The 55774-nt window shown below is 67.7% G+C and carries 56 protein-coding genes (1 of these 56 cut by a window edge); 27 read left to right on the top strand and 29 right to left on the bottom strand.

Annotated features, from left to right (window positions below):
• Positions 1-1415 precede the first annotated feature (1415 nt).
• The 3 genes from ML01_RS05110 to ML01_RS29515 all read right to left on the bottom strand — a co-directional run bounded on the left by ML01_RS05110 (position 1416) and on the right by ML01_RS29515 (position 2605).
• The gene (locus tag ML01_RS05110) at positions 1416-1781 is read right to left on the bottom strand and encodes a DUF5615 family PIN-like protein (RefSeq protein ID WP_058554331.1); all 366 of its coding nucleotides are present in this window, start codon (positions 1779-1781) and stop codon (positions 1416-1418) included.
• Positions 1778-2017 carry a DUF433 domain-containing protein gene (locus ML01_RS05115; protein WP_058554332.1) on the bottom strand — a complete coding sequence of 80 codons (240 nt, stop codon included), beginning with the start codon at positions 2015-2017 and terminating at the stop codon, positions 1778-1780. The genes ML01_RS05110 and ML01_RS05115 overlap by 4 nt, the downstream gene beginning before the upstream one ends.
• 432 nt (positions 2018-2449) lie before the next feature.
• On the bottom strand, positions 2450-2605 hold the full coding sequence (locus ML01_RS29515) for a hypothetical protein (protein ID WP_162267967.1): 156 nt from the start codon (positions 2603-2605) through the stop codon (positions 2450-2452).
• Between the two features lie 50 nt (positions 2606-2655).
• On the opposite strand from ML01_RS29515, the gene ML01_RS05120 reads away from it, so the two are divergent.
• From ML01_RS05120 to ML01_RS05130, 4 genes are all read left to right on the top strand, one after another.
• On the top strand, positions 2656-2913 hold the full coding sequence (locus ML01_RS05120; RefSeq protein ID WP_058554333.1) for an AbrB/MazE/SpoVT family DNA-binding domain-containing protein: 258 nt from the start codon (positions 2656-2658) through the stop codon (positions 2911-2913).
• A gap of 30 nt (positions 2914-2943) precedes the next feature.
• Positions 2944-3354 (top strand): putative toxin-antitoxin system toxin component, PIN family, encoded by a 411-nt coding sequence (locus ML01_RS05125; RefSeq protein ID WP_058554334.1) that lies wholly within the window; start codon positions 2944-2946, stop codon positions 3352-3354.
• Positions 3355-4003: 649 nt separating this feature from the next.
• Positions 4004-4141 carry a hypothetical protein gene (locus tag ML01_RS28400; protein WP_156427566.1) on the top strand — a complete coding sequence of 46 codons (138 nt, stop codon included), beginning with the start codon at positions 4004-4006 and terminating at the stop codon, positions 4139-4141.
• 134 nt (positions 4142-4275) lie between these two features.
• Positions 4276-4521 carry a hypothetical protein gene (locus ML01_RS05130; protein WP_058554335.1) on the top strand — a complete coding sequence of 82 codons (246 nt, stop codon included), beginning with the start codon at positions 4276-4278 and terminating at the stop codon, positions 4519-4521.
• A gap of 71 nt (positions 4522-4592) precedes the next feature.
• On the opposite strand, the gene ML01_RS05135 is transcribed toward ML01_RS05130, so the two are convergent.
• A complete protein-coding gene (locus ML01_RS05135; protein ID WP_058554336.1) occupies positions 4593-6425 on the bottom strand; it encodes a cyclic nucleotide-binding domain-containing protein in 1833 nt (610 codons plus the stop codon).
• 204 nt (positions 6426-6629) lie between these two features.
• Here ML01_RS05135 and ML01_RS05140 point away from each other — a divergent pair, with 204 nt between their 5' ends.
• Positions 6630-7178 carry a Slp family lipoprotein gene (locus tag ML01_RS05140; RefSeq protein WP_058554337.1) on the top strand — a complete coding sequence of 183 codons (549 nt, stop codon included), beginning with the start codon at positions 6630-6632 and terminating at the stop codon, positions 7176-7178.
• 100 nt (positions 7179-7278) lie between these two features.
• On the top strand, positions 7279-7782 hold the full coding sequence (locus ML01_RS05145; RefSeq protein ID WP_058554338.1) for a TIGR00645 family protein: 504 nt from the start codon (positions 7279-7281) through the stop codon (positions 7780-7782).
• 7 nt (positions 7783-7789) lie between these two features.
• On the opposite strand, the gene ML01_RS05150 is transcribed toward ML01_RS05145, so the two are convergent.
• Complete coding sequence (locus tag ML01_RS05150) at positions 7790-8329, bottom strand: hypothetical protein (protein ID WP_058554339.1); 540 nt, start codon at positions 8327-8329, stop codon at positions 7790-7792.
• Positions 8330-9012: 683 nt separating this feature from the next.
• Here ML01_RS05150 and ML01_RS05155 point away from each other — a divergent pair.
• A complete protein-coding gene (locus ML01_RS05155; RefSeq protein WP_162267968.1) occupies positions 9013-9798 on the top strand; it encodes a GNAT family N-acetyltransferase in 786 nt (261 codons plus the stop codon).
• A gap of 70 nt (positions 9799-9868) precedes the next feature.
• The gene (locus ML01_RS05160; protein ID WP_156427567.1) at positions 9869-10327 is read left to right on the top strand and encodes a hypothetical protein; all 459 of its coding nucleotides are present in this window, start codon (positions 9869-9871) and stop codon (positions 10325-10327) included.
• Positions 10328-10569: 242 nt separating this feature from the next.
• On the opposite strand, the gene ML01_RS05165 is transcribed toward ML01_RS05160, so the two are convergent.
• The 3 genes from ML01_RS05165 to ML01_RS05175 all read right to left on the bottom strand — a co-directional run bounded on the left by ML01_RS05165 (position 10570) and on the right by ML01_RS05175 (position 13705).
• Positions 10570-11397: a Uma2 family endonuclease gene (locus ML01_RS05165; protein WP_058554342.1), complete on the bottom strand. Its 828-nt coding sequence runs from the start codon at positions 11395-11397 to the stop codon at positions 10570-10572.
• A gap of 101 nt (positions 11398-11498) precedes the next feature.
• Entirely contained in the window at positions 11499-12419 is a 921-nt protein-coding gene (gene argF, locus ML01_RS05170) for an ornithine carbamoyltransferase (RefSeq protein WP_058554343.1), read from the bottom strand.
• A 104-nt stretch (positions 12420-12523) separates the two neighbouring features.
• Complete coding sequence (locus tag ML01_RS05175) at positions 12524-13705, bottom strand: aspartate aminotransferase family protein (RefSeq protein ID WP_082673993.1); 1182 nt, start codon at positions 13703-13705, stop codon at positions 12524-12526.
• Positions 13706-14047: 342 nt separating this feature from the next.
• On the opposite strand from ML01_RS05175, the gene ML01_RS05180 reads away from it, so the two are divergent.
• On the top strand, positions 14048-16510 hold the full coding sequence (locus tag ML01_RS05180; protein WP_058554345.1) for an SUMF1/EgtB/PvdO family nonheme iron enzyme: 2463 nt from the start codon (positions 14048-14050) through the stop codon (positions 16508-16510).
• A gap of 262 nt (positions 16511-16772) precedes the next feature.
• Here the strand turns inward: ML01_RS05180 and ML01_RS05185 are convergent, their stop codons facing one another.
• On the bottom strand, positions 16773-18737 hold the full coding sequence (locus ML01_RS05185; RefSeq protein ID WP_058554346.1) for a bifunctional diguanylate cyclase/phosphodiesterase: 1965 nt from the start codon (positions 18735-18737) through the stop codon (positions 16773-16775).
• Positions 18738-19149: 412 nt separating this feature from the next.
• On the opposite strand from ML01_RS05185, the gene ML01_RS05190 reads away from it, so the two are divergent.
• Positions 19150-19845, top strand: coding sequence for a TIGR02281 family clan AA aspartic protease (locus ML01_RS05190; protein WP_216819111.1), 696 nt, complete (start codon positions 19150-19152; stop codon positions 19843-19845).
• On the opposite strand, the gene ML01_RS05195 is transcribed toward ML01_RS05190, so the two are convergent.
• On the bottom strand, positions 19832-20623 hold the full coding sequence (locus ML01_RS05195) for a zinc-dependent peptidase (RefSeq protein ID WP_058554476.1): 792 nt from the start codon (positions 20621-20623) through the stop codon (positions 19832-19834). The two genes, ML01_RS05190 and ML01_RS05195, sit on opposite strands and share 14 nt — an antisense overlap.
• Positions 20624-20774: 151 nt before the next feature.
• Between ML01_RS05195 and ilvB the strand changes: the two genes are divergently transcribed.
• The 4 genes from ilvB (at position 20775) to ML01_RS05215 (ending at position 24299) form a co-directional block, all read left to right on the top strand.
• Positions 20775-22523, top strand: a complete 1749-nt coding sequence (gene ilvB / locus ML01_RS05200) for a biosynthetic-type acetolactate synthase large subunit (RefSeq protein ID WP_058554348.1) — start codon at positions 20775-20777, stop codon at positions 22521-22523.
• A 269-nt stretch (positions 22524-22792) separates the two neighbouring features.
• Positions 22793-23233: a hypothetical protein gene (locus ML01_RS05205; protein WP_058554349.1), complete on the top strand. Its 441-nt coding sequence runs from the start codon at positions 22793-22795 to the stop codon at positions 23231-23233.
• 315 nt (positions 23234-23548) lie between these two features.
• Entirely contained in the window at positions 23549-23878 is a 330-nt protein-coding gene (locus ML01_RS05210) for a hypothetical protein (RefSeq protein ID WP_058554350.1), read from the top strand.
• A gap of 118 nt (positions 23879-23996) precedes the next feature.
• Positions 23997-24299, top strand: coding sequence for a 4a-hydroxytetrahydrobiopterin dehydratase (locus tag ML01_RS05215; RefSeq protein WP_058554351.1), 303 nt, complete (start codon positions 23997-23999; stop codon positions 24297-24299).
• 93 nt (positions 24300-24392) lie between these two features.
• Here the strand turns inward: ML01_RS05215 and speE are convergent, their stop codons facing one another.
• The 4 genes from speE to ML01_RS05235 form a co-directional block, all read right to left on the bottom strand.
• Positions 24393-25256: a polyamine aminopropyltransferase gene (gene speE, locus ML01_RS05220; protein WP_058554352.1), complete on the bottom strand. Its 864-nt coding sequence runs from the start codon at positions 25254-25256 to the stop codon at positions 24393-24395.
• A gap of 28 nt (positions 25257-25284) precedes the next feature.
• Positions 25285-25629, bottom strand: a complete 345-nt coding sequence (locus ML01_RS05225; protein ID WP_058554353.1) for a metalloregulator ArsR/SmtB family transcription factor — start codon at positions 25627-25629, stop codon at positions 25285-25287.
• 241 nt (positions 25630-25870) lie between these two features.
• Positions 25871-26764, bottom strand: coding sequence for a response regulator (locus ML01_RS05230; RefSeq protein ID WP_371258182.1), 894 nt, complete (start codon positions 26762-26764; stop codon positions 25871-25873).
• Positions 26761-29166, bottom strand: coding sequence for an ATP-binding protein (locus tag ML01_RS05235; protein WP_058554355.1), 2406 nt, complete (start codon positions 29164-29166; stop codon positions 26761-26763). The genes ML01_RS05230 and ML01_RS05235 overlap by 4 nt, the downstream gene beginning before the upstream one ends.
• A gap of 113 nt (positions 29167-29279) precedes the next feature.
• Here ML01_RS05235 and ML01_RS05240 point away from each other — a divergent pair, with 113 nt between their 5' ends.
• Complete coding sequence (locus ML01_RS05240) at positions 29280-30107, top strand: pseudouridine synthase (protein ID WP_156427568.1); 828 nt, start codon at positions 29280-29282, stop codon at positions 30105-30107.
• On the opposite strand, the gene ML01_RS05245 is transcribed toward ML01_RS05240, so the two are convergent.
• The 3 genes from ML01_RS05245 to ML01_RS05255 all read right to left on the bottom strand — a co-directional run bounded on the left by ML01_RS05245 (position 30047) and on the right by ML01_RS05255 (position 32859).
• Positions 30047-30511 carry a peroxiredoxin gene (locus tag ML01_RS05245; RefSeq protein WP_058554356.1) on the bottom strand — a complete coding sequence of 155 codons (465 nt, stop codon included), beginning with the start codon at positions 30509-30511 and terminating at the stop codon, positions 30047-30049. The two genes, ML01_RS05240 and ML01_RS05245, sit on opposite strands and share 61 nt — an antisense overlap.
• 238 nt (positions 30512-30749) lie before the next feature.
• Positions 30750-32138 carry an ATP-binding protein gene (locus tag ML01_RS05250; protein ID WP_082673974.1) on the bottom strand — a complete coding sequence of 463 codons (1389 nt, stop codon included), beginning with the start codon at positions 32136-32138 and terminating at the stop codon, positions 30750-30752.
• A gap of 4 nt (positions 32139-32142) precedes the next feature.
• Positions 32143-32859: a response regulator gene (locus ML01_RS05255; RefSeq protein ID WP_058554357.1), complete on the bottom strand. Its 717-nt coding sequence runs from the start codon at positions 32857-32859 to the stop codon at positions 32143-32145.
• Positions 32860-33179: 320 nt separating this feature from the next.
• Between ML01_RS05255 and ML01_RS28405 the strand changes: the two genes are divergently transcribed.
• A complete protein-coding gene (locus ML01_RS28405) occupies positions 33180-33323 on the top strand; it encodes a hypothetical protein (RefSeq protein ID WP_156427569.1) in 144 nt (47 codons plus the stop codon).
• A 458-nt stretch (positions 33324-33781) separates the two neighbouring features.
• On the opposite strand, the gene ML01_RS05260 is transcribed toward ML01_RS28405, so the two are convergent.
• Positions 33782-33991, bottom strand: a complete 210-nt coding sequence (locus ML01_RS05260; RefSeq protein WP_058554358.1) for a hypothetical protein — start codon at positions 33989-33991, stop codon at positions 33782-33784.
• 509 nt (positions 33992-34500) lie between these two features.
• On the opposite strand from ML01_RS05260, the gene ML01_RS05265 reads away from it, so the two are divergent.
• Positions 34501-34896 carry an HPP family protein gene (locus ML01_RS05265; RefSeq protein WP_058554359.1) on the top strand — a complete coding sequence of 132 codons (396 nt, stop codon included), beginning with the start codon at positions 34501-34503 and terminating at the stop codon, positions 34894-34896.
• 307 nt (positions 34897-35203) lie between these two features.
• Here the strand turns inward: ML01_RS05265 and ML01_RS05275 are convergent, their stop codons facing one another.
• From ML01_RS05275 to nifH, 9 genes are all read right to left on the bottom strand, one after another.
• Complete coding sequence (locus tag ML01_RS05275) at positions 35204-36424, bottom strand: argininosuccinate synthase (RefSeq protein WP_058554361.1); 1221 nt, start codon at positions 36422-36424, stop codon at positions 35204-35206.
• Positions 36425-36808: 384 nt separating this feature from the next.
• Positions 36809-38950 carry a SulP family inorganic anion transporter gene (locus ML01_RS05280; protein ID WP_058554362.1) on the bottom strand — a complete coding sequence of 714 codons (2142 nt, stop codon included), beginning with the start codon at positions 38948-38950 and terminating at the stop codon, positions 36809-36811.
• A gap of 319 nt (positions 38951-39269) precedes the next feature.
• On the bottom strand, positions 39270-39542 hold the full coding sequence (locus ML01_RS05285) for a DUF6129 family protein (RefSeq protein WP_058554363.1): 273 nt from the start codon (positions 39540-39542) through the stop codon (positions 39270-39272).
• Between the two features lie 46 nt (positions 39543-39588).
• Positions 39589-40296, bottom strand: a complete 708-nt coding sequence (locus ML01_RS05290) for a dinitrogenase iron-molybdenum cofactor biosynthesis protein (protein ID WP_058554364.1) — start codon at positions 40294-40296, stop codon at positions 39589-39591.
• A 135-nt stretch (positions 40297-40431) separates the two neighbouring features.
• Complete coding sequence (locus ML01_RS05295) at positions 40432-40626, bottom strand: 4Fe-4S binding protein (RefSeq protein WP_058554365.1); 195 nt, start codon at positions 40624-40626, stop codon at positions 40432-40434.
• Between the two features lie 18 nt (positions 40627-40644).
• Positions 40645-40863: a putative nitrogen fixation protein NifT gene (gene nifT, locus ML01_RS05300; protein ID WP_058554366.1), complete on the bottom strand. Its 219-nt coding sequence runs from the start codon at positions 40861-40863 to the stop codon at positions 40645-40647.
• Between the two features lie 101 nt (positions 40864-40964).
• Positions 40965-42536, bottom strand: a complete 1572-nt coding sequence (gene nifK / locus ML01_RS05305; protein ID WP_058554367.1) for a nitrogenase molybdenum-iron protein subunit beta — start codon at positions 42534-42536, stop codon at positions 40965-40967.
• A 136-nt stretch (positions 42537-42672) separates the two neighbouring features.
• Positions 42673-44160, bottom strand: coding sequence for a nitrogenase molybdenum-iron protein alpha chain (nifD, locus tag ML01_RS05310; protein ID WP_058554368.1), 1488 nt, complete (start codon positions 44158-44160; stop codon positions 42673-42675).
• Between the two features lie 120 nt (positions 44161-44280).
• Positions 44281-45162, bottom strand: coding sequence for a nitrogenase iron protein (gene nifH / locus ML01_RS05315; protein ID WP_058554369.1), 882 nt, complete (start codon positions 45160-45162; stop codon positions 44281-44283).
• Between the two features lie 231 nt (positions 45163-45393).
• Here nifH and ML01_RS05320 point away from each other — a divergent pair, with 231 nt between their 5' ends.
• From ML01_RS05320 to dcd, 10 genes are all read left to right on the top strand, one after another.
• On the top strand, positions 45394-46200 hold the full coding sequence (locus tag ML01_RS05320; protein WP_058554477.1) for an NAD(+)--dinitrogen-reductase ADP-D-ribosyltransferase: 807 nt from the start codon (positions 45394-45396) through the stop codon (positions 46198-46200).
• A 34-nt stretch (positions 46201-46234) separates the two neighbouring features.
• A complete protein-coding gene (locus ML01_RS05325; protein ID WP_058554370.1) occupies positions 46235-46552 on the top strand; it encodes a phosphoribosyl-ATP diphosphatase in 318 nt (105 codons plus the stop codon).
• A 349-nt stretch (positions 46553-46901) separates the two neighbouring features.
• The gene (gene tatA / locus ML01_RS05330; RefSeq protein WP_058554371.1) at positions 46902-47162 is read left to right on the top strand and encodes a Sec-independent protein translocase subunit TatA; all 261 of its coding nucleotides are present in this window, start codon (positions 46902-46904) and stop codon (positions 47160-47162) included.
• 29 nt (positions 47163-47191) lie between these two features.
• Positions 47192-47509, top strand: a complete 318-nt coding sequence (gene tatB / locus ML01_RS05335; protein WP_058554372.1) for a Sec-independent protein translocase protein TatB — start codon at positions 47192-47194, stop codon at positions 47507-47509.
• A gap of 209 nt (positions 47510-47718) precedes the next feature.
• The gene (gene tatC, locus ML01_RS05340; RefSeq protein ID WP_058554373.1) at positions 47719-48879 is read left to right on the top strand and encodes a twin-arginine translocase subunit TatC; all 1161 of its coding nucleotides are present in this window, start codon (positions 47719-47721) and stop codon (positions 48877-48879) included.
• Positions 48880-49169: 290 nt separating this feature from the next.
• Positions 49170-50150: a LysR family transcriptional regulator gene (locus tag ML01_RS05345; RefSeq protein ID WP_058554374.1), complete on the top strand. Its 981-nt coding sequence runs from the start codon at positions 49170-49172 to the stop codon at positions 50148-50150.
• 289 nt (positions 50151-50439) lie between these two features.
• Positions 50440-50808 (top strand): helix-turn-helix domain-containing protein, encoded by a 369-nt coding sequence (locus tag ML01_RS05350; protein WP_058554375.1) that lies wholly within the window; start codon positions 50440-50442, stop codon positions 50806-50808.
• 658 nt (positions 50809-51466) lie between these two features.
• Positions 51467-52693, top strand: a complete 1227-nt coding sequence (locus ML01_RS05355; RefSeq protein WP_082673976.1) for a lytic transglycosylase domain-containing protein — start codon at positions 51467-51469, stop codon at positions 52691-52693.
• Complete coding sequence (locus ML01_RS05360) at positions 52693-53172, top strand: septal ring lytic transglycosylase RlpA family protein (protein WP_082673977.1); 480 nt, start codon at positions 52693-52695, stop codon at positions 53170-53172. The genes ML01_RS05355 and ML01_RS05360 overlap by 1 nt, the downstream gene beginning before the upstream one ends.
• A 62-nt stretch (positions 53173-53234) precedes the next feature.
• A complete protein-coding gene (dcd, locus tag ML01_RS05365) occupies positions 53235-53804 on the top strand; it encodes a dCTP deaminase (protein WP_058554377.1) in 570 nt (189 codons plus the stop codon).
• A gap of 155 nt (positions 53805-53959) precedes the next feature.
• On the opposite strand, the gene ML01_RS05370 is transcribed toward dcd, so the two are convergent.
• Together ML01_RS05370 and ML01_RS05375 are read right to left on the bottom strand one after the other, a co-directional pair.
• Positions 53960-55606, bottom strand: a complete 1647-nt coding sequence (locus ML01_RS05370) for a glycosyltransferase family 39 protein (protein WP_082673978.1) — start codon at positions 55604-55606, stop codon at positions 53960-53962.
• A gap of 50 nt (positions 55607-55656) precedes the next feature.
• On the bottom strand, positions 55657-55774 hold the final stretch of the coding sequence (locus ML01_RS05375) for a hypothetical protein (protein WP_156427570.1). It continues 584 nt past the right edge of the window; 118 of the gene's 702 nt are visible here — the last part of the coding sequence; its start codon lies beyond the right edge, outside the window; its stop codon occupies positions 55657-55659.

The following is a 55774-nucleotide window of genomic DNA, read 5'->3' on the forward strand; positions in this document are numbered from 1 at the left end:
TGTCACGAGCTCTTCGGCGCTCTGCGCCCCGCGGGGTGTAACGGGGCGACGAGGTCGGCAGCGACCTTGGGACAGCGAGCGCGGCGGGTGGGCGCGGAGCGCCGGGAGGCGGTGACACCGCGGGAGCGGTGTCACCAGAGAGAGTGTCGTCGCGCCAGTGGCTGCGTTGATGGCGCGGGACAACAGGCGCATTCCTTCGGCCCCCTGCCATGCCCGTCGCTTGGCCGGAATGATGATCAAGGCCGTTTTGCCAGAACCAGCCTGCCGCCGCCGGCGCGGCATCGAGCCGCGCCGACGGCGAGCCGGCTGGAAAGCCGGCGCTCGTACGCCCGTGAGGGCGCATTGTCAGCACGGTGTAAGTCCGTGTCCGGGTATGCCAAGGCCCGGTAGCCGAAGGTAACTGCGTCGTCGCGAGGCGGGGTGGGGAGTAACCGGAGGCGAACGATCGGTCCGTAGGTTGACGAACCCGATTCGGCGGGGTGTTGCGGCGAGCCTGCGAGCGTGTGGCGAAGCCCGAAAGTCGACGGCGGCGTTGAGATTGGCGAGAGCAAACGACCGACGTGCGCATCACGTGGTTGGGGGCGGAACGATCGGACGGCAGTGCGAAGTAAACGGGGAGACCTGTCGGCGCCGGTGAGCGTTGGCAGGAGTCAGAGCCCGCATAGTAGTGCAGGTTCGCAACTGGACGGCCAAGGGCAGACCTGGCGGAGACGCCGGTCCTGAGGATGCCTGGGGGGCAGCCCCCGCCGAGGGTTGATCTGGAGCGGACGAGACGCGCGGAGAGCAAAGCCGCGCCGAGCGAAGGTGGGCAGGAAGGTTGATCCGTGAATGCCATGAAGATGGAGGCGAGATGCCGAGTGCGTCAGTGCCGGAGACGGCTAAACAAGCATACGATCCTCATGATCCACAGACGTGGACGTGGGTGGAGCCATCGGTGTGGAGCCATCGGTGTGGAGCGAGCGGATGTTGGCGGCCTTGGGTCTTCGGGGTCAAAGGAGGCAAGTATCGGCGCTGGCCGAATGCCTTCTTCGCTCACCACGGGCTGTTCACCATGACCGCAGCCCATGCCCGGGCGCGCCAATCCCGATGAGGCAACAACCGACCGGAGAGCCGTGTGCGGGAGAACCGCACGCACGGTTCGGAGGGAGGGGAGGCGCAAGCCTCCCCTGCCCCTATCCAGTGGGCCGAGACGGGGCGCGCAGCAGGTAGGCTGGGGTGAGCGAGCGAACCCCGGCGACAGCGCTGCCGGGCCTTGTACGGGATGCCCGAGCGGTTATTCGGGCGCTATCTGACGCGATTGCTCGGGCTCGGCCGGGCGGTCATGGTGCGGCGCCAGGAGGAGCCGCACTGGAGCGCATCCGCGAGCGGATGGTGCCGGGAGCGTGATTGGTTTTGGCGCCAAGCGTTGAGCTGAATCAAATCGGCAATTGGCGCACCCGAATGCGCGTTTCGTCGAAGACCACCATCGCGCCCTCCGCCAGATCAGCCTTGATGCCGGGCAGGCTCAGCAGCAGTAGGGCCGCTTGTTGCTCTGGCCAATGACCTGTCCTGCGACGAAAAAGAATATAGGAGGGGCGGTTTGTTTCAGACGCCGCAAGCAAGGTTCCGAAGTCCGTGTCGGCGGATACCAGAATCCGCTGTTCTGCCGCCGCGCGGGCAAAGATGCGCTCGTCCGTCGCTGTCGCCATGTCGATCTCTCGTACATGGATCGCATCGTGCCCGGCCTCTGCTAGGCGCGCGGCAATCGCCGGCGACAGGGCGTTGTCGATCAGGAGCTTCACGTTCCTGACAGCAAAGGAAGCTCGCGCTCACGAACCGCCTCGGCTGCGAACATGAGTGCTTGGCGGATATCTTCCGCCTCTAAATCGGGGTAGGCGGCGAGGATCTGGGACTCGGGCATTCCGTCGGCCACCATGCCGACGACGGTCGCGACCGGGATGCGCAGTGACCGCAAGCAGGGCTCGCCTGCCATCTGCTCTGGAGTGATCGTGATGCGGTCAAGACGTTGGGCGGTCATCTCATCGAGCTCCGACTGTCGCGGCGGTTGTCCAGGAAGACATGCGGCAAGCGCCAATGGTGTGGCATGACTACTGCTGCCTTGCACAACGGCTGCGGGGCCGGACAGGGCGAGCGCATAAAAACCATCAGCCGAAGATCACCGTAGCGCGGTAATCGTCGTTCCAAGCGGCCTCGCGAGGCGGAAAAGGGCGGAAAACGGAAATGGGGAAAAGGCAGGGAAAAGCAAGGGAAAAGGGGCCAGGCTCGAATGGCGCTAACTTAAGCCGCTTGTCCATACCAATCAGATATTTGCGGGGCAGGAAACTCGATCGGGAAACCGCCCTCGGCGCCGTTTCCGCCCGACTCCTCTCCCTGAGCGTCCTACAATCTCGCGGTTTCGCGACGCGGGATGGGCAGAAGTTACTGATTCTTAAAAAGTCGGCTCTTTAAGTTAGCGCCATTCGGGTCTGACCCCTGTTTCTCGCTTTTTCTCGACCTGCAGGTCCAACAGCTCGCCGATGCCGTCGGCTTCAAACGCCCCGGCGACTTGGCCACCGCCTTCCGGCTGCGCTTCGGCATGACGCCGATGCAGTACCGCAAACAGCAAAGGCAGGGGCGCAGTGCTTGAAATGCGGTTCTTCTGCTATTCTGCCGAGCATGAAAGCCACCCTAACCATCACTAGTCGCGGTGTGGTCACCCTGCCGGTTAAGCTCCGGCGTGCGCTTGGCCTCAAGGCGGATGACCAGTTGATCGCGGAGACCACTCCCGAGGGACTCCTACTGCGGCCGGCAGTGACCTTGCCTCTGGAGGTCTACACGCTAGAGCGTGAGCGGGAGTTCGACGAGGCTGAAGCCGATCTCGCCGCCCTGTTGGAGGACCGCACGTCGCCCGCGCGCGGACGCTCGCCCAACTAGCCGCGCGCGGCCATCAGCGAGTGCGGTGCTTTGCAGGTCTTCCTCGACGCCAACATCCTGTTCTCCGCCGCCAAGTCCGATGGCGCAGTGCGGCGCATGGTCCGGTTACTGCTCCAAGGCGGGCACAAGTGCGTGGCTGACACCTACGTGTTGGCCGAAGCGCGCCGCAATCTCGCCGCGAAAGGACCGGAGGCCCTGGATGCGCTCGAAGCGTTGACGCAGGAGCTCAGTGTCGCGACACGCATGTACGGCAATGCACCCGCGAAGGTGCTCGACTGGCTGCCAGACAAAGATCGGCCCGTGCTCGCGGCGGCGATCGCGTTGGGTTGCGACGCGCTCGTGACGGGTGATCGCACGCACTTTGGCGCCGGCTATGGTAAGACCTTTGCGGGCGTCACCATTCATTCCCCCAGCTCGTTGATTGAACGCGTCCTCGGCTAACGGCCATGGCGCGGTGCCACCCCGGCCGATGAGCCTCATGCCTCACGGAGAGAAATAGAGAGAAATAGAGAGAAATAGGGGTCTGACCCGAATGGCGCTAACTTAAGCCGTTTGCCTATACCAATCAGATACTTGCGGGGTAGGAAACTCTAGCGGCAGGCCGGCCCCGGCAGGGTTTCCGCCCGACTCCTCTCCCTGAGCGTCCTACAATCTCGCGGTTTCGCGACGCGGGATGGGCATAAGTTACTGATTCTTAGAAAGTCGGCTCTTTAAGTTAGCGCCATTCGGGTCTGACCCTTTTTCTTGCTTTTTCTCGTGACCCCTTTTGGCCTTGATCATCACTCCGACCAGCGCGCGGGGGCTGCTACGGAGCGCGGCGGCTGTAGGGCCGAGGGCCGAGGATGGCTCCCTCGGCCCTCGGCCCTCGGCCCTCGGCCCTTCCCCCAGGTGTCGTCGTACACTTGACTCATCTGCAAACTCTCAAACTGAGGTATGCCCGACAAGCGGGATCGAGACCGCGCCGGCGCCGACTGGGAGCGCCGGCTTTCAGCCGGCTTCGCGTGCCGGGGGCTCGATGCCCCCGGCGCGCGATCTGCGGCGCGGGAGCCGGGCGGTTGCCCATGCCGCGCGGCCGGCCGGACGAGCGCGCATGTGCTCTCTGATCGGCCCGGACGCCGCCGACGCGGCATCGAGCCGCGCTGGCGGCGAGCGGGCTGGAAAGCCGGCGATCCCGGTCCGCCGCGTCGGCGGCGAGCCGGCTGGAAAGCCGGCGATCCCAGCGCAGTAGTGTCCGCTGTGCGAACCGCTTGCGTGCGGCAGGCGATGTGGCCGGCACGATGATCGAGGCCCCCTTTCTTTCTCCTTTTTCTCTCCATCGAAAGCCATTGCTTCCGCTTCCTGAAGCACTACTACGACGAGGACGTGACCGCGGGCCCGCTGCTGCTCGACATCGGCGAGTTGGCCTTCGGCTATTTCGCCGGTGCCCATACGGCAGAGCGGAATCTGTACTCGACCCAGTGGATTCTGATCCTGCGCCATCCGATGGTGCGCGATTGCCTGGTCGCCAACTGCATCGTTGCGCGCATCATCGGCTCCGCCGGGGACGAGTCCGCGGCCGAGCCGGGGCAGCGCCAGGGCGCTGCATTGGAAGCAACCAGTGCAGCTTAAACTCGGGAGAAAACTGTTCTGGACATGGAGTCCACTTCACGGAGCCCCAAGCAGGCGACCTAGCCCCAACGTCACAAGGTGTTGAAGTAGATCGCCAGCAGAAACCCGGCCAGCGTCGACAGGCCCACCACGCCGCCGCCCTTGTGGAAGGCCTCGGGCAGCATGGTCTCGGCCACCATGGTGAGCATGGCGCCGGCGGCGAGGCCTTCGATGAACGCGAAGAGCGCCGGGGAGGCGTCGGCGAGCAGCACGGCGCCCACCGCGGCGCCGATGCCGGTGAGCAGCATCAGGCTGGTCCACATGGCGAGTATCCGCGGCACCTTGAGACCCTGGGCCTTCATGCCGGCGGCGCTGGAGAGCGCCTCGGGGAGGTTGGCGAGGAAGAGCCCGCCGAGCAGCGATAGGCTGATGCCGCCGGTGATCAGCACGTTGGCGCCGATGACGAAGGACTCCGGGATGCCGTCGAGCGTCATGCCGAGGAACATGGCCACGGCCGCGCCGCGGTGGTCCGCCACGTGGCGGGTCATTTCCGTCACGGACGGCATGAGCTGGCCGCCGGCGACGCGCTTCGCGGCACGCTCCATCCAGGCGGCGGCGCGGCGCGCCTCTAGGTGCTGGCGCTCCGTCAGGTAGGCGCGCACGGGGTTGCGCTGGAGGTAGTCCGCGAGCCGCGCCCGCAGCTCCGGCAGCTCTTGTAGCAGTTGCTCGAAATCCCGCCGGCGCAGCACCGAGACGTCCACGTCGTCGTGGGCGACGGCGGTGACCGCATGCGGCCCCTCGGTAAAGAAGGCAAAGCCGCCGAAGCCTTCGCCGGCCGTCACCACCTGCGGGCGGCGGCTGCGCTCGTCCGCGTCGAACAAATACACGGTGCCGCGGCGAAGCAGGTAGAGCCGATCCGCCTCTTGGCCGCGGGAATAGAAGTTGTAGCCGTCCGGCGCATTCTTGTGTACGAGCCGTGCGGCGATGCGCTGCAGCGTCGGCTCCGAGAGCCCCGGAAAGAAGCCGAGCCTGGGCTCGTCGCGCATTAGCTCGACCGGCTCCTCGGGGATGGTCGGGGGCGCGATGGGCGGGTCGTAGCGGCCTTCGGTGTCGAGCTCCTCCAGCGCGTCGGCGCGCCAGGCGTCGATGGCGGCGCGCTCCAGGCCGTGGCGCTCCGCGAGGTAGGTGGACAGTTCGTCGTCGCAAAGCAGGTCGCGCAGCACGCCGCGCAGCTCTGGGCTCTCTGCCGCCAGCGCCAGCAGCGGTGCACGCGGGATCAACAACAGCTTGGTGTCGGCTCCCGTGTGCGCCTCGGTGGCCCGCGGCAGGCCGGCCAGAAAGCTCATGCGCCCGAAGGTGTCGTGCGGCCCGAGCCGCTCGAACACGCGCCCGCCGGCGGCGGGTTCGGAGAGCTCCACCGCGCCTTCCAGAATCACATAGATGTTGCCCGGCGGGTCCCCGGCGCGGTACAGGCAGCAGTGCGCCGGCACGTCCTGGACCTGCACGATGCCGAGCAGGCGGTCGAGCGTCGCTGGCGGCAGATCGCCGAGCGGGCGCGTGCGGCGCATGCCGCGGAGCACACGCTTTAGACGCCGCCGCACGAGATTGCGCCAGAAGGTGATGGCCGTAGAGGGCTTGCGCAGATAGCCGCCCTGGCGATTCACGGCCCAGTCGAGGAGCTTGAAGGCGACGCCGCCGAGGGCGGCGCCGGCGGCGAGGTCCGCGAAGTGGCCGCGGTCCACGCCGGGCGCAATCAGGTCGATGGTCAGCGCCGCGAGCAGCGCGCCGGCGCCGAAGGCGAGCAGGAAGGCCATGACCCGGTCCGGCGGCTGCCAGAGTACGCCCACCGCCGCGCCGACGGGCAGGGTCGCGGCGCTGATGAGGCCGAACAGCAGAGCGGACAGGATCGGGGAGTCGAGGGGCATGTGGTGGGATCACCGATGCGGCGGGCGAGGGGGCATGATCTCCCGGCCCGCGTGTGCGCGGGTTGCGATCTTGTGACGGCGCCAGCGCGCGGCAGCGGCAGGCCCCCGGCCCCGGGGCGCGCTAGAATGCCGTGTTTCGCAGCCCGCGAGTCATCGGCCCCGGCGCTCCGGGTCCGCGCCTTTCAACCCAAGGAGTCGAGCGACATGCAATCACATCGGCTGGGCTTGTTCGCCGTCGCCGCACTGGCGTCGGTGCTGGCCGCGGGCTGCGCGAGCACCGGCAGCGGGGCGTGTCGGCAGCCGGTGGGCGATCGGAGCCTGACGCCTGAGCGCGCCGTCATCGGCGAGGGCCGGATCGGCACCGCCATCACCTGGGGCGGCACGCTCGTGTCCACGCGCAACCTGGCCGACGCGACGGACCTGGAGGTGCTCGCCTATCCGCTCGACGACTGCGGGCGCCCGCTGCTCGGCGAGCCCGCCCGCGGGCGCTTTATCATCCGCCGGCCGGGCTATCTGGAAACCGCGGGTATTAGCCCCGGACAGCGCATTACCGGGAGCGGGCGCATCATCGACATCGCAGAGGGCCGCATCGGCGAGGCGGAGTATCGCTTCCCGGTGCTGGAGGACGCGGCACCTACCCTCTGGCCGGAGCGCGACACGCGCTACGGCGGCGCGAACGTGCGCCCCTGGATCAGCGTCGGGGTCGGCGGCGGCAGTGGCTGGAGCGGCGGCGGCGTCGGTATCTGGTTCTGATGCGTCGCGGCTGCGCGCCGCCCGCCATGTGCAACCTTCCCCCAACGCACAGCACGCCGCGCGCGGGTCGCTGCGTGCAACCCCAACGGAGATCAAACCATTGGAACGCCTGTTCGAGCGCCTGCTGTTCGCCACGCGCTGGATTCTCGCGCCCATTTATCTGGGCATGGCGCTGATCCTGCTTGCCCTCGGCATCAAGTTCTTCCAGGAGACCTGGCACGTGGTGACGCACATCACGGCCATCTCCGAGAAGGACCTGATCCTGAGCGCGCTGGCGCTCGTCGATCTCGCGCTGGTGGCGAGCCTTGTGGTCATGGTGATGTTCGCCGGCTACGAGAACTTCGTCTCCAAGCTCGATATCGACGCAGACACCGCCAAGCTCGGCTGGCTCGGCAAGCTCGACGCCGGCACGCTGAAGCTGAAGGTGGCGATCTCCATCGTCGCCATCTCGTCCATCCACCTGCTCGGCGCCTTCATGAACCTGCCGCAGATGGACCCGCAGATGCTGCTTTGGTACGTGATCATGCACCTGACCTTCGTCGTGTCGGCGCTGCTGATGGGGGTGCTGGACCGCATCTCGTTTGCGTCACACCGCGAGCATTGATCCGCCGTCAGTGATGGCCCGCCGGGGCGGGCGCGTCGTGTTCGATGACGACGGCATCCGGATTCGGAAAGCGCTCGACGACCCAGCGCGGCAGCTTGGCCTGATTGGCGTGATAGAGGGAGTCGGACTCGACGATGACCAGCACCAGCACCGTCACCATCACCGGCAGGACGCCGACGCCGACGACGAGCGCAATGGTCGCCTCCTTCATCAACCCACCGTAGACGTGCGCCGCCCAGGCCAGGGCAATGGCGACCAACAACAGCGTCAGCATCAGGATGAAGAGCCGGCTGCGGCGCGCGCATACCTGCCAGTGACACATCACGTACCAGGGGTCGCGGCCGACGCTGCGCCGGGCCCGCCACAGCGTATAGCCCAGCATCGCGAAGGACACGGCTGGGATCACCGCCATGACCCACGGAAAACTGCCGGCGACGCCGCCGGCGGCCACCGCCATCAGGATGTGATTGCCGATCAGGTTGGTGAGGAAGACCTCGTGCGGCACTTTCGCGCGCTTGATCTCCTCCGGGCTGACTTCAAAGCGCATGGGCAAATATCCACCTGGGGCGGTGCGGCAAACGGGCAAGTGTAGCGAATCGCCTCAGACCTTGCGACGGTGGGCTGCCCGTTGCCGCGCATCGGCGGCGGCACCGCCCGAGGCAGTGGGCAGTCTCCCGCCCGGCAGCAGGCCCGGCATGGTCCGTGCCGCTGCCGTTCAGGGAAGCAAGCGGCAACAAGCGTGCGCACTGGACAGACTCGGTCTCGCGCCGTGCTTGGTCAGGAAACCCAAACCGAGCGAGGCAGAGCCTCAAGAAGCGAACCAAGGGCCGAGGGCCGAGGAGGTCGTCCTTGGCCCTTGGCCCTCGGCGCTTTTGCCTGCAAGCGCTTTGTCGCCGTGAAACTTGACTCATCTGCAAGCATTTGGTGGCGCGTGCCGTGCACACTGCCCTGTTGTGCCCCCGCAACATCATCGATGTCTCTGTGTCACAACTTGTTGCAAAGTGGAGCCTTATCGAAACACTCGGTTAACGGCTTTTCCGGAACATGGCAATCGTCACGAGTCGGCGAGGCGTCGTGCTGCGATGCAGCATTGCGAGGTTGAACCGCTCGCTATGCGAACCCAAATCTCGGAGGCTGACATGAGTTTCGATCTACTGTCCATCGCGGGCATTGCGTCCGCGGTTCTGAGCGGCGGCTTCGTTGCGCTGCTGGTAGCTGTTGAGGACCGGCTTGAGTACCTCGTTAAATAGTCCTGTCGTACCCCAGCACCGCAGCGGTGGCGTCATCGACCTGGGCGGCCTCGCCCAAGGCGAGCCCCAACGGCTCGGCGATGGTCGGCGCTGCCGCATCCGCCGCCTGCGTTCGGGTGACGGCGAGCGCTTAGACGGCTGCTTCGCGCGCATGTCGGACGCTGCCCGCCATGCTCGCTTCTTCGCGGCAAAGCGGCATTTGAGCGCCGCCGAGATCGCCTATTTCTCGGCACCGGACGGCTGGGATCACCTGGCCCTCGGCGCCCTAGCGCTGACTGCCAGCGGCCGTGAGGCGGAGCTCCTCGGGGCTGTCCGCTGCCTGCGGTTTCCCGGCGCGCACGGCACGGCGGATCTGGCCATCGCACTGGCCGACGACGCCCGCGGGCTCGGTCTGGGCGACGCGCTGCTCAAGGCGCTGCTCCGTCAGGCGCGACCGCGCGGCATCAGCGCCTGCCATTGCGAGGTGCTGCGTCACAACCAGCCCATGCGGCGGCTCGCGGAGCGCTTCGGCGGCGTCGTGGTGGAGGCAAACGCGGACACGCTGATGTATCGGCTGCCGCTGGCGGCCAAGGCGGCGCCGCGCGACGCCTGGCCCAAGGCGGGCTGGACGGTGCTCGACCTCATGGACCCGGTGGCCGTCCACCACGACTGGCGCGAGCTTGTGGACGGCGCCGCCGCCTGTGGCGTTGCCGCGCTGCAGGACGCGGGCGCATACTGCCTGCCCGGCGCGCTACTCGCCGCTAGGCCTGCGCCCGGTGCCGAGTAGCGCTGGCCGAGGCCTCTGTCGAATGCCGCTCGCCGCGCGTGCGACCCGCACCGCTGACCCGCACCGGTTGATGACCGATCCTTCCCCAAACACAGTACGTCGCCGAACACGCCTGGCCACGGGCGCGACGCTCGCTGCCGCGCTGTTCCTTGTCGCCTGTGCCCGCAGCGACGACCCCACTGCGCCGCAGCCGAAGAAGGTCTACAAGGACGCCTTCGAGACGCCGCTGGATCTCGTGCAGATTGAGGCCGACGGCGGCAGCATCATCGGCGCCTACGACGCCTGGCTCCGGCTGCTGCCCAGTCGCGAGCTGACGCCCCGCTTCGCCGCCGACTACCGGCCGGCGGATTGCGGCCCGCTCCTGGCCTACTTCAACCCGAAGCTTGCGCTGGAGGGGCTTTCCCTCGACGACGCGACGCTCAGGTGTCGCGAGTACCGCAACGCGCGCCTGCCCTTCGAGAACGGCCGCTGGCTCGCCGAAGACGCGGCCACCGGCCGGGTGCACTACCGCATCTGGAAGTTTCGCTGAGAGCCCGCTGCCTGTGGGCCGACCGTGCGCTCCTGCAGTCCTTCCCAAGCTTCGCTGGGCGAGTGAAAACCAGCGACCGGGGTCGCCGGCAGTTCCGTGATTTACGTTCCGCGTAAGGCCCCGGCACCGGGTGGCCGCAACCGGGGCGCGGAGCGCCCGGAGATGCGCAACACTGCGGGGAGCGGTGTCGCGAGTGGACGGCAGATATCGCCTGTAAGCGTCCCACCAAGTCTCGCGGCCGATCAGGTGGTGTCGGGATCGATGCCGAGCTCTCGCAGGCGCCGAGCATAGCGGTCGGCTCGCGCATCGGCCGCCTGCCGAAGCACCGCTTCCTGCTGGCGCGCCTGCTCTGCCTGCCACCGCAGCGCCGCCTCCTGCCGCCAAAGGTCCTCCAGGGCCGCGGCGTCCAACAGCGTCTCGCCGCTCGCGGCATCGACGATGACCACACCGCGGTGGTCGGGCTCGGTGCCGAAGTCGAGCCCGGTCGTGCGGCTGCGCAGCAGGCCCCGGGCATCGGGCCGCAGGGGGCGGTAGCCGCCGCCGATCAGGCGGTAGCCCTGGATCGAGTAGCCGACGACGCCCACCGGCTCGAAGGTCTTCAGGATCAGATACTCGCTGATCCCGGCGCGGCGGTAGATCTCGACCTTCTCGGTCTCGTCGCCGTCCTGGTAGGGCGAGACCACCTCGATGATCAGGCTCGGTCGGGTGCCCTCGCTCGGCACGCGGAAGGAATTGCGGGGGCGGTCGCGGTCGCGGATGTCCGGGATCACGGCGATGTCCGGGGCCGGCTCCTTGAGCCCGGCGATGCCCCATTTCATCTTGACGTCGCTGTAGACCGCCCGGGTCGGATCGTTGCGGAAGTGATGGCGAAGCCTGACCGCAAGGTCGTGGACACAGAACTCGTGCTCCGTCCCTTGGATCAAGTGGTCGCCCTCCTGCGGGTCGAGAAAGGCGTCGGGCGCCAGCGGCTGCTCGCGATAGCCGAGCGTGCCGTCCGGGTACCGAACCGGAACCTCGCGCCAGCCGTGGGGCGAGGCGTCGCTGCCGACGGGGGCCGTATTGGGCTGCATGGCACTGGCTCCAAGCTCCGACGGGATCGAAATCAAGCCCGGAGTATAGCGCGGGCGCGTTTCGCGGCGCCGCGCCGCCTGAAGTCGGCGTATACCGGGGGCTAAGCCGCCGCGCCGCCGAGTAGGAGCAGCTCCAACAGCGCCTTCTGCGCGTGCAGGCGGTTTTCGGCCTCGTCCCAGACGACGGACTGCGGGCCGTCGATGACACCGGCGCTGACCTCTTCGCCGCGGTGCGCGGGCAGGCAGTGCATGAAGAGCGCATCGGGTTTGGCGCGGGCCATCAGCGCCTCGTCGACGCAGTAGTGTGCGAAGGCGGTGGCGCGGTCGTCCTGCTCGCTCTCCTGGCCCATGCTTGCCCAGACGTCGGTGACGATGAGGTCGGCGCCGACGGCCGCTGCGAGCGGGTCGCGCAGCACGGTGCAGCGCTCGCCGGCGGCGGCGAGCAGGTCCGCGTCGGGGTCGAAGCCCTCGGGGCAGGCGACCATGAGCTCGAAGTCGAACAGCCGTGCCGCGTTCATGTACGAATGGCACATGTTGTTGCCGTCGCCGATGAAGGTGACGCGCCGCCCGGCGATGTCGCCGCGGTGCTCCAGATAGGTCTGCATGTCCGCGAGGAGCTGGCAGGGATGGAAGCGGTCGGTGAGGCCGTTGATGACCGGCACGCGCGAATGCGCCGCGAAGCGCTCGACCTTGTCGTGGTCGAAGGTGCGGATCATCACCGCGTCCACCATGCGCGAGAGCACGCGGGCGCTATCCTCGATGGGCTCGCCGCGGCCGAGCTGGGTGTCGCGCGGCGACAGGAACAGCGCATGCCCGCCGAACTGCACCATGCCCGCCTCGAACGACACCCGCGTGCGCGTCGAGGACTTCTCGAACACCATCGCCAGCGTGCGATGCTTGAGCGGGCGGTAGTCGACGCCGTCCGCGCGCATCTGTTTCAGCACGATGGCGCGCTTGAGCAAAGCGCGCGCCTCGGCGGCGGTGAGATCGAGCAGGGTCAGAAAATGGCGGGGCTCAGGCATGGCGGCCTCCCTGTAGTGCGCGCGCCCCGGGGCTCGTTTCGAGCCGTCAACGCCGAGGCTGCACTGGACATCATGGGGCTGACAGGCCGCGTGCGCGGAGCCGCTCAGGCGGCATGCGAGTGTTCGGCCTGCCCGAGAAAGGCGCGCACGATGCGCACCACGGTACTGATGATCTGCTCGGCTTGGGCGTCGTCGATGATGAGCGGCGGCAGCAGCCGAACCACGCGCTCGGCGGTGACGTTGAGGAGCACCCCTTCGGCTAGGGCGGCGGCCACCAGTTGCGCGCAGGGTCGGTCCAGCTCCAGGCCGATCATGAGGCCGCGCCCGCGCACGGCGACGACGCCGGCGGCGTCCGCGAGCCCGTCGCGCAGACCGATCTGGATGCGCTCACCCAGCTCGGCGGCACGTGCGGGCAGGGCGTCTTCGGCCAGCGCATCGAGCACGGCCAGGGCCGCCCGGCAGGCGAGCGGGTTGCCGCCGAAGGTAGAGCCGTGGCTGCCCGGGACCAGCACCTCGGCGGCGGCGCCGCGCGCCAGGCAGGCGCCGATGGGCACGCCGTTGCCGAGCCCCTTGGCCAGCGTCAGCACGTCCGGCGCGACGCCCTCGTGCTGGTGCGCGAAGAGCTTGCCGGTGCGGCCCATGCCGGACTGCACCTCATCGCACATCAAGAGCCAGCCGTGACGGTCGCAGAGCTCGCGCAGGCCCGCGAGATAGCCCGCATCCGGCACGATGACGCCGCCTTCGCCCTGAATCGGCTCCACCAGCACCGCGACGATGGCGGCGCGGTTGGCTGCGGCGGTCTCGACCGCGGCGAGGTCGTTGTAAGGCACGCGCACGAAGCCGGACACGAGCGGCTCGAAGCCGGCCTGCGCCTTGCGGTTGCCCGTGGCGCTCAGCGTGGCGAGCGTGCGACCGTGGAAGCTCTGCTCCATGACCACGATGTCCGGGCGTTGCACGCCGCGACCGCTGCCGTACAGGCGCGCGAGCTTGATGGCCGCCTCGTTCGCCTCGGCGCCGGAATTGCAAAAGAAGGCGCTGTCCATGCCGGCGGCGGCACAGAGGCGCTCGCCCAAGGTCTCCTGGGCCGGGATGTGATAGAGGTTCGAGACATGCAGCAGGCGCCCGGCCTGCTCGCAGAGGGCGTCGCGCACGCCGGGGTGCGCGTGGCCCAGGCCGCAGACGGCGATGCCGGACAGCGCGTCGAGATAGCGTGTGCCGTCCGTGGACCACAGCCAAGCCCCCTCGCCGCGCTCGAAGCTCACCGGGAGCCGGCGGTAGGTGGCCATCAGGTGGTCCGCGTGGTCTGTCATACGCCCGAAACCCGTTGTCTGGAGCCGAAAAACGAAAAAGGCGGCCCCGGTCCTGCGTGGGCCGCCCTCGGCGAGCTTGACGATTTCTCCGCCACGCCCCGGGACTGGGGCAGGCTCCCGATGACCGCCCCGAAAACGGGGCTGCGCGAGAAAGCTGCGAAGCTTAGCAATGGCCTTGTGTTGAACGCAAGGCCTTGCTGTCGAGCGCGCCCGGCTGCCCCTGCTGTCCCCCACGGGGGTGCAGGGCGTGCCGGCTGGGGGCGGCGGGTGCGTCCATGGGGCTTGACGCCCGCTCGGGCGGCGGTGCGCAATACGGTCATGGCTGCCTCCGATACCACCGGCTCGGACTGGCTCACGCGGCTCCCATTCTGGGCCGTGCCGCAGGCGCGCGCCGCCTTCGCGGCCGATGTGGCTTGCCAGCTCGGGTGCCTTCCCGATGCCGATGCCCGCGCGTCGACGATGGCGGCGGAGCGCGCCGCGGCGTTCATTCATGACCTCCTCGCTGATCCGACCCTGCCCGAGGCCGCCCGGGTGGTGGCGGCGAGCGTGCAGGATCTCGGCGCCGGGCACCTGTTGCCGCGGGCGCTGCAGGCCATGCCCCGGCCATCGGCTGGCGCATTGCCGGCGCTCGGCTGTCCGTATCCGGGTCTCCGGCCCTTTCGTGCCGAGGAGGCGGGGCGCTTTTTCGGCCACGGCCAGGCCTGCCGGCGCCTGCGCCGTCTGCTCGCGGAGCCGTTGCCGTTGCCGGTGCTGTTGACCGGGCCGCCGGCGAGCGGCAAGACCTCGCTGCTGCACGCCGGCATTCTGGCGGCGCGCGCGGGGCCGGCGGCCCTGTTTGCGCCGGGCTGCGGCGCGGGCGCGGATGTTGCGGCGCTCGCGGCGGCGTTGCAGCCGGCGCTCGCGGCGAGCGGGCTTGCGGCGCCGGACCTCGCGCTGGCTTTGGCAGCGGGCGAGCCGGCCCTCTCGAACCTGCTCGCGGCCGTCCCCGCCCCGCCGGAGCCTGTGCTGATCGTCGCGGATGGGCTGGAGCAACTGCTCGGCGGCGCCGACGCGGGTGCGAGCGCGGTGCTGCGGGCGCTGGGCGCGCTGGCCGCGTTGCCAGGCTTCGATGTTGTCGTCTGCCTGTCTGCCGAGGCGCTCGGGGCCTGCCTGGCGGAGCCCGCGCTCTGCGCCGCCATCGAAGCCGGACGCATCGTGACCCTGGCCGCGCCGTCCGCTGACCTGCTGGCCTGGATGCTCGCCGCGCCGCTGCCGACGCGCTCGGGTGCGCCGGCGGTGCGGCGGCCCGCAGCCGCGGTGCGGGCACTGGCCGCGGAGGCGGCGGCCGCGCCCTTGCCGCTGCTCCATCTCGCGGCGCGCGCGCCGGCGCTGTACCAAGCCGTGCTCGCCGGCGGCGAGGTCGCGCTTCCGTCCCTACCCGACCCCTTTAGCGCGAGCTCCGACGCCGCGCTGGTGGCGCTGGATGCCGAGGCGGTCGCCGCGCTGCCGCGGGTGCTGGCACCGCTCGTGGTCCTGTGCCCGACGGGGGCGCCGGCCTGCTGCCGGCCGGTGGCATTGGCGCACTGGCAGGCGGACCCGGCAGCGCGGCGGCTCATCGCCGCGCTGCTCGGCGCCGCGCCGCCGCTGTTGCGGCGCCTCGATGCGGGCGCGGGCGCGGGCGACGGCGACATCGCGCTGGCGCACCAGGGCTTGCTCAGGGTCTGGCCGGCGCTGGCGCAGTGGCTGGAGCGCCGCCGCGACGCGGAGCATCTGCGCGTGCGGATCGAGGCCGCCTGCGACGCATGGCGCCATGCCGGCCGCGGCGGCGAGCAGCGTTGGCCGCACGAGCAACTGGAGCCCGCACGGGCGTTGCTTGCGGAGGCAGGGTTGCTCGCGGCGCTGGAGCAGGACGCCCACCTGGCGGATTTTCTGGCGCCGGAGCCGAGCCGCCTCATCGCCGAGCTGGCGCAGCCCGCCGTCGGCTCCGCGCGTCGCGAGGACATCGGGCTGCGGCTTGCGCACATCGGCGATCCGCGGCCCGGCGTGCTGCCGCCGGCCGGCGTGCCGGCGCCGCGCTGGTGTGCGCTCCCGGCCGGGACCGTGATGCTCGCAGGCCGGCGCGCGGTGAGCTTGGCGTCCTTCGCCATCGCCGCCTTTCCGGTGACGCAGGCGCAGTTCCAGGCCTTTCTCACCGCACCGGACGGCTACCGCGACCCGCGCTGCTGGTCGAACGGGCGGGTGCCGCCGCCGAGCCACGCCTGGGACGTGCAGCAGCGCGCCAACTATCCGGTGACGCAGGTGTCGCGCCGGGATGCGACGGCCTTCTGCCGCTGGCTCACGCGCCGGCTCGGGGACGAGGTCCGGCTGCCCGACGAGTGGGAATGGCAGTGGGCCGCGCAGAGCGCGCGGGAGGACTTTCTGTATCCCTGGGGGCCGGACTGGCTGCCCGGGCACGCGAATACCGACGAGGCCGGCATCGGCCGCACGCTCGCGGTCGGCCTGTATCCGCAGGGCGCAAGCCGGCAGGGCGTCTGCGACCTCGCCGGCAATATCTGGGAGTGGTGCCGCAGTGGCTTCGACTACGCGGGCCCGGCGCCGGCCAACACCGGCGTGATTCGCGGCGGCTCCTGGCGGGTCAACCGCGGCTTCGCGCGGGCGGATTTTCGCCTCGACTCCCTGCCGGAGGAGCGCCTCGGTAGCACCGGCTTTCGCCTCGCGAGCTCGGCGGAGCAGGCCATCGCAGCGGCTAGCAGGGCAGAAGGGCCGAGGGCCGAGGGCCGAGGAGGGGTCCCCAGGCCCTAGGCCCTTCGGGTGCGTCCGGATCGGTTCGATGTCGATAGCGATACTAGCCCCTAGATTGCTTGACGGCGCCAAACGTTTGCAGATGAGTCACGTTTCACGACAACAAGGCGCTTGCAGGCAAAAGGGCCGAGGGCCGAGGACCAAGGGAGCCCGCCTCGGCCCTCGGCCCCTGGCCCTTGGTCAGAGGCGCCGTGCCCTGGTCGGTCTGAGGCTCTGCCTCGCTAGCCCCTGGCCCCTAGCCCCTAGCCCCCAGCCCCTTCTTCTAACCAGCAGCGCGCCCCTGATCGCGAAGCGTGGCGATGAGCGCTGCCAGCGGCATGGGCCGGTAGAGCAGAAAGCCCTGGTAGCGATCGCAGCCGCGCTGCTCGAGGAAGGCCTTGACCTCGGGCTTGTCCACGCCCTCGGCGATGACCCGCAGCCCAAGCCGGTGCGCCATGTCGATGATGGTCTCGACGATGGTGGCATCCGATCTGTCTTTGGTGACATCGCGCACGAAGGAGCGGTCGATCTTGAGCGCATCGAGCGGCAGGCGCTTCAAATAGCTGAGCGACGAGTAGCCGGTGCCGAAGTCGTCCACCGAGAAGTGCACGCCGAGCTCGCGCAGCCGCGTCATCTTGCGCGCAATGTCCTGGAAGTCCGCCACCAGCACGTGCTCGGTGATCTCGAGCTCCAAGCGCTGTGGGTCCAGGTGATCGGCGAGCAGGCGGCTCGCGAGGGTGCCGGCGAAGTCCGCCTGGCGGAACTGGATCGGGCTCACGTTCAGTGCGATCCGCTGCGGGCGCAACGGTCCCGCCTCCCGGTCCAGGGTCTTGATGTCGCGCATCGCCTCGCTGATGACCCATTCGCCGAGCTCATGGATCAGGCCGCTGTCCTCGGCCATGGGCACGAACACGCTCGGGCTCGCGACCATCCCGGCGTCGTCGTCGCTAGGCCAGCGCAGCAGGGCCTCGGCGCTGAGGATGCGGCCGTGGCGGTCGCACTGCGGTTGGTAGTACAGCTCCAGCGCACCGGCTCTGAGCGTGCGCCGGAGTGCACCCTCCAACTCCATGCGCGCCATCGCCGCCGCCTGCATCTGCGGCAGATAGAAGCGGGTGCAGTCGCGGCCGGCCGCTTTGGCCTGGGTCAGCGCGGATTCGGCCGCGCGCAGCAGCTCGTCCGGTGTGTCGCCGTCGCCGGGGAAGAGCGCGATGCCGATGCTGACGCTAAGCTGGATCTCGCGGGCATCCAGCTCCAGCGGCATCGCCAGCACGCGGCGCAGGTTCTCCGCCCACTGCCGGGCGCGGTTGGCCGCGGCAGGGTTGGCGTCGCCGAGCTCCGTCAGCACGATGGCGAAGCGGTCGCCGTCGATGCGGGCAATGGTGTAGCGGCCGCCGAGCAGGTCATTGATGCGGGCGGCGACGCCCTGAATCAGGTGATTGCCGGCCGCGTGGCCAAAGGAGCTGTTAATGCGCTGGAAGCGGTCGATGTCCAGCAGCAGCAGCGCGCCGGCCTGGCTGTTCTGGGCATGGCGGACGAGGTCCAGTTGCAGCCGGTCGCACAGCAGGCGGCGGTTCGGCAGCGTGGTCAGCATGTCGTAGTAGGCGTGCTGGACCGCCGTCGCCTCGGCACGCTCGCGGGCGTGGGCCACGCGCAGGCTGTCGATGAGGGTGCGCTGGAAGCGGCGTGCGGTGCTCAGCATCAGCACGAAGTACAGCAGCGTCAGCAGCGCGATGGCGTACCCGACCTCGGTCTGCTGCAACAGCATGCGTGAGAACAGCGGCACCAGCGTCAGCGCGAGCAGCGCCCAAGTCGTGCGCAGGAACACGGAAAAGGTCGTGACGGAGCCGGCGGCGATGCCCGCCAGGACCACCGTCAACATCGCCTGGCGCGCGACGTCGTCCGCGGGGAATAGAACCAGGCTGGTCATGCCCCAGAGCGCGCCGGAGGCGAGCAGCCCCGCCTGGGCGCGGCGCAGATGACGGCGCAGCCGCGCCGGGTGCGGCGCCGCATCGCGGGCGGCGCGGGCGTCGAGCCAGCGCGCCAGACTCAGCAGGCCCATGGCGGTGAGCCAGGTGGCGAGTGTCGCCGGCGGTGCGGTGCCGTGCAGAAACCACGCGAGCACGCTCGCGTTGATGACGACCGCGAGCAGCGCCATCGGCACGGCACCGATGAACATCTCTGCGCGTTGTCTGAAAATGGCCGCGTCGTCGGTGTCGTCCGGGTTGAGCTTGGTTGCGTTCCTGAGCATGCGCAGGGCGTATCTCCGGAGGGACGGTTCCCGACAGTCTAGCAACGCTGCGCGGCGGTCGGGTGCCTGGTTGCCGACGGCCGGCATTGATAAGCTCCGCAGCTCGTCGCGGCGGAACCTAGCGTTGGGCTACGAAATCGCAATCGAAATCGGTATCGAAATCGGCGACGAGCGACCGACATGGCACGACAGAGGCGTTTCGAGCTCCGGTTTCGCTTGAGCGTGATGGGGTCCGGGGCGGAATCTCGATTTCGATTTCGATCCCGATCTCGATCCGGGATTGGCGGAGATAAGTGTTTGTCGCGCTGTTGTTTCTGAACGGTTCCTGATCGGATTGCTCTGCACGGGTGGGTGTTCAATGCGCTTTGGTCGCTGCTGTCCCCGGGGCCGCGTCGCTGCGGGTCTGCTCTCGGTGTTGCTCGCGCACGGGCCTGCCCTGGCCGGCGCGACGCGCGTGGAGCTGGCCGCGGAGCTTTCTCGCCTCGCGGCGCTGCACGGCTTCACGGTTACCGGCGACGAGCACCTTGCCGACAGCACGGCCCGCGCGGAGGGCGAGGATCTATTCCCACGCCTGCGGCTGCTGCTGGAGGGCTTCGATCACATCATCGTGCAGAACGGTCGCGGCGGCATCGATAGGGTCATCGTCCTCGGCGCCGCTGCCCCGGGGGCGCAGCCCATGCCTCAAGTGACCGTGGACGGCGGGCCGCCGCCGGATGCCCCCATCGAGCTCCCCACCATCCGCAACGGCAGTCAGCATTCGGTGCGGGTGGCGCTGGAGGGCGTCGCCGGCCGGCGCCTTGCACGGGTGCTCCTGATCGATACCGGTGCCGATACGCTGGTGCTGCCTGCGTCGATGATCGCGGCGCTCGGCATGGACCCCGCTGCCCTCGACGAGCGCCAGGTGCAAACCGCCAACGGGCTGACGGAGGCGCAAACCGGCGTGCTGCCGGCTGTCTGGCTCGGCGCGCAGCAGGTCACGGACGTGGCGGTGGCCTTTCTTGACGACGAGAAGCTCGGCAATGCCGGGCTGCTCGGCATGAGCGTGCTCGGGCGCTACCAGATGACCATCGACGATCAGCAGAATCGCCTGACGCTCACCGGCCGCTGACGGGACGCAGGCGCAGCGCCGGGTCCTGGCGGTAGAAGGCCGCGAGCTGCGCATAGACCGGCGGATAGGCCCCACGCAGCCGATGCGGCAGCTCGAAGAAGCTCTCGCTGACGACGGCGAAGAACTCCGCTGGCGACGTGGCGCCATAGGGGTCGATCACGCAGAGGTCCGCCGTCGCGTCCGCCTGGCGGCAGAGCCCGGCGTAGGCGCGTGCAAACGCCGCCGCCCAGGCGCTGCCGTCCATGTCCGCGTGCAGCGGCGGACGGCCGTTGGCGGCGCCGTCCAGGAGGTCGAGCTTGTGCGCGAGCTCGTGGATGACGACGTTGTAGCCGTCGCGCCGGCGTCCGGCGAGCGCATCGGTGAGCGACAGGATCACCGGCCCCTGTTCCCAGGCCTCGCCGCTCTTCGGCTCGTCGTCGATCCACACCAGGCCGGCCTCGTCCATGACCTCGCGGGCGGGTACGAACTCGTCCGGATACAGGATCAGCGCGTGCCAGCCGCGGTACCAGTCGAGCCCGAGCTCTAGCACCGGCAGGCAGGCCTGCAGCGCAAGCTCCATGCGGGTCGGCTCGTCGAGCACCGCACCGCGCGCCGTCTCGAAGGCCTTGCGCCGCAGAAACAGCGCGGCGAGGTCCCGCAGTCGCTCGCTCTGCGCGGCATCGAGCCCGTCGAGCAGCGGCAGCCGCGCCTGCACCGTGGGCCACAGCGCTGGGTCGATGTCGGCGCGGGCCTGCTCCAGGCGGCGGCGCTGCCACCAGCGGTTGATGGGGTTGGCCATGGCGTGGTCCGGGTACGGCATGCGGTGCTGGAGCGCCGGACGGGGGGATGCCCGTCGGCACGCTGTCTGCCAAGGTGTTGGCGCGCATCATGGCGCGACGGGCTTGGCCGCTTATCATGCCCCAATCGACCCGCAAAGCCACGCACCCCGCATGAGCACGAGCCAGCCCGAGCCACCGCCCCGCACCGGCGCCGCCATCCTGTTCGATGTGCTGCGCGAGGTCGGCGTCGAGGTCGTCTTCGCGCACACGGGCGGCGCGGTCATTCCGGTGCACGTCGAGCTGAACAAGCGCCTGCGCCGGGGCGAGCCGGCGCCGAAGGTCATCATGTGCCGGCAGGAGCCGGGCGCCGGCCATGCGGCCGAGGGCTACGCGCGCGCCTGCGGGCGGGTGGGCGTGGCGCTGGCCACCTCCGGGCCCGGGGCGACCAACCTGACCACGCCCATCGCCGACGCCCACAAGGACTCGATCCCGACCGTGTTCATCACCGGGCAGGTGCCGAGCCTGGCCATCGGCAGCGACGCCTTCCAGGAGGTGGACACGGTGGGCGTGACGCGCCCCATCTCCAAGCACAACTACCTGGTCAAGGACGTCGCCGACCTGGAATGGATGCTGCGCGAGGCCTTCGTGCTCGCCGGCAGCGGCCGGCCGGGACCGGTGGTGGTGGACATCTGCAAGGACGTGCAGCTCGCCACCCGCACGCAGGCGAACCCGCCGCGCAAGCGCCATCGGGTCGCGGTGCCCTTCGATACGGCGCAGGCCGACGCGATCCTCGGCGCCCTCGCCGAGGCCGAGCGCCCGGTCATCAAGGCCGGCGGCGGCATCATTCACGCCGAGGCCGCAACGGCACTGTGTGCCCTGGCCGAGCGCTTCGACGTGCCCGTCACGACCACCTTCAACGCGCTCGGTGCCGTGCCGCTGGCGCTGCCGTACAGCCTCGGCATGCCCGGCATGCACGGCAGCGTGCCGGCCAACTATGCGCTGCGCGAGGCCGATCTGATCCTGACCCTGGGCGGGCGCTTCGACGATCGGGTCGCGGTGCGCGGCTTCGCCGACGGCAAGCGCATCGCGCATGTGGACATCGATCCGAGCGAGATCGACAAGATCGTCAAGTGCGATCTGCCGCTGGTGGCGCCGCTGGGGCGGTTTCTCGACTACGCGCTCGCCACCGGGGGCAGCGCGCGCCACGCGGCTTGGATGACGCGGGTGCGGGCTTGGCGCGAGCAACTGCCGCTGCCCTACGGCGAGGGCCAATACATCAAGCCGCAGGCGGTGATCGAGGCCATCTCGGCGCTCACCGGTGGCCAGGCCACCGTTGTCACGGGCGTCGGCCAGCACCAGATGTGGGCGGCGCAGTACTACCGCTTCAGCCGGCCGCGGCAGTGGATCAGCTCGGGTGGGCTCGGCACCATGGGCTACGGGCTGCCCGCCGCCATCGGTGCCTGGTACGGCAACCCGGACCAACCCGTGGTGCTCGTGGACGGCGACGGTAGCTTCCAGATGAACATGCAGGAGCTGGCGACGGTGGTCGCGAACCGCATCCCGCTCAAGATGTTCGTGCTGAACAACAGCTACCTCGGCATGGTGCGGCAGTGGGAGGACATGATGGACGATGGCCATCACCACGAGACCTGCCTCGCCCGGCAATGGGACTGCGATGCGGACTGCACGACGCTGGACCAGAACTGCCGCCGCCAACTGCCGAACCTGACCGCGCTCGCGGCCGTCTATCCACGCCTGTCGACGTACCGGGTGCGCCTGCCGTCGAAATTGCGGGAAATCATTGAGCAAGCTTTGGCAGAATCCGGACCCACCTTGGTGGATGTCTGGGTGGACAAAGCGGAAAATGTGCTGCCCATGGTGCCGCCGGGGCAGCGGCTGGCCGCGATGATAGAAAGTTGACGCGTCTTTTCAGCGCCTTAGTAGTGGTTTTTGGGGCGGCGGCGGCGCCTGAATTCAGCTAAACTTTCTCCGGTTATGGCTGTTGCCGTGTGGGTTGCTGCTGCCCGATGCGCAGTTCCGGACCCTGCCGACCACCGTTAAGGCCGTTCGCCTGGAGCCACCACCCGGCGGACAATTGCCACCACGGGCGCGCGCTGCGACGCCCGCGGGGCCAGAGCATCGAAACAACGCCACATAATAGATTGCGCTCCGATGGAGGAAGACTCGCAATGACCGCCTTCTCTAAACTGCATGCCCAGAATCACAAGATCACCGAGCTGTCCAATGTCTTTTTGTATCTCGTGCAGAGCCGCGAGATGTGCGACACCGAGACCGCCTGCGATGTGTTCTTCGAGTACACCGCCAAGGTCAAGGAGCACATCGAGCTGGTGGACCGCGAGCTCTGCGGCAGGCTGATCTCCTATCCGGACCAGACGGTCAAGAACACCGCTGACCGCTTCCTGTCCGGCTCCACAGAGATCAAGCGGATCTTCCACAAGTACCTGAAGGACTGGTGCAACGAGTCGAACCGCCGCCTCACCATCCGCAACCATGCGGAGTTCCTCGGTGAGACGGAGCAGATGTTCGCGCTCGTGCTCGATCGCATTCAGCGCGAGACCGAGCACCTCTACCCGCTGCTTCGCAAGCTCGAAGAGAAAGTCGCCGCCTGATCCAACGCTGCGCCGGCCCCGCCCGGCGTAGCTGGGCTGCAAGCCCCGCCATCGCCTGGCCTCGTGAGGCCAGGCGATGGCGGGGCTTTGCGCCTGTCATTGTGCTGTCATCTGCTACGCTTAAAGTCCAGACAGGCATGGCACGCCGCGTGCCGCTACGCCTGACTCCGAAGGGCCGAGGGCCGTGGGCCGAGGAGGGCTAGCTTGGCCCTCGGCCCTTGTTCCCTCAAGCGCCTTGTCGCCGTGAAAGTTGACTCATCTGCAAGCTCACCTGCAAGCACTTGACCCCGTCAAGCAATCGAGGAGGTTTTCCCCATGCCATTCCCGCTCATTCCCTTTGCTGCCGGCGCCGTACTCGGCTCGCTGGTCACCTACGGCGCCACCGACAAGGCGCTGCAGCGCCGCATCGCTGCGCTGGCCGACACGTCGGCGGCGCAGGTGCGCAGCGGCGCGGATAAGCTTGCGAGCGCGATGATGAAGCTCGGCGCTCGCCTCAAGACCAAGGCCGCCGCTGCGGTCGACGTGGTCCAGGAGGGTGCCGACGAGCTCTCGGACAAGGCCAAGGCGGTCGTGGACGAGGCGGTCGACAAGGCCAAGCGCGCCGCTAAGGTCAGCGGCGACAGCGAGGAGCAGACGAGCCCCTGAGGACTCGCCGGGGCGCGATAGCGATGGGCGAGCGGCCCGCCGGGCCGCTTAAGCGCCCTTGAAGCGCCTGGCGGGCGGGGCTACCTAGCGGGCTTATCGCCACCCGCAGGAGACTTCGATGAGCCGCACGAAGCTGACCGAGCAGGAGATCTCAAGCGCCCTGTCCGCCCTCAACGCCTCGGCCGCGGCGCCATGGCAGATCGCGGACGGTAAGCTGCACAAGGAATTCGCGTTCCGGGACTTCAACGAGGCCTTCGGCTTCATGACCCGCTGCGCGCTGGTCGCAGAGGCCATGGACCATCACCCGGAATGGTTCAACGTCTACCGCACGGTGCGGATCGACCTCGCCACCCACGACGCCGGCGGCATCACCGAGCTGGACTTCACCCTCGCCGGGCGCATGGAGACGATTGCGGGCTAAGGGCTGCGCCAGCCGCCGAGCGTGTTTCTTTTCAACGCGCGTTCCGCCGAGCGGCGCCTTGGTGCTGCCCGCGCACGCGCACTCGATCTAGTCTCAGTCCAGCCCTGCCAGCCGCTTGCGCAAGAACTCCGGCTGCGCCAGTGCGGCGGCGTGGATGTCGCTGTTGTAGTAGACGGTGTCGAGCTCGGCGGCGGCGTCGATGCGGCGATAGTCGGGCAGCGCCGCGTCGGTGCAGGCCATCGTGGCGCTCCACCAGCCGGAGGGGTAGATGGTCTGCGGAAAGAACAGCGAGCGCACGGCGCCAAAGCCGGCGCTGCGCAGGTCCTCGTGCATGGCGGCGATGATGTCGAGGTGATAGAGCGGTGACTCGCTCTGCTGCACCAAGAGCCCGCCGTCGCCGAGCACGCGGCGGCAGTCGCGGTAGAAGTCGGCGGTGAAGAGCCCCTCCGCTGGCCCGACGGGGTCGGTGCTGTCGATGATGATCACATCCAGGCTCGCGGGCGCCGCCTCGGCGATCCAACGAATGCCGTCGGCGAACAGGAGCGTCGCGCGTGGGTCGGCGTTGGTGGCCGTGAGCTCCGGGAAGTAGCGCTCGGCGACGCGGGTGACGCGCTCGTCGATGTCGATCTGCGTCACCTGCTGCACACTCTGGTGCTTGAGCACCTCGCGCAGCGTGCCGCAATCGCCGCCGCCGATGATGCAGACGCGGGCCGGGCGGGGGTGGGTCAGCAGCACCGGATGCGCGAGCATCTCGTGGTAGAGAAAATTCTCGCGGCTGGAGAGCATCGTGAAGCCGTCGATGACCATGAGGTTGCCGAAGTGCTCGGTCTCGTAGACCTCGATGGTCTGGTAGTCGCTGCGCTCCTCGTGCAGCTTGCGTCGGCAGCGCAGCGAGAAGGCGCTGCCCGCGACCTCCGCGACCTCGGTGAACCAGTGCTTGTCGTCGAGCTTGCTCATATCGTTGGCCCCTTGGTCGGGTGGTGCTTCAGCGGGGATAACGGTCGTCGAGATTGGCGGGGCAGAGCACGTCGCGCATGATGCCGATCAGCTCCAGCAACTGGTGGTTGCGGATGCGATAGTAGATACGGTTCGCCTCCTTGCGCGCGACCACGATGTTCTTGTTGCGCAGTTGCTCCAGGTGTTGGGAGATGTTGCTCTGGGACGTACCGGTGCGCTCGACGATCTCGCCGACGGAGAGCTCCCGCTCGCCTAGGGAGCAGAGGATCTTCCAGCGCAGCGGATGCGCCATCGCCTTCAGGGCCATGGCGGTGAGAGCAGTGTCCTCCTCGGACGGGTCCGGGGCCTGCTCGGCCTGTTCTTGCTCGCTCATGGTGATTAGACCATCACTTGCCTTTGGTTACTGCCCCCGTCGTGTCCGCGGGTGGCGGTGAATTCGCTCCTTCGCACTTTCTGTGTCTTCCTGTCGCTCGGGACGCCTGTCACTGCTGGGGCAAGGTCGCCGAGCGTTGCGGCGGTCTCAAGCCTCCCGGTCGGAACGCATGCCGATGTGCGCCTGACTCCAAGCGCGGGGGGCCACGATCTGCATAGGATGCGTTCACATGGTCTCGCGTTCACACGGTCTCGCGCTTTGCGGCACGGGTGCGATACGCCGCCTCGTCATCGACCCGGACGTAGCCGCTCATGTCCTTTGCGATGCAGATGATCTCGCTGATCTTGCCGGCTTGGTCCTTGACCGCGGTGCGCGAGAACAGGATCGGCACCCGGGTGCCGTCCTGGGCGATGAAGCGTGCCTCGATCTTGGCCAGCGCGCCGGTGCGGATCAGGGCCTCCAGCCAGGTGCCCATGAAGGCGCCGGCCTCCTCGTCGCCTTCCTCCTCGAAGACATCGCCGATGGAGAGCCCGGTGAGGCCTTGCTCGGTATAGTCGAGCATGGTGCAGGCGGCCGGGTTCGCCATCTTGATGACGCCCTCGGGGTTCAGCACCAGCAGGGCCTCGCCCATGTGGGTCAGGATGCTCTCAAGGTACTGGCGCGCCTGCTCCAGCTCGCGCGTGCGCTCGGCGACCTTCTGTTCCAGGTCCAGATTCAGCGCGCGTTCCTTCGCGATCAGCCGGAAGTAGGTGCTGATCTTGTTGATCAGCAGGTTGTCGTCGATGGGCTTGAGCAGGTAGTCCACCGCGCCCACCGCGAAGCCGCGCTGCTGGAACTCCTCCGACTTGAAGGCGGCGGTCAAGAAGATGATCGGGATGTCGCGGGTGCGCTTCCTGAGCTTCAGCAGCGATGCCGTCTGGAAGCCGTCCATGTCCGGCATCTGCACGTCGAGGATGATGAGGTCGATCCCTTGGTGCTGGAGCGTCACATCAATGGCGGCCCGGCCGGAGGCCGCCTCCAGCACCGTCGCCTCCAGATGCTTCTCGATCAGGGTGCGCAGCGTATACAGATTGTGCGCATGATCGTCAACGATCAGGATTTTGTAGCCGGAGCCCTGTGCCATACCAGCCGTCATGCGATATCCGGTGTCGGCAGCCCGCCGCTGTCTGCCTTGTTCACTGTGACGGTGCCTTGCAGCAGCGCCGCGAGCGCACTCCGGTCCACCGGCTTGGTGAGAAAGCCGTCGGCGCCGGCGGCCAGGCAGCGCCGACGCTGCGCTGCGCTCAGGTCACCGATGACGTAGATCGGGGGTACGCTGCCGGCCGCCTCCTCGTAAATTCGCCCGATCGTAGCACAGCTTTCCGCCGCGGATGCCGAGGCGGCCAGCAGCAGGAGGGCACAGTCGCGCTCCTCCTGCAGGGTTTCCAGCGCCTCGTCGGCATCCGCCGCGGTCTGTACGCGCACGCCCAGGGCCTCCAGCTCGGAGGTTGCGGTCACCAGGCACTGCACGTCGCGTTCCACCAACAGGACCCAATGATTGCCGATTTCGACGGTGGGTGTCGCCGGCGTGGCGGGCGGCGCGGCCGACTCGGCGCCGTCGCGCAGCGCCGCCGTGTCGGTGCGGGCGTCGATCCGCAGCGGTGGTGCCGCGTGGTGTTCCAGGATCTCGACCGCCTCGATCTCCGCCGGGTCCAGCTCGAGCGGCAGCAGCAGCGTGAAGCGCGAGCCCTCGCCGAGCCGGCTCTGGATCGTGATCTCGGCCCCCAACAGCTTGGCCAGCTCGCGGCTGATGGAGAGCCCAAGCCCGGTGCCGCCGTAGCGCCGGCGCGTGGAGCCGTCCGCCTGCTGGAAGGCCTCGAAGATGATCTCTTCCTTGCCCGGCGGAATGCCGATGCCGGTGTCGCTGACGGCGATGGCGACGGGCCGCTCCGCGCTGCCCGCTGTCACCGCGATGGTGACGGTGCCCGCGTCGGTGAACTTGGCCGCGTTCGACAGGAAATTCTTCAGAATCTGCCTGAGCTTGCCGCGGTCGGTGTAGATCCGCTCCGGTGCGCCCGCGGCGATGTCGAGGAGTAGTCGCAAGCCCTTCTGCGCCATCGGCGGGCGCATCAGCTCGGCGAGCTCGGCGAGCGTTGGGGCGATATCGACCCATTCCAGGCTCACGGTGACCGGACCCGCCTCGATGCGCGAGATGTCCAGAATATTGTCGATCATCGTGCGCAGGTCGCGTCCTGCCTCGTTGATCACCTGGGCCTGGCGGCGCTGCTCGCCGTCGAGCGCGGAGGCCTCGGCGGCCAGCATCTTGGACAACAGCAGGATGGAGTTGAGCGGCGTGCGTAGCTCGTGGCTCACGTTGGCCAGGAACTCCGACTTGTAGCGGTTCGACTGCTCCAGCTCCCGCGTGTGCTGGCGCTCGGTGGCGATGTGCTCGGCATGATGCTGCGCCAGCGCGTTCAGTTGCCGGGCCAGCGCGCGGACTTCCTGCGGTCCCTGCCAGTCGAAGCGTTGCGGCTCGCTGTCGCGCAGGATGGACTCGATGCCGCTGGTGAGCTCCTGGCCGAAGTGCTCGGCGCGGTTCGCGAGCCAGCGGGCCATGAGCAGCACCACCAGCACCAGCACCAGGATAATGGACAGCACGCGGGCCATCAGCGCGTCGCGGAATTGCTCGATGGGGGAGGGGTCCACGGGCCGGCCGACCCACAGCGGCACGCCCTCCTCGGTCAGGAACATGGGCACCCACAGTAGCGGCGGGCCGTTCGCGTTCTTCCACAGCGCGAGCTTGCCGTCCTCGAAGATGTCCGCCAGGCCGCTGAAGTCGTCGAAGGCCGTCGCGGTGTCGCTGAGCGGCTCGCCGGCGCGCAGGTAGCTGCCGGCGTTGGTGACCCAGAGCGTGTCGCGGTAGTACTGCGCGAGCCCGCCGACATCGATGGTCATCAGCAGCAGGCCGGGCGGCAGGGCGTTGGGGCCGCCGGGCTTGCCGACAGGGCTCGCGAGCTGCAGGGTCATGAGCTGACGCGGGTCTTCGGTTGCGCCGTAGGGGTTGATGCGGATGCGGCTGACGATGACCTCGCCCGTCTTGAGCTTGAGGCCGGCGTTGACGAAGCCGCGGCTCGGCGGCTCGGGTGGCAGCGGCTCAGGGTGCCATGCGGAGGTCTTCGGGTCGCGGCGCAGCCAGAAGCGCACGTTGCCCGCCGCGTCTACGAACAGAATCTCGATCACGTCCAACTGATCCGGCAGCATCTGGTTGATCCAGCCGGTGTAGCGGGCGCGCGCCAGGTCGATGTCCTCCTCGCGGCCGATGTCGCCCAGGATCACGCCGGGCTCGGGCAGCTTGGCGAGCAGTCGTATCATCTCGTCGCGGCTCGCGAGGTGCTGGTCCAGGTCGCGGAAGTCCGCCCTCAGGTTTTGCAGGTACGCCTTCTGGTAGAACATCGCTGTGCGATCGAGCACCAGCGGCAGATTGATCAGCACGGCGATGATCAACGGTGCCAGGCCGAACAGCAGCAGCAGCAATAAAATGTAGTAGCGGAGCTTCACACGCGGTCTCGCACAGGTGCCGGCGGGCTACGATAGCGGCGCAGCCGTGCCGATGGAACGGGCCGTGGTCAGTTGCGTCAATCGGGATTTCCGCACAGAGCGAGGCGTCAGCGATGCAGGGTCCAGTTCCGGGGGCGGACGGTGCGGAGATTCCGGTCCTGTTCCTGGACGACACGCTCGTGGCGGTGAGCAAGCCGCCCGGCCTGCTGGTGCACCGCACGCGCCTCGCGCAGGCGCAGACGTTCCTGTTGCAACGGCTGCGCGACCAGCTCGGCCGGCGCCTCTTTGCGGTGCATCGCCTGGACCGGCCGACCTCGGGCGTCATGCTGTTCGCCCTCACCCAGGCCGCCGCGCGACACCTCTCGCGCCAGTTCGAGGCGCAGCGCGTTGCCAAGCAGTACCTGGCCGTGGTGCGCGGCTGGCCGGAGCCTGAGGGCTGCATCGACTATGCCCTCGCCGATGCCGAGGCGAGTGCCGCGGGCCGGCGGGCGCTGCGGCCGGCGCTGACCTCGTACCGGCGGCTCGCAACGGTGGAATTGCCCGTGGCCGTCGGCCGCTATCCGACCAGCCGCTACGCGCTGCTGGGCGTGCAGCCGCACACCGGCCGCCGGCATCAGATCCGGCGCCACCTCGCCCACATCCGCCACCCGCTCATCGGCGACACCACGCACGGCGAGGGCCGGCACAACCGGTTCTTCCGGGAGCGGTTCGGCGTCGAGCGGCTGCTGTTGCATGCCCGCGAGATAGGCTTCGCGCATCCGCGCGGCGGGCGCATGGCGGTCAGCGCGCCGCTCGATACGGACTGGGGGCGAGTGCTCGATGGGCTGGGCTGGGCCGACAGCGCCGAGCCGGCCCGCGACAAAGAGCCCCTGTGCCGGCGTCAGAGCCCGCGCACCAGCTCCAGCACATCCGCCGCGTGGCCCTTGGGCTTGATATCGTAAAGGGCGTGGCGAATCACGCCATCGCGCCCAACAATGAACGTGGAGCGGACGATGCCCATCTTCTTCACGCCGTTCTTCTCCTTCTCGCGCCAGACACCGTAGGCCTCGCAGACGTCCCCGTCCGTGTCTGCGAGCAGCCGGACACTGAGCCCGTATTTGTCGCGGAAGGCACCATGGCTGGCGCAGCTATCCCGGCTGATGCCGACGATGTCGGTGCCGGCGGCCTCGAATTCGGCGTGCAGGTCGGTAAACTCCAGCGCCTCCATGGTGCAGCCCGGCGTGTCGTCCTTGGGGTAGAAGCACAGCACGAGATTGCGCTCCGCCCACAACCGGGTGATATCGACACGCTCCATGTCCGCATCGGGCAACGAAAAGGGCGGAGCCGGGTCGCCGGATTGCAGCATGTGTTTCCCCTTGGCAGCGGTGCTGTTGTTTGGAACCGGACGGCAAAATGCCGCCGGCAGAGCGGCCCTCCAGAGGGGCCGCTCGTCGATGTCCCGGCGAAATGTAGGGAGCGCTCGCGCGGGCGTCAACCGCATTCGCAACGCGTCAATGCGCGTTGCCGTGGCGTTTTGTCGCGATTCGTGGGCGCGACGCCGGTGGCGACCGTCCCGCGGCTTTACTGCCCGTGCGCTGCGGCGGCTAGGCGACCGGCAGCGGCGGTGCCACGGGGGCCGCGCTGGGGGCGGCACCATCGTCGTCGGCAAGCGCCTCGTCGTCCGGCGGCTCGTCCTCCGGTGGCAGGCGCACGCTGGCCACGGTCCCGCCGCCCACGCGGCTGCTGAGATGGATCTCCATGTTGTTGGCCACCGCGAGCTGGCGGGCGACGGCGAGCCCGAGCCCGGAGCCGCCGGTGCGGCGGTTGCGGGATCGCTCCAGCCGGTAGAAGGGCCGGAACACCGCCTCGCGCTCGGCCTCCGGAATGCCTGGTCCGCGATCGAGCACAAAGATGACAGCGGCGCGGTAGTTGCAGTCCATGCGCAGCTCCACCTGCGCCTGGCTGTAGCGCAGCGCATTCTCGATCAGGTTGCCGAGGATGCGCCGCAGGGCCATGGCGTTGACCGCCTGAATGCAAGGACGCCCGGGCTGCCAGACGATGCGCGGGCGGCCACCCACCACCTCGGCGACGAGGCGGCCGATGTCGAGGCGCTGCCGCTCGCCGGCGCCGAGGGTGCGGCCGAGCTCCACGGCCTGGCTGATCTGTGCGTTCATCTCCTCAAGGTCGCGCTCCATGCGCTCCTTGAGCCCCGGGTCGGTCTGCCGGGGCAGCATTTCCAACGCCAGTCGCAGCCGCGTCAGCGGTGTGCGCAGATCGTGGGAGATGCCGGCCAGCAGCACGGTGCGGTCCGCGAGCAGCTCGCGCACCTGCTGGCTCGTCTCGTTGAACTGCCGGGCGAGGTCGGCGAGCTCGCGCGGACCGCTCTCCGGCAAGGGCTCGGGAGAGCGCCCTTTGGCCACCTCTTCGGCGGCGCGGGCGAGGCGGGTCAGGGGCGAGGTGACCCGGCGCGCCAGCACCGACGCCGTCACCACCAGCAGCAACAGGGCCAGCGTGGAGATGATGAACAGGCCCTCCATCGGCTTGGTATTGATGCGATCGCGCGGAAAGCCCGCCCATACCTGGCCCTGCGGCGTCTCGAGCTCCACCCAGAACCAGCGCTTGTCGTCGATGACGTTGCTCTGCATCCGCACCTTGGCGCCCGCGCGCTCGCTCAGCGCCTCGCTCAGGCGCTGCACGTACGGAAAGTAATAGTCGTGCAGGTCCTTCGGGGCCTCCGGCTCCGGGCGCAGCCAGAGCTGGTAGTCGTCCAGCAGCTTGTCGTGGTAGTCCGGCTGCATGTCTTCGGGCAGTTGTACCAGGGTGCGCGCGGATAGCTCCATGAACGCGGCGAGATCCGCCGTCGAGCGCTGGACCACCGGGAACAGCGCGTAGTAGACAACGGTGAAGAAGGTGATCAGCGCGAAGCTGCCGAAGGTGAGCACCAGCGTCAGCAGCACCCGTGCGAACAGCGATGACGGCAGCAGCGACGGCAAGGGATCACCCCTCCGCCTGCGGCGTGAACATGTAGCCGCGGCCCCAGACGGTGCGGATGTAGCGGGGTTGCTTCTTGTTCGGCTCGATCTTGGCCCGCAGGCGCGCCACCTGCACGTCGATGCTGCGATCAAAGGGGTTGCGCTCGTAGCCCTTCAGCATGTCGAGCAGCCGGTCGCGATGCAGCATCTGGTTCGGATGCTCGACGAAGATCGACAGCAGATCGAACTCGCTGCCGGTCAAGGTCACGGGCTCGCCGTCGCGTGTGAGCTGGCGTGCGGCGATGTCGAGCCGATAGGGGCCGAAGCTCACCGGCTCCGCCGCCACGGCCTCGGCGCTGGGCATGCGCCGGCGCAGCACGGCACGGATGCGGGCGAGGAGCTCCCGCGGATTGAAGGGCTTCGCCAGGTAATCGTCGGCACCGACCTCAAGGCCGACGATGCGGTCGATGTCCTCGCCGCGCGCCGACAGCATGATGATGGGCGTGTCGTCCTTCGTGCGCAGCCGCCGCGCCAGCGCGAGCCCGTCCTCGCCGGGCAGCATCAGGTCGAGGATGAACAGGTCGGCCTGTTGCTCCTCCAGCCAAGCGAACATCGCGTTACCGTCCTCCACGCCGCTGACCTCGAAACCCTCGCGACGCAGGTAGTCCGTCAACAGCTCGCGCAGTGACGCGTCGTCGTCGACGACTAGGACACGGGTGTGGCTGTCGGTGGTGGTGGCCATGGCCGCATCATCGCACGGGTCGCCGCGGCGGCGCAGAGCACTGTTTTGTGACGTGCTTCCGGGATTTTTCCGGAGGTTCTCCGAAAGCGCGTCGCCGCGTTACAACTTGTCACAATATCCGAATATGATGAAATACCTTGGTAGTTCCCGCCACTGATAATGAACTTGAGCTATGGGGGAACCAAAGCCGATTGGAGGCGAAGGACCTCGCCGCAGACCCGACGCCCGGACCCCCGCCGGTCGTTCAGGTGGGCGCACCGGCCGCAGTGGCCGCGCGCCTGAGAAAGACTAGCGCAGTTGCGAGAAACGGAGGCAGTACCATGAGTTTCGACGCATTGACCATCAGCGGCGTCTTGGCAGCGCTGGCAAGCGCAGGGTTCATCGTCGGTGTTGTGCGCAACAACGACCGGATGCGGGGCGGCGGCACGGGCCCCGAAGCCGACAACGACGCGTGCAACCGCTGACCCCGTAACCCTGGGTCAAGACATCCCGGACCCGGTCGCGTGGTCAGGCGCGCTGGGGCCGTGATATCGCTGACGGGGCGTCGCTCTCGGCCGTCCCGGTGAGGTTCGGACGGAACCGGACAACGCGATTGTGCCAGTCTCGTTTTCGGTCCCTGCAGATCAGCGCCACAGTGGGCCCAGGGCTTGCTGTCGCCGACCAACCCTAGGCTCCGCCTCGGATGCGCTACGGACAGCGCGAAGGACCGCGATCTGTCCGAGCGCCGGCAGCGCGGCATCGCCGCGGCGACCACCTCGATTTCTGGGCAGCAAGCCAGCTTGGCCGCCCGGCAGCATGCAACCTGCCGTGGCGGTTCTTTTTTGTCTCGTTCTCGCGGCGGTTGCACGAGCGCCGTCCAGGCGGCGCGCCTGGATCGGAGCGCGGCAGGCTGGCGTTGGCCTGGCGCCGCGCCGCCCCATGCTCAAGCACGCTCGCCCGGTAGGGCCTCGGTCAGAATGTCGAAGACGGCTTCGAGCGTACGCCGCACTTCGCGCGCGATGGCGAGGGCGTCCGTGTCGAGCCAGTCGCCATCCGTCGCCAAGTCCAGGCCGCCCTGGAGGGTGTCCGGTGCCAAACCCAGGTGGCCCAGATCGGTCTCGGTCAGCTGCTTTAGTTGTATGCCGCGGCTCATCGGTCGTTGCGCCTCTGCTGCCGGTTTGGAAAGGCACGGGAAAACCCGTACCAACGCTCGCCGCCGATGCTAACCCAACTCGCTTGTGGTTGTCGCTGCCCGTCCTAATGCGGCGGGAGGTTGGCTCCGGCGCAAGGTGCCTCACGTCGGCGAGCTGCGGCCGGAATCCCGGCGTCCGGCCTCGCCGCATCGACACGCTTGTTGATCTGGCGCACTATTCGACCGGCGAGCAATGTCTTGAGCGTGGGCAGACGACAGTCTCCGCACCGTTGGTTGATCCGCAACACTTCACGGCGTCCCGCCGCTCGTTCATTCTTGGTCAAAACCATAAGTGGCCCGCGGCATTGCCGCAAAGTCAGACGGCCTGCCGAGGGAGTCGACGCTGAGGACGCCGGAAGACGGCGCCGTCCGAATTTTATGCCGAGTCTGCCCTAACCGCGGATGGGGATGGCCGCTGATACGCGTTTCCCCGAGGCCGGCAAGCACCACCGAACCGGAGAGCCAAAGACATGCAAGTGCGTGATTACATGACCGCAGCGCCCATCACCATCGATGCGGGCGCTGACTATCAGGACGCGTTCAGCATCATGGAGGAGAAGGGCCTGCACCATCTGCCGGTGCTCGACGCCGGCGGCAACTGCGCCGGGCTCGTGGCGCGGCGGGACCTCCAACTGGCCGCCCGTTGCTTTCAGGAGGCGCCGGTCGAAATCGGCGAGATCATGCATCAACCCGTGACGACCATCTCACCGGATGCGGACTTGGGGGCCGCCGTTGAACGCATGATGGCGGATCACATCGGTTGCCTGCCCGTCTCCGACAACGGCGGCGGCCACCTGGTGGGCATCATCACCGAGACCGACCTGCTGCGCGCGCTCCGCGATCTGCTCGTCGAGCGCGGCGGCTGACACCCGCGAAGCGGACCGTCTCCTATCCGTAGGCGCCCCTGGGCGCGCCGGGCGGGCTCGGCGCGATGGGCCGGCTCGGAGTCGTCGGCGACGACGATGTACAGGTCGAGATCGCTGTCGGCGTCGGGGCTGCCCCAGGCGTGGGAACCGAACAGCAGCACGCGCTCGGGCGTGAGCGCGGCCACGAGCCGGGCGGTGACCTCGCGGAGCTTGGCAGCGAGGGCGGCCCCGGTGAGACCGGGCGCCGCCTCGGCGCTACGCTGCTGCGTCGGCATCGGCTTGTCCGCCCCGGATAGCGAACGGGCGCTCAGCCCCGCCGCCGCCCGGCCACCCGCAGCCGCAGCGCGTTCAGTCGGATGAAGCCGGTGGCGTCGCCCTGGTCGTAGGCGCCTGCGTCCTCTTCGAACGTGGCGATGGACTCGTCGAACAGGCTGTTGGTCGCGGAGCGGCGGCCCACGACCATGACGTTGCCCTTGTAGAGCTTGAGGCGCACGTCGCCGTTGACGACTTGCTGCGTCTGGTCGATGGCGGCCTGGAGCATCGCGCGCTCCGGCGTGAACCAGTAGCCGTTGTAGACGAGCGTCGCGTAACGGGGCATGAGCTCGTCCTTCAGGTGGGCGGCCTCCCGGTCCAGCGTCAGCGACTCCATGGCGCGGTGGGCCTTCAGCAGGATGGTGCCGCCGGGGGTCTCGTAGCAGCCACGGGACTTCATGCCGACGTAGCGGTTCTCGACGATGTCGGCGCGGCCGATGCCGTGCTCGCCGCCGATGCGGTTCAGCTCCGCCAGCACCTCCGCCGGGCTCATGGCCTTGCCGTCGATGGCGGTGACGTCGCCGTGCGTGAAGCCGAGCGTGATCTCAATGGGTGTGTCCGGGGCGTCTTCGGGCGCGACGCTCCAGCGCCACATGTCCGGGCCGGGCTCGACCCAGGGGTCTTCCAGGTCGTAGCCCTCGTAGGAGATGTGCAGCAGGTTCGCGTCCATGCTGTAGGGCGACTTGCTGCCGTCGCGCTTCTGCTCGATGGCGATGCCGTGCTCCGCCGCGTAGGTCATCAGCTTCTCGCGCGAGAGCAGGTCCCATTCCCGCCACGGCGCGATGATCTTGATCTCCGGGTTCAGCGCATAGGCCGTGAGCTCGAAGCGCACCTGATCGTTGCCCTTGCCGGTGGCGCCGTGGGAGATGGCATCGGCGCCGGTCTCGGCGGCGATTTCGACCAGCCGCTTCGCGATGAGCGGCCGGGCGATGGAGGTGCCGAGCAGATACTCGCCCTCGTAGACCGCGTTGGCGCGGAACATCGGATAGACGAAGTCGCGCACGAACTCCTCGCGCAGGTCGTCGATGTAGATCTCCTTGACGCCCGCGGCCTCGGCCTTGGCGCGGGCCGGCTCCAGCTCCTCCCCCTGGCCGATGTCGGCGGTGAAGGTGACCACCTCGCAGCCGTATTCTGCTTGCAGCCATTTCAGGATGACGGACGTGTCGAGCCCGCCCGAGTAGGCGAGCACGACCTTATTGACGGGGGGGCGGGACATGGCAAATTCCTCGACTGCGGCAAAGTGCGCAGTATAAGGGGAACAGCGAGCGTGACCCCGGCGGCGAATGCGTCGCGGTGTTCCGCCCTCGGGTGCTGTCGCCGGTGCGCCCGGGGTCCGCACCTGAGCCTCCGAGAAGCACGGCGCCGAACGTTTGCAGATGCGTCAGGTTTCACGACGACAGGCGATTGCAGGCAAAAGGGCCAAGGGCCAAGGGCCAAGGGCCAAGGGATTCCTCCTCGGCCCTTGGCCCTTGGCCCTCGGCCCTTTGGTTCACTTGCGCCACGAGCGAGCTGCGCAATACGAGGCTGCGTGCCCTGGTCGGTCTGCGGCTTTGCCTCCCTCGCCGGGTGCGACGCGCGGCGGGCCCGCGCGTCGTGGCAATCAGCCCAGAATTGGCGTGCTGGGGCCGACGGCGGGTGCGGCGGGCTGCAGCGGCTTGCCGCTGTCGAAGGTCTCGGCCATGAACGCGAGCGCCTTGTCCTTGGTGCGGATGAAGTGCGTCTCGTCCAGCAGCCGGAACAGCCGGCCCCGGCGCAGCGTCTCGTAGACCTGCGCCTTGAGGCTCGAGAAATAGATCTCGACGCCGTTGTCGCGGAAGGTCTCGATGACGTCGCGCAGGCGCTCCTCGCCGGTGACGTCGACGTCGTTGATGCCGCTGCCTTCTATCAGCACCGCGCGCGCCTGCGGGTTCTTCGCGCGGGCCTCCAGCAGCACGTCCTCGAAGCGCGAGGCGTTGACGAAGTTGAGCGAGCCGTCGAAGCGCACGACGATGAAGTTCTGCCCCAGCGGCGCGATGTCGTTCATGCTGACACCGGCCAGGCGGCCCTCGGCGTCGAGGCCGAGGATATCCGTGCGCGGCTTCATGGTGCGCACCAGGAACAGCAAGATGGCGAGCCCGGCGCCGAGCAGGATGCCGTTGGCGAGCTGCGGGGCCATGGCCAGGGTCGCGACGAAGGTGACGATGCCGACCACGGCCTCCTGGCGCTCGATCTGCCAGGCGCGGATCAGCGCGCGCAGGTTGATGAGGCCGAACACGGCCATCATCACGATGACGGCCAGCACCGCTTGTGGCAGGTGATACAGCAGCGGCGTCAGGTACAAGAGCACCAGCATGACGCCGATGGCGCTGAAGATCGCGAACAGGCCGGTTTTGGCGCCGTTCTTGGCGGCCACGGCCGAGCGCGAGAAGGAGCCGCTCACCGTGAAGGCGCTGAAGAAGCTGCCGACGATGTTGGCGAGGCCCTGGCCCACCAGCTCTTTGCTCGTGTCCACGCGCTCGCGGGTCTGCGCGGCAATGGCCTTGGAGATGGACGTGGCCTCCATGAAGCCGATCAGCGCCATCACCAGCGCGGAGGGCAACAGTGCCCAGAACAGATCCATGCGCAGCTCCGGCACCTTGAAGCTCGGCAGCCCGGCGGGGATGGCGCCGACCACCGCGCCGCCACCCATCAGCAGCACTTCGCCGCTTTTCACCTTGGCGACGCGCCAAGTGCGCCCATCCGTCTCCACGTCCGCCGGGGCACTGTCCTTCGCGTAGAACAGGTCCTGCCCGTCGGCGGTGACGGCGTGGGCGAAGCGCATGTTGTGCAGCGCCACCTGGCGCTCGTTGTTCGCGAGCTTGTGCTGCTCCAGCTCGTGCACCAGCACCCGCAGGTCGGCTTCCAACAGCGCGCGATCGGCGAAATGCTCGGCGTCGTCGGCGCTGCCCAGGCCGCGGATCTTTTGATTGAGGCGCGAGGTGGACTCGCCCAGCCCGTTGATGGCGCCCAGCGTCCGGTTGTATTCCTCTGCGACGCTGCGGGCGCCGTCGTCCCGGATGCTGTCGATGGGGGCGGTGACGTTGCGCTCGAAGCCGATGGCCCAGCTTGCGAGCGTCGTCAGCACCACCGCGAGCAGCACGCCCGGCACCTTCGGGATGACGCGCCGCGCGCCGATGATGATCCCCAAGGTCGCGAGCGCGAACACCAGCGTCGGCAGATGCGTCTGCGGCAGTTGCTCGATGACGATCCAGAGGTCCGACACGAAGTTGTCCGTGCGCGGGAAGGGCACGTTCAGGATCTTGCTGAGCTGCGATAGGCCGATGATGAGCGCCGCGGCGTTCGTGAAGCCGACGATGACGGGGCTGGACAGAAAATTCACCAGCATGCCCATGCGCAGCAGCCCGAGCGCGAGCCGCAGCACGCCCACCATCAGCGCGAGCATGATCGACAGCGTGATGAAATCGTCGCTGCCCAGCGCCGCGAGCGGCAGCACCGCCGCCGCGGACATCAGCGACAGCATGGCCACTGGACCCGTGTGCAACTGCGGCAGCGAGCCCCAGAGCGAGGCGATGATTACCGGGATGGTGGAAGCGTAGAGCCCGTAGACCACCGGCAGCCCGGCGAGCTGGGCGTAGGCCATGCTCTGCGGCACCAGCACTAGCGCGACGGTGATGCCGGCGATGAGGTCGCTCCTCAGCGTCGCGCCCGACAGGGGGAACCAGCGAAGGAAGGGCAGCAGCGTGGTCAGCAGGGCAGGGCGCATGGCGGTGCTCGGCGAGGCGTTTGACTGGGGGACGAAGAATTCCCCCATGCTAGCCGAGGAACCTAGCGCGCGGGATCGATGTTCTCTTGAGGAAGGATAGAGCAAAGTCTATGTGAAGCAGCGTGACATCCGCCCGGAGCTGACTCTCGAGTCGGGATCGGCAGGCGCGGCGGCAGGCCTCCGATTGACAGCCTCAGCGGTGTCGTTGCGGAGCTGCAACAGGACCACGCTGGGCAGGTGCGCGCCGCCGACGGCCGGCAGGTAGCCGAAGTTCAGGTCGCACAGCGGCAATGGCTGCTGCGCAGGCGCCCGCCGCCGCTCAGTCGTCCTCGTCGACCTCGGCCAGCACGAGGCCGGTGGCGATCTCTTGATCCTTGGTGAACTTGATGCAGTGCTCGGCGCCGGAGATGAGATAGAGGTTGAAGCCCTCGGCCTCGCGGAAGGGCAGGATGTGGGCGCTGATGTCGTCGTCCAGGCAATACGTGAAGTGTACGTCCGGGAAGGCTTCGCGCAGCGCGGCGAGGGACTCTGCGCTGAGTCCTGCGCGCTCGATGATGGTGGTGATCTGATCCAGGAAGGCGTCGGTGATCATTGCTGTGGCTTGATTGCTGTGGCTTGGGCTCCGCATGCAGCTCGTGTCAGGCGTCTTCGGCATCGCGCTCGAAGCGGATGCGCTCCTCGTTGCTCTGGCCCATGACCTTGGCGAGCCAGGGCGGGGGCTTATCCGCCAGTTGCTCGGCCAGCGCCGCCATGCGCTCGCGGGCGTTGCCGCCCTGCGGGTACTTGATCGGGTGGATGTCCAGCTTGACGACCTTCGCCGCGGCCGGGCCGCCGATGCTGGCGACGAAGAGGACCTGGCAATCGCGAATCAGCGCGGCGCGGTCGGCGTTCTTGTCGTCCGTAGCCACGCTGTCCTCGATGGCGCGGACATCGATCAGGCGATAGGCGCCCGCGGCCACCTGATAGATCAGGAAGCGGCGGCAGGAGCCGAAGTGTCCATCGAGCAGCTCGCCGCCGTTGGAGGCGCAGGCAACGAGGATGGAGCCCTTGGCCTCGGCGTCGCCGAGCGGGGCCTCCAGGTCAGGCGGCGGCGCGACGTCTGCGCCCTGGCCCTTCAAGAATGCCAGCGCGGCTTTGAGACTGTGGGCATCGACCTCGGCCAGCTCGCCGTCCGCGGCGCTCTTGAGTTGTTTGACGCTGAGCTCGTCGAGCTTGGCGGCCGTCGGTGGCAGCCCGACCGCGTCTACCAGGACCCGGAGCAGGCGGGCGGGGTCCGTGTCCGGCAGCGCGCGGGCGGCAAGGCCGATGCGCAGCGCCATGTCGTCGGAGATGGCTTGGTCGGTCATGTGTGTCGCCTCTGGCGGCCTGGCAGCAATCGTCGCTGGCGCATGGTGCTCTGCGGAATGCTGCGCTGGGGAATGGTGCGCTGGGGAGATGCGCCGGCGCGGCGCGGGCGCGCCGACGCGGGCTGGCCGCCTAGGTCACGCCGGGACGATGCAGTCGTCTTCCATGCAGGCGTCGAGGCATTGCGGCGCGTCGAACTCGCCTTCGCACTCGTTGCAAGTGGCGGTATCGATCTTGTAGACGCCCTTCCATGGGGCAATCGAGTCGGTAGGGCAGACGGGCTCGCAGTCGCCGCAGGCGGTGCAGACGTCTTTTACGATTTGCAGGGCCATTTCTGGTCTCCGGAAGGCTCAATCTTCGGCGCGCTTGAAACGCAGGGTCGTGGGGAAGCTCGGCGGCGGGCTGATGGGTTCGATATACCAGCGCGAGCCGTCGGTGAGCTCCACCGCGCCGCCCCAGGCGTCGGCGGTGTCGGTTTCGACGCTGGCGATGGTCTCTTCCATGTCCTTCTTCGCGACATAGAACAGCAGGCAGCCGTCGTCGTTCTTTCTGATCATTACATTGGGCATGTCTGACTCCGGGTCCGGGTAACGAGTGTCGAGGTTGGGGGCCGAGGGGAGGGCGGGTGCTTTCGCCCCCGACCGCTCGCCCTCGCACTCGATATTACCCTTTAACGGACCAGGTCGTAGTTGTAATCCGTCGTGCCCATACCGCGGGTCTCTTCATCCAGCCGCTCCAGCACCGCGTTGACCAGCGTGGTCAGCATGTACATCGCGCCTTCGTACCCGTAGGTGGTCATGCGATGCAGGTGGTGGCGGTCGAAGATCGGGAAGCCGATGCGGATCAGCGGCACCTCGAACTCCTTGCCCTTTTGCAGCGTATCGCGCTGGATAAACTTGCCGTAGCTGTTGCCGATCAGGAAGTCCGGCTTGGCGGTGAAGCACAGCGAGCGCATGTGCCACAGATCCGCACCGATGTAGACCGTTGCGCCCTGGCCATAGGGATTGTCCGAGAGCATCTTCTCCATGGCCTTCTTCCAGCGCTTGTTGGCATGATGGCAGAGCACGTGGGTCGGCTCGGCACCCAGCTCCAGCAGGAACTTGGTCATGCCCATCACGAAGTCCGCATCACCGTAAAGCGCGAACTTCTTGCCATGCAGCCAGGCATGGCTGTCGGTCATCATGTCCACCAGGCGGCCGCGCTCCTTGGCGAGGCTCTCCGGGATCGACTTGCCGGTGAGCTCCGCGACCTTCATCAGGAAGTCGTCGGTCCACTCCAGGCCCATCGGGATGTCGACGTGGTTGGCCGGCTGCTTCCAGGTCATCTCGACGAACTTCTTCGTCTTCGGCAACTGCCAGGGCTGCAGCAGCAGGGTGTCGATGGCGTTCGGCGCGTCCTTCACCTCCGCCAGCGGGGTGCCGCCGTCGTACATCCGGAACTCACCGTCCGCGGGCGTGTCGAGCACCTCGGTTGGGTCGCACAGCAGCGAATAGCCGACGCCCATCTCCTGCATCATCCGGTGCAGGACGCGATAGTTGCCGAGGTAGGTCTCGAATCCGGGCACCAGGTTGACCTTGCCGTTGGAGCCGACGACCTTGTCTTCCATGTAGTTCAGCGTGAAATAGCGCTGAATGCCCTCGAACATGTTGTCCCAGCCGGTGGTGTGGCTGCCGACGAAGCTCGGGGTGTGCGCGAACGGGGTCGGGAATTCCTGCGCGATGTGACCTGCCTTCTTGGCATTGGTGATGAAGGCGTTGAGGTCGTCACCGATGACCTCGGCCATGCAGGTGGTGGAGACCGCGATGCATTCCGGCTTGTACAGGGCCAAGGCGTTCTCGAGGCCGTCGTACATGTTCTTCTGGCCGCCGAATACCGCCGCATCCTCGGTCATGGAGTCGGAGACGCAGGCCACGGGCTCCTTGAAGTGGCGGTTGAAGTAGGTGCGGAAGTAGGCGACACAGCCCTGGCTGCCGTGCACGTAAGGCAGGGTCTTCTCGAACCCGAGCGCGCACAGCACCGCGCCGAGCGGCTGGCAGGCCTTGGCGGGGTTGACGGTCAGCGCCTCGCGCGCGAAGTTCAGCTCTTGGTATTCGACGGTGGTGGTCCACTCGAATACCTCGTCAAGCTTCGCCTTGTCGACGACCTCCTCGACGGTGTTACGCTTGGCGGCGAGGTTGGCCTTGTAGTCCTCGTCACGGAACAGCGGGTAGCTGGGCTTGATTTTGTCGACGGTCTGGCTCATGGATGTGCTCCTGCCGCGCCGCTCATCTGCGGACGTGGCTTGGATAAAGAGGTGCTGGGTGCTTGGGGGAAGGTGCTAGGTGCCAGGTGCTAGGCGCTGTGCCTAGCTCCCCAGCCCCTAGCTCCTAGCTACTCATTCAAGCGCTGGCGGCCATAGGGGCCGCGGCGTCGTCGGCGTCCGACTTCAGCCACGGTGCCTGCATGCTCTTCCAGCAGGGGTTGTTGATGGTCATGTCCATATCGCGGGCGAAGATGGCGAAGCCGTCGTAGCCGTGGTACGGACCCGAGTAGTCCCACGAGTGCATCTGGCGGAAGGGGATGCCCATCTTCTGGAAGATGTACTTCTCCTTGATGCCGGAGCCGATGAGATCGGGCTTGATGCGCTTGACGAACTCCTCGAACTCGTAGCCCGTGACATCGTCATAGAGCAGCGTCGAGTCACCCATCTCCTTGATGGTGCGATCGTAGTCGTCGTTGTGCGCAAACTCATAGCCGGTGCCGACCACTTCCATGCCGAGATCTTCGTAGGCACCGATGATGTGGCGCGGACGCAGACCGCCGACGTAGAGCATCACGCGCTTGCCTTCGAGGCGCGGGCGGTACTTGGCAACGACGGCCTCGTACTCGGCCTGATACTTCGCGATGACCTTCTCGGCATTGGCCTGGATGGTCTCGTCGAAGCGCTCGGCGATGGCGCGCAGGCTCTCGGCGATCTTGGTCGGGCCGAAGAAGTTGTATTCCATCCACGGAATACCGTACTTCTCTTCCATGTGCCGGCTGATGTAGTTCACCGAGCGGTAGCAGTGGATGAGGTTGAGCTTGACCTTCGGGGTCAGCTCCATCTCCGACAGCGTGCCGTCGCCGGCCCACTGCGCCACCACGCGCAGGCCCATTTCTTCGAGCAGGATGCGTGAGGCCCAGGCATCGCCGCCGATGTTGTAGTCGCCGATGACGGCAACGTCGTAGGGCGTCGTTTCAAAGGAATTGTCGCCGTCGCGGTTGCCGATGACCCAGTCGCGGATGGCGTCGTTGGCGATGTGATGGCCCAAGGACTGGGACACACCGCGGAAGCCCTCGCAACGCACCGGCACTACCGGCTTGTCGAGCTCCTTCGACTTCTTCTTCGCCACCGACTCGATGTCGTCGCCGATGAGGCCGATCGGACATTCGGACTGCACCGAAATGCCCTTGGCGAGCGGGAACAATTGCTCGATCTCGCTAAGGATCTTGTCCAGCTTCTTATCACCGCCGAAGACGATGTCCTTCTCTTGGAAGTCGGAGGTGAAGTTCATCGTGCCGAAGGTATTGACGCCGGTCATACCAACGTAGTAGTTGCGCCGGCCGGCGCGCGAATACTGGCCGCAGCCCACCGGGCCGTGGGAGATGTGGATCATGTCCTTGATCGGACCCCACACCACGCCTCGGGAGCCAGCGTAGGCGCAGCCGCGGATGGTCATGACACCCGGCTGCGACTTGCGGTTGGACGTGATGCACTTCTTGGACTGCTCGATGGTCTGGTCGTTGACCGCGAGGTGCTTGGCGCGGTCTTTCTTGGCTTTGTCGGGGTAGACCTCGAGCACCTCCTGAATGAGGGCTTGGGTCTCTTCGCGGGTCATTGCTGCCATTTCGGCTTTCCTCGTATCGGCGCCGCCGCCAATCCGCGGACGGTCACGCATTGAAGAATGATCTCAAAGACCCCTATCCCCTCCGGGAGAAGGGAAAGGGGAGAGGGGTGGGGCGGAGCCTTAGGCGACGGCCTCTTCATCGGCAGTCTTGCCGACGATGCTCTCGTCTTCCTCGTCCATCAGGCCGAAGTCCATCAGCAGGTCTTCGAGCGCATCCATCGTGATCGGCGTCGGGATCACGAAGTTCTTGTTGTCGATGATCTTCTGCGCCAGGGTCCGATACTCGTCGGCCTGCTTGGCCTTCGGGTCGTACTCGATGACGGTCATGCGGCGGATCTCGGCGCGCTGCACAACGTTGTCGCGCGGCACGAAGTGGATCATGTGCGTGCCGAGCTGGCGCGCGAGCTCCATGATCAGCTCGTCCTCGCGGGCCGTGTTGCGGCTGTTGCAGATGAGGCCGGCGAGACGCACGCCGCCGGAGCTCGCGTACTTCACGATGCCCTTGGCGATGTTGTTGGCCGCGTACATGGCCATCATCTCGCCGGAGCAGACGATGTAGATCTCCTGCGCCTTGTTCTCGCGAATGGGCATGGCGAAGCCGCCGCACACCACGTCGCCGAGCACGTCGTAGAAGACGAAGTCGAGGTCATCCTCGTAGGCGCCTTCCTCTTCGAGGAAGTTGATGGCGGTGATGACGCCGCGGCCGGCGCAGCCGACGCCCGGCTCTGGGCCGCCGGACTCGACGCACTTGATGCCGGCGTAGCCGGCGCGCAGCACGTCTTCGAGCTCCAGGTCTTCCACCGAGCCGGCATCGGCGGCGAGGTGCATAATGGTCTCCTGAGCCTTGGCGTGCAGGATCAGGCGTGTGGAGTCGGCCTTGGGGTCGCAGCCGACGATCATGACCTTCTTGCCGAGCTCGGCGAGGCCGGCGACGAGATTCTGAGTGGTGGTGGACTTACCGATGCCGCCCTTACCGTAGATGGCGCATTGACGCAGTGCCATGGGTCTTTCTCCCGGTTGTTCGCCCCGGCGCGGGGCAGTCGTTGAAAGTGCGTTCAGCCGGGATAAAGCAGACGCCGTGCCAACCTGGAGGTTGCCGTGCAAGCAACTGAGAATAAAGGCTTTAACGGCGATCTGGTCGGCGGCGACGCTTGGTCGGATAGCCGACAAAGCCGCAAGTCTTGTGCGTATAAGGACAGGCTTCCCGACACGGGGCCGACACAGACGCCGTCGCTGCCGCGCGCTGCCCGGCTGCCCATCAACCGCTGCAACCTGCCGGCGGTGATCCTGGGTGGGCTCACCTACCAGGCGCATCCGGTGCCGCTCGAGATCGACGGCGTGCGTGCCTTTCACCACGAGCTATTCCGCTTTCTGGCGCCGATCGCGGAGCACCGGGAGCGCGCCGCGCTGTTCGTCGACTACATGGCCGCGCACTTCTGCCTGGACGACCTGGAACAGGCCGGGCTTGCGCCGGGGCGCGTGCGCAAGTCGCGGCGCAATGCCAACTACCTGCGCATGGTGCGTGGCTGGTCGTTCGACTCCGACGGCCGCGAGGGCGCGGTCCTGAAACACTGGGTGGAGACGCGCTTCGGGCTTCTCGCTCGCCACCACGCGGGTCCGCTGGACGGGCGCGACAGCGATGCCTACCAGCAGTACCTGGCCGCCGGTAGTCACGGGCTCTACGCCACCAACGCGCTGGAGGCCCAGCTCGACCTGCTCTACACCTATTGCCAGTACGAGCTGACCCGGCAGCACCCGCGGCAGACCCATCTCACGCTCTTTCGCGGCAGCAACCGCATCGACGAGCACGAGGTGCTTGCGCGTGGCTCCGACGGCTGGTATCGAGTATTGCTCAACAATCTGAACAGCTTCACGCGCGAGCGCGAGCGTGCCGACGAGTTCGGCGACTACATCCTGACGGCCCAGGTGCCGTTGGCGAAGATCTGCTTCTACAACGACCTCCTGCCCGGCATGCTGAAGGGGGAGGACGAGCTCGTTGTCATCGGCGGCGTGTACGCCGTGCGCATCGAGACGCTTTGAGCGGCCACCAAGCGAACCCCACGGAATTTGTTCCATGTCCGACGTCCTGCTGCGCCTCGCCGAGGTGCTCGAAGCCCGCAAGGCTGCCGACCCCGAGTCTTCCTATGTTGCGAAGCTCTACGCCAAGGGGCTTGATGCGATCCTGAAGAAGGTCGGCGAGGAGGCCACCGAGACCGTCATGGCAGCGAAGGACGGCGTGCCTGACAAGCTCGTGCACGAGGTCGCCGACCTTTGGTTCCACACCCTGGTGCTGCTCGCGCAGCAGGGGCTTGGACCGGCAGAGGTGCTGGCGGAGCTCGACCGACGCTTCGGCCTGTCCGGGCTCACGGAGAAGGCGCAGCGCGACGGTTGACCGCGGGCGCCGGTCGTGCCACGCCGGGCCGATACGCGCGCCGCCGCATCCGGTCGTCGCCGCAGGTAAGCCAAGGGCCAAGGGCCAGGGCCGAGGACGACTCCCTCGGCCCTCGGCCCTTCTTCCATCAAGCGCCTTGTCGCCGTGAAACTTGACTCATCTGAGCATTTGGTGCAGTCAAGCAATCTAGCTACATCGTTAGGTCGCCGCGGATGCGGTATCATGCGCGGTCTTTTCCGGGGCGGTGCAGCCGCACCCCGGCGTGCAGGGCCGACGCCGCTCCTCACCGCGGCGCGGGTTCTCTCTAGAGTCATAAGCCCGTCCCAAGCCGGCGGGCGCGGAGGTCGACATGGGCATGGGTGGCATCAGTATCTGGCAGCTCCTGATCATTCTCGTGATCGTGCTGCTGTTGTTCGGCACAAAGCGGCTCAAGAACATCGGTTCGGATCTTGGCGGCGCCGTGAAGGGCTTCCGCTCGGCGATGGGCGATGCCAATAAGGACGACGAAGGCGCGAAGCAGCTCGACGACGGCAAGGCCGAGCGGACCGCCGAGGGCGACGCCGCCGGGGGCTCCGGCGCGGCCAAGGACACCGACAAGAGCAAGGTCTGAAGGCGATGGCTGCGGAGGCTTGAGCGGCGATGTTCGACATCGGTGCGTTGGAGCTGGTCCTCGTGGGCGTCGTCGCCCTGCTGGTGGTGGGGCCCGAGCGCCTGCCCAAGCTCGCGCGCACGGCGGGGCTTTGGCTAGGCCGCGCGCGGCGCGCCTTTATGTCCGTGAAATCGGAGATCGACCGCGAGATCAAGGCGGAGGAGCTGAAGGAGATCCTGCGCAAGCAGGCCCAGTCCAACCCGCTGGAAAGCATCATCGAAGAGGATGGTGGCGTGTCCGACAGGCACGGCACCCGCAGCCACAGGCCATCCAAGCCCACGGCGCATGATCCGACTGATCCGCCCTAAAGTGCGCCGCCCTGGCTGACGCAATCCGTGACAGGGGCGTTGCCGACCTGCCCGGGTAGGTCCGCAACGCCCTTGCGCGTCGCTCCCCGGGTTCCCGGCGGCTCGGTCCGGTTGCGCGCAGGACCCGCTCGCACCGCGCCGGTATCACAGACCTCCGGGCAGCGAATCCTCATCCACGCACGGCGCCGGCGATGCGCCGATCGAGCAGCATGAACCCCCAGCAATCGACGGATCCCAGCGACGACGGCCTCGGCGGTGAGCAGCCGTTCATGTCTCACCTCGTGGAGCTGCGCGACCGCCTGCTGCGCATGGTCATCGCCATCGTCCTCGTGTTCGTGGTGCTGTTTCCCTTCGCGAACGACATCTACACCTTCGTCGCCGAGCCGATTCGCGCCCAGTTGCCGGCAGGCTCGCAGATGATCGCCACGCAGGTTGCCTCGCCCTTCCTGACGCCGTTCAAGCTGGCGCTCGTCGTGGCGGTGTTCATCGCGATGCCCTATCTATTGTTCCAGTTCTGGGGCTTCGTCGCGCCGGGGCTCTATACCCACGAGAAGCGGCTCGCGCTGCCGTTGGTGGCCTCGAGCATCGTGCTTTTCTACTTGGGGATGGCCTTCGCGTACGTGGTCGTCTTCCCGCTGGTGTTCGGCTTCTTCACGGCGGTGACCCCGGACGGCGTGGCGCAGATGCCGGATATCGAGTTTTATCTGGAGTTCGTGCTGAAGCTGTTCTTCGCCTTCGGCATTGCCTTCGAGATCCCCATCGCGACCATCCTACTCGTGGCCGTTGGGGCGACGACGCCCGAGGCCCTTGCCGAGAAACGGCCCTATGTCATCGTCGGCGTCTTTATCGCCGGCATGCTGCTGACCCCGCCCGACGTGGTGAGCCAGACGCTGCTCGCGATACCCATGTGGATCTTGTTCGAGGCCGGCGTGTTCTTCTCGCGCTGGTTCCAGAAGCGCGGACCCGGCGCCGCGCCGCCGCCGTCCGGCGGTGGCAGCGCCTCCGGGGCAGCGCGATCCGCCGGCGGGAGCGGCGGCTGGAGCGTTGGCCGCGAGATCGACGGCGGCGACATCGACGAGCCCGGGCGCTATCGGCCGATGACCGAGGCCGAAATGGAAGCTGAGCTCGACGCCATCGAGGCGGAGGAGGCCGCCGATGCCGAGGCGGATGCAGCGCTGCCGACACGGACCGGGCCGGCAAACAGCAAGCCCGCGGATCCGATCGAGGAGCTGATTCGCAGCGCCAACGAGCGCCGCGCCGATGGCGACCCGGCGTCCGCCCGCCATCTGCTTTATCTGGTGCTCGAGGAGGGCGACGCCGACCAACGGCGCGTCGCCCGCAACATCCTTGCCGACCTAGACCGGGATTGACGCCCCCCCGATCCCCGCGCTCGGGCAGCCCATCCCGGGCCAGGTCCACTTCCTCTGCCGTCGGCGCTACCCTTGGGTGCGGCCGAACTGCTTGGCGACCAAGCCGCATTCAGTTTTCGCTTCGGGGCAACTGCACTGATGCTCGGCGTCTGCCGTGGCCGCGCGACGGCCGCGCGGCGATCAGGTCCGGCGCGTTGGCGCGCTCGGTTGCGGCTACACTGGCACGTGCTTGGGCAAATGAGAGTCACTACGCCCAACACCGACAGCACACTACTGGAGGTTTGGACCAGATGACATCCGCGCAGCAGATCCACTACAAGCAGAATCGACTGAAGCAGTTGCGGGCCTTTTGTCACGCGGCGCGCACCGGCAGCGTCAGTGCCGCGGCGGAGAAGATTTTTCTGAGCCAACCGACGGTTTCGCTGCAGATCCAGGCCCTCGAGCGCGAGCTCGATACGGTGCTGTTCGAGCGACGGGGTCCGAAGATTCGGCTCACACCGGAGGGCGAGCTGCTCTACGAGCTGGCCCAGCCGCTGGTGGAGGGCATGGACAAGCTGCACGAGACCTTCTCGGTGCACTGCGGCCGGGTCGATCAAGGCAGCCTAGACATCGCCGCCGGCGAGGCGACCATCCTTTACATCCTACCGGAGCCGGTGCGGCGCTTCGTGGATCAGTATCCGGGCATCGACCTGCGCCTGCACAACGTCACCGGCCGTGATGGACTGGCCATGCTGCGTGCCGATCAGGTAGACATCGCCGTTGGCTCTATGCTGGAGATCCCTGATGACGTCACCTATCGCCCCGTGGTCACCTTCAGTCCCGCGCTCATCACGCCCGCGAACCACCCCCTTGCCAATAAGCAGGATGTGACGCTGGCCGAGATCGCCGAGTACGGGCTCATCCTGCCGCCGCGGCACCTCAGTACCTGGCGCACGGTCGATCTCATGTTCCGCCAGCAGGAGCTCGACTACAAGGTCACGCTGGAGGCCGGTGGTTGGGAAGTGATCAAGAAGTACGTCGAGCTCGGTCTCGGCATATCCATTGTCACCGATCTTTGCTTGACCGGGCGTGAACAGCTCGGCTGCGTGCCGCTGGAGCGCTATTTCCCGAAACGCAGTTACGGTATCGTGCTTCGGCGCGGTAAGTTTCTATCGCCGCAGACAAAGCGTTTTCAGGAGATCATGGATCTGGTGTTCCCCGGCGAGGCAGGGGATCGGGGCGGTCGTCAGCGCCGGGGTGAGGGCGATCTCGGGGACGGCCTGATGGGCTGAGTCGAGCGCGGCGGGCAAGCTGTGCGGCGAGCCGCGGCGCGCTGCTCGCCATCTGCCGACAGGCTTTGGCACGAATAGTGTGCAGCGTGGTGTCCGTTTGCGGCGGGTGGCCCAGGGTCCGCGCGGCCAGTCCCGAAGCGCGTTTTCGCGTTCCGCTCGGTCTCGACACCCCCCGATCGGCGCAGCCCACACGAGAAGTGTTCGGAATCGCATGGAACCCCTTGATTCCTACATGGATTCCGGTTTCGTTGTGTACCAAGCGCATTCCGACCTTAATTATCCTTATTGAATGACACTGAACAAACAAATCGGCCAGCGTCTCCGATCAGCACGGCTGGCCCACAAATACAGCCTGGCAGAGCTCGCCTCCCGCACGCGGACGCTCTCGAAGTCGCGCATCAGCAACTACGAGCAGGGCATCCGGCGCATGGGCATTGAAGAAGCGCAGGAGCTCTCCGAGGCCCTTGAGGGGATCACCCCGGCATACCTGCTGTGCCTGGATGACACCTCGCCATTGTCCGAAGAGGAATGGCAGCTCATTCAGCGCTACCGCCGGACGGACGGACGCGGGCGCGCGCTGATCCAGCAGATCGCGGACAATCAGGGGCAATACGTCGTCAACCGCGACAAGGATGCGCGGGATAACGACCAGCCTTGATCCTTGTCATGTCAGCACCTGATTAGAAAGGAAGCGCAGCCAGCTTCAGATTCCCGGCAGAATCAGCATTCTGCGCAACCGGCCGGTCTACGTTTGCCGGCTCTGCCGCTCTGCGTAGTCAGCTTTCTGACAACGTGATGTGTCTAGCAGAAGCATCTTGCTAATCAGGTGTCAGCATGTCGGGGTCATCACTCCCGAGTGGTTCCTGACCCTATCCTCCTAGACGGCTCAGCATTCTCGTGGCCCAGTGGCATGTCGTGTCGATAGCGATTTCGATGGGCTCGATGTCGGGCTTCGCTGCGCTGCCTTGATCCCGGGAGAGTACCGGTAGTGTCTGAACCGTCATGAGGGTCTGACCCCTGCGCTAGAACCGGGACCCGGAACCCGGAACCCGGAAGGGGTGGACGAAGGCGCTGCTCGTCGTCGTGAGCGCAGGATTCAAAATTCGATTTCGACGACGATAATTTCGACCATTCGTCCAACTGGCGGTGGCAGGGATCAAGCAGAACGCGGGTTTACCGCCCATTTTGGCAGCGTTTCCCCGGCAGCCATCGTTCACACTGCTTTGACCGCATCCCCCGCGCCCATTACAGTTGCGCCGCCGGCCTGCTGGGGCTAGGCACATTCTTGGTTGAGTGTACGGTTGGGCGGACAGAAGATGTGTAACGGTTTATACGCGCGGGCGGCGCGCACTGCTGGGCCGGGCGCCCTTTGGTTGCTTGGCGCCGTCGGGCTCTTGACGCTCCTGATGTCGGGCTGTGCGGGCAAGGGGGACGCACGGGACGATGGGGTGCCCTTCGTCCAGTCGGCCGAGTTTCCCATGCCGGCGGGGCTGGAAGACAACGTGGCCTTCTGGCGGAACGTCTACGCGAAGTGGGGGCGCGACAAGGTCATCATCCATGACGATGAGCACATGGGCGTCATCTACCAGGTCGCGCAGTTGCCAGGGCCCATCGAGGAGGTCTACACGCCCGCGCAAAAGGATTATGTGCGGAGCTTGAGCGAGAGCTGGAGGGCTCGGCTTCGCGCCCTGGAGCGGCGCGTTGCGGAGCGCGCGCGACTGAGTGCCGAGGAGAAGCAGCTCAAGGCGCAGCTCGAGCAGAAGGGCGGGCCGGGCGCAGTCTTTGGTGCGGACGAGCGCGTGCGCAGCCAGCGCGGCGTGCGCGAGCGCTATCGCGGCGGCCTCGAGCGCAGCGGGCGCTGGGAGCCGGCCTTCCAGGACGTGTTTCGCCGGCATGGGCTCCCGGAGGATCTGGCCCTGCTGCCGCATGTGGAGTCGTCGTTCCAGGCCAACGCCCGCTCCAGCGCCGGCGCGTCCGGGATGTGGCAGTTCATCCGCTCCACCGGCAAGAGCTACATGACGGTCAACTCGTCCATCGACGAGCGCCTCGACCCCGTCGTGGCCGCCGATGCCGCGGCACGCTACCTGAAAAACTCCTACTCCAAGCTCCACAACTGGCCTATGGCGCTTACGTCCTACAACCACGGTCTTGGCGGCATGATGCGCGCAAAGGAGCGCTACGGCACCGATTTTGCCCGCATCGTCCGCGATTACGACGGGAAATATTTCGGCTTTGCGTCGCGCAACTTCTATGCGCAGTTCCTGGCCGCGCGCCACGTCGCGCGCAACGCGGATCGGTACTTCCCGGAAGGGCTTCGCTTCGAGCCGCCGCTGCGCGACCAGTCGGTGCGACTGCCCTATGCGCTGACCGTGGATGAGTTGTCGCGCCGTTACCGCGTGCCGCCGTCGGCGCTGCTGGCACGCAATCTCGCCTGGCTCGCGCCGATCCGCAACGGCTCGCGGCCGGTGCCCGCGGGCAGCAAGGTGTGGCTGCCGGAAGGCGCTGCGCGGGCGCAGGGCGCACTGCGCGCGAGTGCGTTCTGATGAGCGCGGCGCGGCTCTCGACGGCGGCCGACTGGGCGACTCGCCAGCGCACGGCAATGGGATGCGCCGCGCTGCTGCTCGCGCTGTCCTCTATGCTGTCGCCGGCCCCGGCGCTTGCGGCCGGGGAGGGTATGGCGTCGTATTACGGCGCGGGCTTTCATGGCCGACGCACGGCGAGCGGTCAGCGCTTCGATCAGCACGCGATGACCGCCGCCCACCGCACGCTCGGGTTTGGCACCCGGGTGCGCGTCACGGACAAGCGCACCGGCCGCAGCGTCGTCGTGACCATCAACGATCGCGGCCCATTCAAGCGCGGTCGGATCATCGACCTGTCCCGCGGCGCGGCGCAGCGGCTCGGCATCGTGGCGGCGGGGGTGGCGCCGGTGCGTGTGGAAGTGCTCGGGCGCGAGCCCCTCGCCGGGCGGATCATGCACACGGGCGCCAGCCGCGAGGCATCGCTGTTGCGCGAGCTGTTCTAGCATCGCCAGGCTGCCGCACTCGCCCGCCGGCTGCTCCGGCAGCATTCGGAGATAACCGCCCCATGTCCATCAAGTCCGACCGCTGGATCCGTCGCATGGCGGAGCAACACCGCCTCATCGAGCCGTTCGAGCCCGCTCAGGTGCGTGAGGCGGCCGACGGGCGCCGGGTCATCTCCTATGGGACCTCGAGCTACGGCTACGACATCCGCTGCGCGGGCGAATTCAAGATCTTCACCAACATCAACTCCGCCGTGGTTGACCCGAAGCAGTTCGACTCCTCCAGCTTCGTGGATCTGCAGGCCGACGTCTGCATCATCCCGCCGAACTCCTTCGCGCTGGCGCGCACGGTGGAGTACCTGCGGATTCCGCGCAATGTGCTGACCATTTGTCTGGGCAAGTCCACGTACGCCCGCTGCGGCATCATCGTCAACGTGACGCCGCTGGAGCCGGAGTGGGAAGGTCACGTGACCCTGGAGTTCTCGAACACCACGCCGCTGCCGGCCAAGATCTACGCCAACGAGGGCGTTGCGCAGATCCTGTTCCTGGAGTCCGACGAGCCCTGCGAGACCTCCTACCTCGACCGCGGCGGCAAGTATCACAAGCAGACCGGGGTCACGCTGCCGAAGCCCTGATCCCGCCGTGACGGCCCGGAGAGCCGACCTCCAGGTCGGCTTCCGACAGCCGTGCACCCGTCAGCACCTCGGAAATCCGATGCTGACCCCGATGACGGCCACTCCGACGACTCGGCGCCAAGCGCAACCGGTCTCGGGCCTTCCGTCGCGAAGCATCAGCGCGAGTTGCCGCCCTCCGCCACCCCGTCGGCAACGTAACGGTACAGCCGCCAGCCTTGGATGGGATCTGGGCAGCCTGCCGCCTCCCAGGGCGCGCCGCCGGCAACCACCATGAGCGGCTGGCCGCGACACTGGAACAGACTTCGCGTCTCGACGGCCCTGAACCCCGGGATCTCCGGCGGCGCGAACTTGTAGGCGACGAGCCAAAAGCCCGTTGCCTGCAGCGCGCCCATCTCCGGCATCGCCACGAGCCGCCAGCGGCTGTACTCGGACGGCCGTGCGATGTTGGGCCACTGGCCGACGCCGAGCTCGGGCGCATAGAAATTCAGCATCGCGGCGAACGGATAGCGATCGGCGAAAACAGGCGCCGACAGCGTCGTCGCATAGGCGGCCAACGCCGGGTAGCCGTAGCTCTCGCGCAGGATGCGTTGAGAGGCGTCCGGCAGCGGCAGCGACGCGGTGGCCGCATGCAGCGCGTACAGGCTGACCAGCATCAGGTTGCCGGCCGCGGCAATCAGCACCCGGCGTCCGAGTGGCGCGAGCAGTGCGGCCGCCAGCGGCACGGCGCCGATGAGGTAGGTTGCCGACCAGTTGGCCTCGACGTCCCCCTTCAGCGCCAGCAGCGAGAACAGCGCGAGCGGAAACACCGCCGCTGCGACCAAGAGTGTGCGGGCGGGCTGGTCGAACCAGCGTGCAGCGGTATCGATGGCGCGGCGCGGTCCGCCGCGCCGCCACAGCGACGCCGCCAGCGGCAGCAGCAACAGCCCCCAGAAAGCGAGCTGCGCGCCGAGGAAACCCGCGAGGCTCGCGAGGCGCTCGGCCGGGGTGTCGGGTCCGCCGTCCGGGGGCGAGTAGGAGAACGCGCCGACCGCCGGTGGCAGGCTGTCCGCCGGGAGCTCGAAGCCCCCCGTATCGGTGGCGAACCCATGGCCGAATTGGAAGCGCAGGCTGATCCAGTCGTTGTTCGCGTTCCAGATCAGGTTTGGCGAGAAGACCAGCAGCGCCAGCAGGCCGCCCAGGTAAGGCCAGGGCGTCGCGAGCGCGCGGCGGTCCGCGGCGAGCATCGCCCAGAGGAACACCGGCCCGATGAGCACCATGCTGTACTTGCCGAGCAGCCCGAGGCCGGTGGCAAGCCCGGCCGTGAGCCAGCGGCGGCGATCGTGCCGCAGCGCCGCCAGTGCCTCGTGCAGCGCGAGCGCCCAACACAGGGTCAGCACCGTGTCCGGCGTCGTGATGACGCCGCCGATGAGACCGGGCAGCGTCCCCACGGCCAGCACCAGCGCGAGCAGCAGCCCGTCGCCCCGACGCAGTCCGCAGGCGCGGTAGAAGCGCCAGAGGATCAGCAGCGTCAACAGCCCGGCGAGCACGGCGCCGAGCCGCGCCGCGAACGCAGAGCCCGGCTCCAGCCGCGTGCCTAGGCCGAGCAGCGCGACGCCCGGCGGATGGTCGAAGTAGCCCCAGGCCAGTGCCCGAGCCCAGTGGAAGTAATACGCCTCATCCTGCGTGACAGGCACGAGCGCGGCCACCGCGAGCCGCCACAGCGTGATCCCGAGGATCAGCCCGAGCGGCAGCAGCGGCGAGAACAGACGGGCTTTGCCCGCGGGCGCTGGTCCTGTGGGGGAGGCTAGCAAGGCGTTGGGCATGGCGACAAGCGCCCGCGCGCGCCGCGGCGTGACCTCGGGCGCAGAAGGTGCTACCTGCGCTGGATGCGCGGGCAGCCGTTCGCGCGCAACTGTTGCGCCACGAGGGTGCGAATGCGTTGCTGCTCGTCGGCGAGCTGCGGCGGCGGCGCGGGCGAGCGGCCGAGCATG

Source organism: Thiohalocapsa sp. ML1 (assembly GCF_001469165.1).
Taxonomy (GTDB): Bacteria; Pseudomonadota; Gammaproteobacteria; order Chromatiales; family Chromatiaceae; genus Thiohalocapsa.

Coding starts and splice junctions, on each gene's coding strand:
- ML01_RS05265 (WP_058554359.1), top strand. CDS start 34,501: ATGCAAGTGCGTGATTACATGACCGCAGCGCCCATCACCATCGATGCG.
- ML01_RS05355 (WP_082673976.1), top strand. CDS start 51,467: ATGTGTAACGGTTTATACGCGCGGGCGGCGCGCACTGCTGGGCCGGGC.
- ML01_RS05140 (WP_058554337.1), top strand. CDS start 6,630: ATGCAATCACATCGGCTGGGCTTGTTCGCCGTCGCCGCACTGGCGTCG.
- ML01_RS05210 (WP_058554350.1), top strand. CDS start 23,549: ATGCCATTCCCGCTCATTCCCTTTGCTGCCGGCGCCGTACTCGGCTCG.
- tatC (WP_058554373.1), top strand. CDS start 47,719: ATGAACCCCCAGCAATCGACGGATCCCAGCGACGACGGCCTCGGCGGT.
- ML01_RS05175 (WP_082673993.1), bottom strand. CDS start 13,705: ATGGCCACCTACCGCCGGCTCCCGGTGAGCTTCGAGCGCGGCGAGGGG.
- ML01_RS05350 (WP_058554375.1), top strand. CDS start 50,440: ATGACACTGAACAAACAAATCGGCCAGCGTCTCCGATCAGCACGGCTG.
- nifT (WP_058554366.1), bottom strand. CDS start 40,863: ATGCCCAATGTAATGATCAGAAAGAACGACGACGGCTGCCTGCTGTTC.
- ML01_RS05360 (WP_082673977.1), top strand. CDS start 52,693: ATGAGCGCGGCGCGGCTCTCGACGGCGGCCGACTGGGCGACTCGCCAG.
- ML01_RS05195 (WP_058554476.1), bottom strand. CDS start 20,623: ATGGCCAACCCCATCAACCGCTGGTGGCAGCGCCGCCGCCTGGAGCAG.
- ML01_RS05245 (WP_058554356.1), bottom strand. CDS start 30,511: ATGCTGCAATCCGGCGACCCGGCTCCGCCCTTTTCGTTGCCCGATGCG.
- ML01_RS05345 (WP_058554374.1), top strand. CDS start 49,170: ATGACATCCGCGCAGCAGATCCACTACAAGCAGAATCGACTGAAGCAG.
- ML01_RS05230 (WP_371258182.1), bottom strand. CDS start 26,764: ATGACGGCTGGTATGGCACAGGGCTCCGGCTACAAAATCCTGATCGTT.
- ML01_RS05150 (WP_058554339.1), bottom strand. CDS start 8,329: ATGCGCTTTGAAGTCAGCCCGGAGGAGATCAAGCGCGCGAAAGTGCCG.
- ML01_RS05160 (WP_156427567.1), top strand. CDS start 9,869: ATGACCGATCCTTCCCCAAACACAGTACGTCGCCGAACACGCCTGGCC.
- ML01_RS05290 (WP_058554364.1), bottom strand. CDS start 40,296: ATGACCGACCAAGCCATCTCCGACGACATGGCGCTGCGCATCGGCCTT.
- dcd (WP_058554377.1), top strand. CDS start 53,235: ATGTCCATCAAGTCCGACCGCTGGATCCGTCGCATGGCGGAGCAACAC.
- nifH (WP_058554369.1), bottom strand. CDS start 45,162: ATGGCACTGCGTCAATGCGCCATCTACGGTAAGGGCGGCATCGGTAAG.
- ML01_RS28400 (WP_156427566.1), top strand. CDS start 4,004: ATGTGCTCTCTGATCGGCCCGGACGCCGCCGACGCGGCATCGAGCCGC.
- ML01_RS05225 (WP_058554353.1), bottom strand. CDS start 25,629: ATGAGCGAGCAAGAACAGGCCGAGCAGGCCCCGGACCCGTCCGAGGAG.
- speE (WP_058554352.1), bottom strand. CDS start 25,256: ATGAGCAAGCTCGACGACAAGCACTGGTTCACCGAGGTCGCGGAGGTC.
- ML01_RS05275 (WP_058554361.1), bottom strand. CDS start 36,424: ATGTCCCGCCCCCCCGTCAATAAGGTCGTGCTCGCCTACTCGGGCGGG.
- ML01_RS05325 (WP_058554370.1), top strand. CDS start 46,235: ATGTCCGACGTCCTGCTGCGCCTCGCCGAGGTGCTCGAAGCCCGCAAG.
- nifD (WP_058554368.1), bottom strand. CDS start 44,160: ATGGCAGCAATGACCCGCGAAGAGACCCAAGCCCTCATTCAGGAGGTG.
- argF (WP_058554343.1), bottom strand. CDS start 12,419: ATGCCTGAGCCCCGCCATTTTCTGACCCTGCTCGATCTCACCGCCGCC.
- ML01_RS05240 (WP_156427568.1), top strand. CDS start 29,280: ATGCAGGGTCCAGTTCCGGGGGCGGACGGTGCGGAGATTCCGGTCCTG.
- tatA (WP_058554371.1), top strand. CDS start 46,902: ATGGGCATGGGTGGCATCAGTATCTGGCAGCTCCTGATCATTCTCGTG.
- nifK (WP_058554367.1), bottom strand. CDS start 42,536: ATGAGCCAGACCGTCGACAAAATCAAGCCCAGCTACCCGCTGTTCCGT.
- ML01_RS05180 (WP_058554345.1), top strand. CDS start 14,048: ATGGCTGCCTCCGATACCACCGGCTCGGACTGGCTCACGCGGCTCCCA.
- ML01_RS05115 (WP_058554332.1), bottom strand. CDS start 2,017: ATGACCGCCCAACGTCTTGACCGCATCACGATCACTCCAGAGCAGATG.
- ML01_RS05255 (WP_058554357.1), bottom strand. CDS start 32,859: ATGGCCACCACCACCGACAGCCACACCCGTGTCCTAGTCGTCGACGAC.
- ilvB (WP_058554348.1), top strand. CDS start 20,775: ATGAGCACGAGCCAGCCCGAGCCACCGCCCCGCACCGGCGCCGCCATC.
- ML01_RS05260 (WP_058554358.1), bottom strand. CDS start 33,991: ATGAGCCGCGGCATACAACTAAAGCAGCTGACCGAGACCGATCTGGGC.
- ML01_RS05215 (WP_058554351.1), top strand. CDS start 23,997: ATGAGCCGCACGAAGCTGACCGAGCAGGAGATCTCAAGCGCCCTGTCC.
- ML01_RS05185 (WP_058554346.1), bottom strand. CDS start 18,737: ATGCTCAGGAACGCAACCAAGCTCAACCCGGACGACACCGACGACGCG.
- ML01_RS05120 (WP_058554333.1), top strand. CDS start 2,656: ATGAAAGCCACCCTAACCATCACTAGTCGCGGTGTGGTCACCCTGCCG.
- ML01_RS05205 (WP_058554349.1), top strand. CDS start 22,793: ATGACCGCCTTCTCTAAACTGCATGCCCAGAATCACAAGATCACCGAG.
- ML01_RS05285 (WP_058554363.1), bottom strand. CDS start 39,542: ATGATCACCGACGCCTTCCTGGATCAGATCACCACCATCATCGAGCGC.
- ML01_RS05370 (WP_082673978.1), bottom strand. CDS start 55,606: ATGCCCAACGCCTTGCTAGCCTCCCCCACAGGACCAGCGCCCGCGGGC.
- ML01_RS05135 (WP_058554336.1), bottom strand. CDS start 6,425: ATGCCCCTCGACTCCCCGATCCTGTCCGCTCTGCTGTTCGGCCTCATC.
- ML01_RS05295 (WP_058554365.1), bottom strand. CDS start 40,626: ATGGCCCTGCAAATCGTAAAAGACGTCTGCACCGCCTGCGGCGACTGC.
- ML01_RS05280 (WP_058554362.1), bottom strand. CDS start 38,950: ATGCGCCCTGCCCTGCTGACCACGCTGCTGCCCTTCCTTCGCTGGTTC.
- tatB (WP_058554372.1), top strand. CDS start 47,192: ATGTTCGACATCGGTGCGTTGGAGCTGGTCCTCGTGGGCGTCGTCGCC.
- ML01_RS05165 (WP_058554342.1), bottom strand. CDS start 11,397: ATGCAGCCCAATACGGCCCCCGTCGGCAGCGACGCCTCGCCCCACGGC.
- ML01_RS28405 (WP_156427569.1), top strand. CDS start 33,180: ATGAGTTTCGACGCATTGACCATCAGCGGCGTCTTGGCAGCGCTGGCA.